Annotated in this window: 49 protein-coding genes and 7 pseudogenes (1 of these 56 only partly in view); 27 read left to right on the top strand and 29 right to left on the bottom strand. The window is 58.5% G+C overall.

All coding sequences use genetic code 11. The annotated features are described in order from the left end of the window. Window positions 1–86: 86 nt before the first annotated feature. The 4 genes and pseudogenes from ACA065_RS13680 to ACA065_RS13665 all read left to right on the top strand — a co-directional run. A pseudogene (locus tag ACA065_RS13680) lies at window positions 87–236 on the top strand (GGDEF domain-containing protein); the annotation flags it as partial. A 64-nt stretch (window positions 237–300) separates the two neighbouring features. Beyond that, window positions 301–459: pseudogene (locus tag ACA065_RS13675) on the top strand (GGDEF domain-containing protein); the annotation flags it as partial. 116 nt (window positions 460–575) lie between these two features. Then, window positions 576–1,322 (top strand): M12 family metallopeptidase, encoded by a 747-nt coding sequence (locus ACA065_RS13670; RefSeq protein ID WP_497694960.1) that lies wholly within the window; start codon window positions 576–578, stop codon window positions 1,320–1,322. Between the two features lie 96 nt (window positions 1,323–1,418). Then, a pseudogene (locus ACA065_RS13665) lies at window positions 1,419–1,697 on the top strand (MmyB family transcriptional regulator); the annotation flags it as partial. Window positions 1,698–1,795: 98 nt separating this feature from the next. Here the strand turns inward: ACA065_RS13665 and ACA065_RS13660 are convergent. Further along, window positions 1,796–2,218 (bottom strand): MAPEG family protein, encoded by a 423-nt coding sequence (locus ACA065_RS13660; protein ID WP_497694959.1) that lies wholly within the window; start codon window positions 2,216–2,218, stop codon window positions 1,796–1,798. After that, window positions 2,211–2,516, bottom strand: coding sequence for a DUF2834 domain-containing protein (locus ACA065_RS13655; protein ID WP_497694958.1), 306 nt, complete (start codon window positions 2,514–2,516; stop codon window positions 2,211–2,213). The genes ACA065_RS13660 and ACA065_RS13655 overlap by 8 nt, the downstream gene beginning before the upstream one ends. An 84-nt stretch (window positions 2,517–2,600) precedes the next feature. Between ACA065_RS13655 and ACA065_RS13650 the strand changes: the two genes are divergently transcribed. After that, a complete protein-coding gene (locus ACA065_RS13650; RefSeq protein WP_497694957.1) occupies window positions 2,601–3,389 on the top strand; it encodes a helix-turn-helix domain-containing protein in 789 nt (262 codons plus the stop codon). A 54-nt stretch (window positions 3,390–3,443) separates the two neighbouring features. Continuing rightward, entirely contained in the window at window positions 3,444–5,153 is a 1,710-nt protein-coding gene (locus ACA065_RS13645) for an amidase (RefSeq protein WP_497694956.1), read from the top strand. Window positions 5,154–6,409: 1,256 nt separating this feature from the next. Here ACA065_RS13645 and ACA065_RS13640 read toward each other — a convergent pair. From ACA065_RS13640 to ACA065_RS13630, 3 genes are read right to left on the bottom strand one after another with little or no spacing between them, the layout of a single operon-like run. Next, entirely contained in the window at window positions 6,410–7,147 is a 738-nt protein-coding gene (locus ACA065_RS13640; protein WP_497694955.1) for a CPBP family intramembrane glutamic endopeptidase, read from the bottom strand. Window positions 7,148–7,154: 7 nt separating this feature from the next. Then, window positions 7,155–7,625 carry a RidA family protein gene (locus tag ACA065_RS13635; RefSeq protein WP_497694954.1) on the bottom strand — a complete coding sequence of 157 codons (471 nt, stop codon included), beginning with the start codon at window positions 7,623–7,625 and terminating at the stop codon, window positions 7,155–7,157. Continuing rightward, window positions 7,622–7,840, bottom strand: a complete 219-nt coding sequence (locus tag ACA065_RS13630; protein WP_497694953.1) for a DUF6434 domain-containing protein — start codon at window positions 7,838–7,840, stop codon at window positions 7,622–7,624. Before ACA065_RS13630 ends, ACA065_RS13635 begins: the two co-directional genes overlap by 4 nt. 258 nt (window positions 7,841–8,098) lie before the next feature. Between ACA065_RS13630 and ACA065_RS13625 the strand changes: the two genes are divergently transcribed. Then, window positions 8,099–8,530: a nuclear transport factor 2 family protein gene (locus ACA065_RS13625; RefSeq protein WP_159956106.1), complete on the top strand. Its 432-nt coding sequence runs from the start codon at window positions 8,099–8,101 to the stop codon at window positions 8,528–8,530. A gap of 16 nt (window positions 8,531–8,546) precedes the next feature. Here the strand turns inward: ACA065_RS13625 and ACA065_RS13620 are convergent, their stop codons facing one another. Further along, a complete protein-coding gene (locus ACA065_RS13620; protein ID WP_497694952.1) occupies window positions 8,547–9,872 on the bottom strand; it encodes an aminotransferase-like domain-containing protein in 1,326 nt (441 codons plus the stop codon). An 89-nt stretch (window positions 9,873–9,961) separates the two neighbouring features. Here ACA065_RS13620 and ACA065_RS13615 point away from each other — a divergent pair, with 89 nt between their 5' ends. Further along, on the top strand, window positions 9,962–10,852 hold the full coding sequence (locus ACA065_RS13615) for a DMT family transporter (RefSeq protein ID WP_497694951.1): 891 nt from the start codon (window positions 9,962–9,964) through the stop codon (window positions 10,850–10,852). Here the strand turns inward: ACA065_RS13615 and ACA065_RS13610 are convergent. Continuing rightward, complete coding sequence (locus tag ACA065_RS13610; protein WP_497694950.1) at window positions 10,849–11,415, bottom strand: YceI family protein; 567 nt, start codon at window positions 11,413–11,415, stop codon at window positions 10,849–10,851. The genes ACA065_RS13615 and ACA065_RS13610 overlap by 4 nt on opposite strands. Before the next feature lie 124 nt (window positions 11,416–11,539). Here ACA065_RS13610 and ACA065_RS13605 point away from each other — a divergent pair, with 124 nt between their 5' ends. The 3 genes from ACA065_RS13605 (at window position 11,540) to ACA065_RS13595 (ending at window position 13,743) form a co-directional block, all read left to right on the top strand. After that, window positions 11,540–12,034 carry a PaaI family thioesterase gene (locus ACA065_RS13605; RefSeq protein WP_497694949.1) on the top strand — a complete coding sequence of 165 codons (495 nt, stop codon included), beginning with the start codon at window positions 11,540–11,542 and terminating at the stop codon, window positions 12,032–12,034. Window positions 12,035–12,078: 44 nt separating this feature from the next. Further along, window positions 12,079–12,966: a YghX family hydrolase gene (gene yghX / locus ACA065_RS13600; protein ID WP_128592263.1), complete on the top strand. Its 888-nt coding sequence runs from the start codon at window positions 12,079–12,081 to the stop codon at window positions 12,964–12,966. A gap of 474 nt (window positions 12,967–13,440) precedes the next feature. Then, window positions 13,441–13,743 carry a DUF6124 family protein gene (locus ACA065_RS13595; RefSeq protein WP_497694948.1) on the top strand — a complete coding sequence of 101 codons (303 nt, stop codon included), beginning with the start codon at window positions 13,441–13,443 and terminating at the stop codon, window positions 13,741–13,743. A gap of 143 nt (window positions 13,744–13,886) precedes the next feature. Here the strand turns inward: ACA065_RS13595 and ACA065_RS13590 are convergent. Continuing rightward, a pseudogene (locus tag ACA065_RS13590) lies at window positions 13,887–14,348 on the bottom strand (DUF2252 family protein); the annotation flags it as partial. 253 nt (window positions 14,349–14,601) lie between these two features. On the opposite strand from ACA065_RS13590, the gene ACA065_RS13585 reads away from it, so the two are divergent. Genes ACA065_RS13585 through ACA065_RS13575 form a run of 3 tightly spaced genes read left to right on the top strand, consistent with a single transcriptional unit; the run spans window position 14,602 to window position 18,002 of the window. Next, on the top strand, window positions 14,602–15,870 hold the full coding sequence (locus ACA065_RS13585; RefSeq protein ID WP_497694947.1) for an aspartate aminotransferase family protein: 1,269 nt from the start codon (window positions 14,602–14,604) through the stop codon (window positions 15,868–15,870). Further along, window positions 15,867–17,369 (top strand): APC family permease, encoded by a 1,503-nt coding sequence (locus ACA065_RS13580; protein WP_497694946.1) that lies wholly within the window; start codon window positions 15,867–15,869, stop codon window positions 17,367–17,369. The genes ACA065_RS13585 and ACA065_RS13580 overlap by 4 nt, the downstream gene beginning before the upstream one ends. A gap of 57 nt (window positions 17,370–17,426) precedes the next feature. Continuing rightward, entirely contained in the window at window positions 17,427–18,002 is a 576-nt protein-coding gene (locus ACA065_RS13575) for a DUF1349 domain-containing protein (RefSeq protein WP_497694945.1), read from the top strand. Here the strand turns inward: ACA065_RS13575 and ACA065_RS13570 are convergent, their stop codons facing one another. Together ACA065_RS13570 and ACA065_RS13565 are read right to left on the bottom strand one after the other, a co-directional pair. After that, window positions 18,003–18,896 carry a LysR family transcriptional regulator gene (locus ACA065_RS13570; RefSeq protein ID WP_497694944.1) on the bottom strand — a complete coding sequence of 298 codons (894 nt, stop codon included), beginning with the start codon at window positions 18,894–18,896 and terminating at the stop codon, window positions 18,003–18,005. A 50-nt stretch (window positions 18,897–18,946) separates the two neighbouring features. Continuing rightward, window positions 18,947–19,825: a LysR family transcriptional regulator gene (locus ACA065_RS13565; RefSeq protein WP_497694943.1), complete on the bottom strand. Its 879-nt coding sequence runs from the start codon at window positions 19,823–19,825 to the stop codon at window positions 18,947–18,949. A 127-nt stretch (window positions 19,826–19,952) separates the two neighbouring features. Between ACA065_RS13565 and ampC the strand changes: the two genes are divergently transcribed. Together ampC and ACA065_RS13555 are read left to right on the top strand one after the other, a co-directional pair. Further along, a complete protein-coding gene (gene ampC / locus ACA065_RS13560) occupies window positions 19,953–21,107 on the top strand; it encodes a class C beta-lactamase (RefSeq protein WP_497694942.1) in 1,155 nt (384 codons plus the stop codon). 154 nt (window positions 21,108–21,261) lie between these two features. Continuing rightward, a pseudogene (locus ACA065_RS13555) lies at window positions 21,262–21,737 on the top strand (LysR substrate-binding domain-containing protein). Here ACA065_RS13555 and ACA065_RS13550 read toward each other — a convergent pair. The 4 genes from ACA065_RS13550 to ACA065_RS13535 are packed head-to-tail and all read right to left on the bottom strand — an operon-like array spanning window position 21,724 to window position 27,967. Further along, window positions 21,724–24,618 carry a bpX6 domain-containing protein gene (locus tag ACA065_RS13550; RefSeq protein ID WP_497694941.1) on the bottom strand — a complete coding sequence of 965 codons (2,895 nt, stop codon included), beginning with the start codon at window positions 24,616–24,618 and terminating at the stop codon, window positions 21,724–21,726. The pseudogene ACA065_RS13555 and the gene ACA065_RS13550 sit on opposite strands and share 14 nt — an antisense overlap. After that, window positions 24,611–26,416 carry a hypothetical protein gene (locus tag ACA065_RS13545; RefSeq protein WP_497694940.1) on the bottom strand — a complete coding sequence of 602 codons (1,806 nt, stop codon included), beginning with the start codon at window positions 26,414–26,416 and terminating at the stop codon, window positions 24,611–24,613. The genes ACA065_RS13550 and ACA065_RS13545 overlap by 8 nt, the downstream gene beginning before the upstream one ends. Next, window positions 26,403–26,849, bottom strand: coding sequence for a bpX5 domain-containing protein (locus tag ACA065_RS13540; RefSeq protein WP_497694939.1), 447 nt, complete (start codon window positions 26,847–26,849; stop codon window positions 26,403–26,405). Before ACA065_RS13540 ends, ACA065_RS13545 begins: the two co-directional genes overlap by 14 nt. Next, window positions 26,846–27,967: an AAA family ATPase gene (locus ACA065_RS13535; RefSeq protein ID WP_497694938.1), complete on the bottom strand. Its 1,122-nt coding sequence runs from the start codon at window positions 27,965–27,967 to the stop codon at window positions 26,846–26,848. The genes ACA065_RS13540 and ACA065_RS13535 overlap by 4 nt, the downstream gene beginning before the upstream one ends. Before the next feature lie 91 nt (window positions 27,968–28,058). Here ACA065_RS13535 and ACA065_RS13530 point away from each other — a divergent pair, with 91 nt between their 5' ends. From ACA065_RS13530 to ACA065_RS13520, 3 genes are all read left to right on the top strand, one after another. Next, window positions 28,059–28,547 (top strand): GFA family protein, encoded by a 489-nt coding sequence (locus tag ACA065_RS13530; protein ID WP_497694937.1) that lies wholly within the window; start codon window positions 28,059–28,061, stop codon window positions 28,545–28,547. Window positions 28,548–28,641: 94 nt separating this feature from the next. Next, entirely contained in the window at window positions 28,642–30,465 is a 1,824-nt protein-coding gene (locus tag ACA065_RS13525) for a serine hydrolase domain-containing protein (RefSeq protein ID WP_497694936.1), read from the top strand. A gap of 16 nt (window positions 30,466–30,481) precedes the next feature. Next, the gene (locus tag ACA065_RS13520) at window positions 30,482–31,273 is read left to right on the top strand and encodes a MipA/OmpV family protein (RefSeq protein ID WP_497694935.1); all 792 of its coding nucleotides are present in this window, start codon (window positions 30,482–30,484) and stop codon (window positions 31,271–31,273) included. 757 nt (window positions 31,274–32,030) lie between these two features. Here ACA065_RS13520 and ACA065_RS13515 read toward each other — a convergent pair. Next, window positions 32,031–33,308 carry an ATP-binding protein gene (locus tag ACA065_RS13515; protein ID WP_497694934.1) on the bottom strand — a complete coding sequence of 426 codons (1,278 nt, stop codon included), beginning with the start codon at window positions 33,306–33,308 and terminating at the stop codon, window positions 32,031–32,033. After that, window positions 33,309–34,016, bottom strand: coding sequence for a response regulator (locus ACA065_RS13510; RefSeq protein WP_497694933.1), 708 nt, complete (start codon window positions 34,014–34,016; stop codon window positions 33,309–33,311). 326 nt (window positions 34,017–34,342) lie between these two features. Between ACA065_RS13510 and ACA065_RS13505 the strand changes: the two genes are divergently transcribed. Together ACA065_RS13505 and ACA065_RS13500 are read left to right on the top strand one after the other, a co-directional pair. Then, window positions 34,343–34,879, top strand: a complete 537-nt coding sequence (locus ACA065_RS13505; protein ID WP_497694932.1) for a RidA family protein — start codon at window positions 34,343–34,345, stop codon at window positions 34,877–34,879. 176 nt (window positions 34,880–35,055) lie between these two features. Then, window positions 35,056–36,255 (top strand): MFS transporter, encoded by a 1,200-nt coding sequence (locus tag ACA065_RS13500; RefSeq protein WP_497694931.1) that lies wholly within the window; start codon window positions 35,056–35,058, stop codon window positions 36,253–36,255. On the opposite strand, the pseudogene ACA065_RS13495 reads toward ACA065_RS13500, so the two are convergent. Further along, a pseudogene (locus tag ACA065_RS13495) lies at window positions 36,211–36,705 on the bottom strand (MiaE family protein); the annotation flags it as partial. The gene ACA065_RS13500 and the pseudogene ACA065_RS13495 overlap by 45 nt on opposite strands. A gap of 200 nt (window positions 36,706–36,905) precedes the next feature. Between ACA065_RS13495 and ACA065_RS13490 the strand changes: the two are divergent. Together ACA065_RS13490 and ACA065_RS13485 are read left to right on the top strand one after the other, a co-directional pair. Further along, window positions 36,906–38,513 carry a recombinase family protein gene (locus ACA065_RS13490; RefSeq protein ID WP_497694930.1) on the top strand — a complete coding sequence of 536 codons (1,608 nt, stop codon included), beginning with the start codon at window positions 36,906–36,908 and terminating at the stop codon, window positions 38,511–38,513. A 174-nt stretch (window positions 38,514–38,687) separates the two neighbouring features. Further along, complete coding sequence (locus tag ACA065_RS13485) at window positions 38,688–39,341, top strand: hypothetical protein (RefSeq protein ID WP_497694929.1); 654 nt, start codon at window positions 38,688–38,690, stop codon at window positions 39,339–39,341. Window positions 39,342–39,428: 87 nt separating this feature from the next. On the opposite strand, the gene ACA065_RS13480 is transcribed toward ACA065_RS13485, so the two are convergent. Next, window positions 39,429–40,241, bottom strand: coding sequence for a TonB family protein (locus ACA065_RS13480; RefSeq protein WP_497694928.1), 813 nt, complete (start codon window positions 40,239–40,241; stop codon window positions 39,429–39,431). A gap of 649 nt (window positions 40,242–40,890) precedes the next feature. On the opposite strand from ACA065_RS13480, the gene ACA065_RS13475 reads away from it, so the two are divergent. Next, entirely contained in the window at window positions 40,891–41,124 is a 234-nt protein-coding gene (locus ACA065_RS13475) for a helix-turn-helix domain-containing protein (RefSeq protein WP_048399769.1), read from the top strand. A 61-nt stretch (window positions 41,125–41,185) separates the two neighbouring features. Here ACA065_RS13475 and ACA065_RS13470 read toward each other — a convergent pair whose 3' ends face one another. Continuing rightward, window positions 41,186–42,037 carry an exonuclease domain-containing protein gene (locus ACA065_RS13470; protein ID WP_048399771.1) on the bottom strand — a complete coding sequence of 284 codons (852 nt, stop codon included), beginning with the start codon at window positions 42,035–42,037 and terminating at the stop codon, window positions 41,186–41,188. 521 nt (window positions 42,038–42,558) lie between these two features. Between ACA065_RS13470 and ACA065_RS13465 the strand changes: the two genes are divergently transcribed. After that, a complete protein-coding gene (locus ACA065_RS13465; protein ID WP_048399773.1) occupies window positions 42,559–43,188 on the top strand; it encodes a recombinase family protein in 630 nt (209 codons plus the stop codon). A gap of 72 nt (window positions 43,189–43,260) precedes the next feature. Here the strand turns inward: ACA065_RS13465 and ACA065_RS13460 are convergent, their stop codons facing one another. From ACA065_RS13460 to miaE, 5 genes are all read right to left on the bottom strand, one after another. Then, window positions 43,261–43,476, bottom strand: coding sequence for a KTSC domain-containing protein (locus ACA065_RS13460; protein WP_048399774.1), 216 nt, complete (start codon window positions 43,474–43,476; stop codon window positions 43,261–43,263). Further along, window positions 43,469–45,400 carry an ATP-binding protein gene (locus tag ACA065_RS13455; protein WP_233896091.1) on the bottom strand — a complete coding sequence of 644 codons (1,932 nt, stop codon included), beginning with the start codon at window positions 45,398–45,400 and terminating at the stop codon, window positions 43,469–43,471. The genes ACA065_RS13460 and ACA065_RS13455 overlap by 8 nt, the downstream gene beginning before the upstream one ends. Then, a complete protein-coding gene (locus tag ACA065_RS13450) occupies window positions 45,390–46,589 on the bottom strand; it encodes an SIR2 family protein (RefSeq protein ID WP_048399778.1) in 1,200 nt (399 codons plus the stop codon). The genes ACA065_RS13455 and ACA065_RS13450 overlap by 11 nt, the downstream gene beginning before the upstream one ends. Window positions 46,590–46,761: 172 nt before the next feature. Then, on the bottom strand, window positions 46,762–47,364 hold the full coding sequence (locus ACA065_RS13445) for a MiaE family protein (RefSeq protein ID WP_048399780.1): 603 nt from the start codon (window positions 47,362–47,364) through the stop codon (window positions 46,762–46,764). Continuing rightward, window positions 47,354–47,515: a tRNA isopentenyl-2-thiomethyl-A-37 hydroxylase MiaE gene (gene miaE / locus ACA065_RS13440; RefSeq protein WP_409834831.1), complete on the bottom strand. Its 162-nt coding sequence runs from the start codon at window positions 47,513–47,515 to the stop codon at window positions 47,354–47,356. Before miaE ends, ACA065_RS13445 begins: the two co-directional genes overlap by 11 nt. 157 nt (window positions 47,516–47,672) lie before the next feature. Between miaE and uspL the strand changes: the two genes are divergently transcribed. After that, a complete protein-coding gene (gene uspL, locus ACA065_RS13435) occupies window positions 47,673–48,536 on the top strand; it encodes a universal stress protein UspL (protein ID WP_497694927.1) in 864 nt (287 codons plus the stop codon). Between the two features lie 134 nt (window positions 48,537–48,670). Here the strand turns inward: uspL and ACA065_RS13430 are convergent, their stop codons facing one another. Beyond that, window positions 48,671–49,141, bottom strand: coding sequence for a DUF1289 domain-containing protein (locus ACA065_RS13430; protein WP_159956050.1), 471 nt, complete (start codon window positions 49,139–49,141; stop codon window positions 48,671–48,673). A 396-nt stretch (window positions 49,142–49,537) separates the two neighbouring features. Here ACA065_RS13430 and acnB point away from each other — a divergent pair, with 396 nt between their 5' ends. Then, window positions 49,538–52,147: a bifunctional aconitate hydratase 2/2-methylisocitrate dehydratase gene (gene acnB / locus ACA065_RS13425; protein ID WP_497695345.1), complete on the top strand. Its 2,610-nt coding sequence runs from the start codon at window positions 49,538–49,540 to the stop codon at window positions 52,145–52,147. A 134-nt stretch (window positions 52,148–52,281) separates the two neighbouring features. On the opposite strand, the gene ACA065_RS13420 is transcribed toward acnB, so the two are convergent. The 4 genes and pseudogenes from ACA065_RS13420 to ACA065_RS13405 form a co-directional block, all read right to left on the bottom strand. Next, window positions 52,282–53,919 (bottom strand): SulP family inorganic anion transporter, encoded by a 1,638-nt coding sequence (locus ACA065_RS13420; RefSeq protein WP_497694926.1) that lies wholly within the window; start codon window positions 53,917–53,919, stop codon window positions 52,282–52,284. A 154-nt stretch (window positions 53,920–54,073) separates the two neighbouring features. After that, window positions 54,074–55,496 (bottom strand): annotated as a pseudogene (ltrA, locus tag ACA065_RS13415) (group II intron reverse transcriptase/maturase). 486 nt (window positions 55,497–55,982) lie between these two features. After that, window positions 55,983–57,260: a serine/threonine transporter gene (locus ACA065_RS13410; protein WP_497694925.1), complete on the bottom strand. Its 1,278-nt coding sequence runs from the start codon at window positions 57,258–57,260 to the stop codon at window positions 55,983–55,985. A 311-nt stretch (window positions 57,261–57,571) separates the two neighbouring features. Beyond that, on the bottom strand, window positions 57,572–57,671 hold the end of the coding sequence (locus ACA065_RS13405; protein ID WP_497694924.1) for a transposase. The gene runs 206 nt beyond the window's last position; 100 of the gene's 306 nt are visible here — the last part of the coding sequence; its start codon lies beyond the right edge, outside the window — the gene reads right to left on this strand; it ends in the stop codon at window positions 57,572–57,574.

The following is a 57,671-nucleotide window of genomic DNA, read 5'->3' as shown; positions in this document are numbered from 1 at the left end:
TGTTGGGGCCCGGAATGCTCTGAAAAACCTGGGGGTGCGCTTACAATCCCGACTTCAAGCGCACACCCAGGCAGACCCGGCACGAAATAACGCTCGGCCCTCCTACGATTTTGACCCTTAGCGTCGCGCTCGCAGCGGCGGCTGCACTGTACCGGGCCGTTAAATGGCGCAGCGTGCGCGAGCCATCGCTGCTGTTCTGGGCCGCTGGCTTTGCGACCATCAGCCTCGGCACCACTACGTGGCCAAGGCGCTGTCGGTGGTGATCCCGGGCACGCTGATCGACCTCGCCGCGTTCAAGGGCCGGTGACCTCGAGCATCGGTGCCAATCTGTTCGACCAGCCACCGCCGAGCCTCACAGCATTGATCGAACAGGGCGACACCACGCTCTACGAAACCAAGCGCGGCGGGCGTGACAGCATTCGGTTGGTGGATCGTACAGGGGCCGGTTCGTACGCTTAGGAACAGGAGGCAGTTTTCTTTCGTGCAGTACAGATGCGTCGTACATGTAAATGGAACTAAATCGCCTACCCAACCACCCATGCTGGGTCAGTAGATGCCAAGAAGAGCGAAAAACCATGATAGTGAAATCTCCTCCGACTTATCATTCCGACTATTCAATTGATCCGTTGTCCGCTGAAGCGCCCAATGCGGCGTCGACGGTTAGAAATAAACGTGGCGTAGCTGGTAAATTTAACTTATGGCCGCAACACGGGACACTGACTATCGCGTTCATGAACACCCCTGAGCACGAAAAAGAATTTATAAAAAAAAGCATAGAAGACACTTACGGCCCTCTCATCAACTTACAGCTAAAATTTGTTGAAGGTTCTAAAGGCGACGTCCGCATATCCACCGGCAAGGAAGAAAAGGGAACCTGGTCATACTTTGGAACTGAAGCGTTAAAAGTTCCGCCGAATGAGCCGACTATGCATATTGACTATCCTCCCGACACGGGAGATCTTTCAGCGAATATCCTCCATGAATTTGGGCATGCACTCGGCCTGCTGCATGAGCATCAACATCCCGATAGAACGCTTGAATTCAATATACGAGAAACTTACAAACATTTCGAAAACGAATACAAGTGGCGCGTACCACACACCTACCACAATATTTTTAAAAAAGCCGACCCTGCCGACGTCATCACGTCACCCTATGATCAACAATCAATCATGCACTACGACATGAGCGATACAATACTATGGAAGCAACCGTCGACTGGCGCTAATTACGTGCTCAGTGAAAATGACAAAGCATTTCTGCAGACGCTTTACCCGCACTACAAGGGTCGCCCCCGGAACCGACCACAAAGGCCGCGTTAATAGCTATCCTTTGTGCCAACGGGACCGGCGCACTGTATTTCACAGTGCGCGCTCATCTAGCGCTCTCTAATAAAACGTTATAAAGGAAGGCGTATCAACAACCCCGCCCCGGCGATTCTGCTGGGCAGCGAGTGGCAAGTGCTCGCGGCCAACGCCAGCACCGGCCTGTTGTTTGAGTTGGTGGGGATCACGCCCACTGCAACCGACGGGCTGAACCTGCTGACCACGCTGTTGCAACCAGACGGCCTGGGCGATCACCTGATCAACGCTGAAGAGATCCGCACCTTGGCCTGGCAACGCGCAACCCGCGAAGCGCTGGGCAATCCTGCATTGGCGGGGTTACTGGCACGTTTGCCGGTGCCGAGCTGCACTGAAGGGGTGGAAAACGCATGAAGACGGAGCTTGATGGGGCTGCTACGCAGCCCAACGCGAGCAAGCTCGCTCGCCACAAGAGACGGGGAAGTCGTCGTTGTTCATAGCAACCTCAGAACCACCAGGCCACCCAGCCCAAACAAGCAAACCACGCCCAGCCCGTAAGCCAGCGTGCGCCAGGGCTGCAGTTCCGTCAGATACGTCACCGTGTGCGCCATCCGGGCCGTAGTAAAACCCACGAATAGCCAGCCAGTGACAACGCTGGAAGTGGCCAAGGCTATGCACAACCCGCCCAACACCCAAAACAGCGGAATGTTTTCCAGGTCATTCGCCCAGACCCTTTTCGCCCTGCTGACTTGCGGCAGTTCCTCCGATCGTGCCGTGCAACTGAAAAAAGCGGCGTCTTCAAGGTTGGTGAACGCCAGCCGCCGAATCCGGAAGAACCCCTGGTAGCAGGAAATCGCAAACATCTTCAGGCACAACACCAGCACACACCCTGCATAGACATACAAGGGGTCATTCATCTCCGAACCCATTCACAACGATATAGAGCAACGGCCCCACCGACACAAACACCGCCGTCAGCAAAAAATACGGCACCAGCGATACAACCGAGCGCCCTCGCGCCCGCGCATCCCGGTACATCCACACACACGCAAGCAGCGCCATCAGATACAGGTCGATCACCACCTGTGCGGTGTCCGGCTTCGACATCAGTTCCTGCCCAAAGGCCAGCAGCGACTGCTGCGCCGTGAGCATCGTGGCCAGGGTATACAGCGAAAATCCGAGCAAGCCGGCCAGGGCGATATAGGGTCTGTGCATGGTCTCTTTCCTTGAAGTGATCGAGGTTCAACATAGTGATAAGGTTGCGCCTCTCGCAATGACCTCGGAGGTCATGATCAGGCCATGGACACCTCTTCAACCGCCGGCCAACACCTGCGCCAATTGCGTCGACACGCCACGCTCAGCCAGTTGGACCTGGCCTTGATCACGGGTGTTTCCCAGCGCCACCTCAGTTGCATCGAAACCGGCCGCGCCAAGCCAAGCCCTGGCACGTTGCATAACCTGCTGACGGCGTTGCAGGCCCCGCTGGAGCAGTGCAACCAGGTGTTCCTCGCTGCCGGTTACGCGCCGCGTTACACCGCCACCCCACTCGCCTCCCCGGCCATGGCCGCCATTCGTGAAGCCGTCAGCCATGTATTGCACGCCAACAACCCCGCCCCGGCGATTCTGCTGGGCAGCGAGTGGCAAGTGCTCGCGGCCAACGCCAGCACCGGCCTGTTGTTTGAGCTGGTGGGGATCACGCCCACTGCAGCCGACGGGCTGAACCTGCTGACCACGCTGTTGCAACCAGACGGCCTGGGCGATCACCTGATCAACGCTGAAGAGATCCGCACCTTGGCCTGGCAACGCGCAACCCGCGAAGCGCTGGGCAATCCTGCATTGGCGCAATTACTGGCACGTTTGCCGGTGCCGAACTGCACTGAGCCGCCCAATGAACGACCGCCGCTGGTATTGACGCGCATCCGCTCAAATCGCGGTGAGCTGAATTTTCTATCAACCTTCACCACTTTTGGCATGCCCCAGGACATCACCCTCACGTCGCTGCGTATCGAGCATCTGATTCCCGCTGACGAGCCGACGTGGCAGGTAATGCGCGCCGCCTATGCGGATTATGCAGCGCTGGTTTTGTGAAATATCTGTACGTAGACTGCCGCCATACCTCCCACTTGAAGGCGGCGAAAAAACGTGATGCAAGTTACCGAAGTCTCCATTGCCCAACTGCGCGCGGCGCTTGAAAGCGGCCAGACCACTGCCGTTGAACTGGTTAAGGCTTACCTGGCGCGGATCGAGGCCTATGACGGGCCGCAAACCGCGACCGCATTAAACGCCGTGGTGGTGCGCAATCCCGAGGCGCTCAAAGAGGCCGAGGCGAGCGACGCGCGCCGGGCGAAAGGCCAAACCTTGGGGCCATTGGATGGCATTCCCTATACCGCCAAGGACAGCTACCTGGTCAAGGGCCTGACGGCTGCATCCGGCAGCCCGGCCTTCGCCAAGCTGGTGGCGCAGCGCGACGCCTTCACCATCGAACGCCTGCGGGCGGGCGGGGCCATCTGCCTGGGCAAGACCAATATGCCGCCGATGGCCAATGGCGGCATGCAGCGCGGTGTGTATGGCCGCGCAGAAAGCCCGTATAACGCCGACTACCTCACCGCACCGTTTGCCTCCGGCTCGTCCAACGGCGCGGGCACGGCCACGGCTGCCAGCTTCGCGGCCTTCGGCCTGGCCGAAGAAACCTGGTCGAGCGGGCGCGGCCCGGCGTCCAACAACGGCCTGTGCGCCTACACGCCCTCGCGTGGGGTGATTTCGGTGCGCGGCAACTGGCCGTTGACGCCGACCATGGACGTGGTGGTGCCGTATGCGCGCACCATGGCCGACTTGCTTGAAGTACTTGATGTGGTGGTCGCTGAAGACCCAAACCCGCGCGGCGACCTGTGGCGCCTGCAGCCATGGGTGCCGATCCCCAGCGTGGCCTCGGTGCGCCCGGCGTCCTACGCTGAACTGGCGGTTAACAGCGCAGCCCTCGCCGGTAAACGCTTTGGCGTACCGCGCATGTACATCAATGCCGACCCCGAGGCCGGCACCCGCGAGAAGCCCGGAATCGGCGGGCCGACCGGGCAAAAGATCAACACCCGCGCCAGCGTGATCGACCTGTGGCACGCCGCACGCCAGGCGTTGGAAGCGGCCGGCGCCGAAGTAATCGAGGTGGACTTCCCCTTGGTGTCCAACTGCGAAGGCGACCGCCCTGGCACGCCGACGGTGTTTACCCGTGGCTTGGTCTCCAAGGAGTTTTTGCACGACGAATTGTGGGAACTGTCGGCCTGGGCGTTCGATGATTTCCTGCGCGCCAACGACGACCCGGCGCTCAATCGCCTGGCGGATGTCGACGGGCCGAAGATCTTCCCGCACGACCCCGGCACCCTGCCCAACCGTGAGGACGACCTGGCCGCCGGCATGGATGAATATGTGCGCATGGCCGAGCGCGGCATCACGCCGTGGAACGAGATCAGCACGGTGCCGGATGGCCTGCGCGGCCTGGAGCAAACCCGGCGCATCGACCTGGAAGACTGGATGGACACGCTGGGGCTGGATGCAGTGCTGTTCCCGACCGTGGCCGATGTGGGCCCGGCGGATGCCGATATCAATGAAGCCAGCGCCGACATCGCCTGGAGCAACGGCGTCTGGGTGGCCAATGGCAACCTCGCGATTCGCCACCTGGGCGTGCCCACCGTCACGGTGCCGATGGGGGTGATGGCGGACATCGGCATGCCCGTGGGGCTGACCTTCGCCGGGCGCGCCTACGACGATTCGGCGCTGCTGCGCTTTGCGTCGGCGTATGAAGCCACCGGCAGCAAACGCCTGATCCCGCCACGCACGCCGGCGTTGGCAGCAGAATAAACACGGGCAAAAAATGTGGGAGCGGGCTTGCCTGCGATAGCCATAGGTATCTACGCAACTTTTTGTGTTGCATTAGGCCTGTGGCGGGTTTAGGTAGATTGAGTACATATCCGTTGCTGCGGTAACGGCTTCGTATGGTTCCGCTCTTACAGCGGGTCACTTTTGTAAAGACACAAAAGTAACCAAAAAGTCTTTGCCCCACCACTCGGTGCCTCGCTTAGGCTCGGCATGCCCGCACGCAGGCTTGAATCCGTGGGCCGCCGCGATGGGCCATCCTTGGCCCATCGCGGCTAACCCGGCGTCCTGCCGGGTTACCCACGGATTCAAGCCTGCGTTCGGCCATCGTGGTTAATGGGGCCTGTCAGATCAAAATCAAAAGCAGAGCACGGCGGCCTAGTAGCCGACCTGAGTGGTTGAAGCAAAAGCAGATCAAGAACAGAGCAGAAGCAGAGCTGCTTTTCTGTGGGAGCTGGCTTGTCGGACCGCCGAACCGCTGCGATGCAGACACCTCGGTACATCAGGCATACCCAGGTGATGCCTTTGCAGCGGTTCGGCGGTCCAACAAGCCAGCTCCCACATTGACCGAGTACACACATCTACCTGATGTACTGAGCTCAAAATGTGGGAGCGGGCTTGCTCGCGAATGCGGTGGGCCAGTTACAAATAAACTGACAGACACACCGCATTCGCGAGCAAGCCCGCTCCCACAATTAGACCGAGAACAGCTTCAGTAAGCAGGTCGGCTGTCAGGCCGCCTTGGCTTTGCTTTTGATTCAACCACTCAGGTCGGCTACCAGGCCGCCGTGCTGTAGATCTTGATCTTGATTTTGATCTTGATCTTAGGCGCCCCGTTAAACCACGCTGGCCGAACGCAGGCTTTGGAGCGGGGGTAAACCGGCAGGACGCCGGTTTAGCCGCGCTGGGCCATGGATGGCCCATCGCGGCGGCCCCCGCTCCAAAGCCTGCGTGAGGGCACACCGAGCCGGAGGCGAGGTGCCGAGTGGTGGGGCAAGAGCACTTTGGTTACTTTGGTGCTTTTCCAAAGTGACCCGCCGTAAGGGCGGAACCCATATCAGCCAATACCGCAGCAACGGATATGTACCCAGCGCCCCCCCACGACAACCGCAGCATTCAATTCGTAAAAAAGATGTGTAGATACCTATGCTGCGATAGCGGTGGGTCAGCCGGCATATTTGTCACTGACAAATAGCTATCGCAGGCAAGCCCGCTCCCACAGGTTTAGGCTGTATTTCAAATCAGGCCATGTACGGCACGGCGATCAGCAGGATGGCGGTGCCATGGGCGGCGGTCGCTGGCAGCACGCCATAGCGCATGCGCACCAGCGCGCAGGCCAGCCCTTCGATCAGGGTAAACAGCAGCACCGGCCAGCCGAGTTGGGTGACGCTCAACGCCAGGAAGGCATGGCACGCCGCAAACGCTACGCCGCTGATCAATGCCGCGCGCAAGGGCGTCACTTGTTGTTCCAGGTAACCCTGCAAGCACCCGCGAAACAGCACCTCTTCCAACGCATTGGCGCCATAGGCCAAGACCACCATGCCCGGTAGCCACACCCAATAGCCGTGAATCTCGGACGCCTCGATGCCTTGATAAACCCGCAGCGGCACGCCGATCAAACTGCCCACGACAAGCCCTACGCCAAGGCCAACAACCGGGTTGCCGATGCACCAGCGCACCAGCCGCCACAACTCAGGTGCCAGGCGTGCCAGCAGCATAATCAACAACACCGACAGCCCACCCAGTGCCGCCAGCACGAACGCATTGGCGCTGAATGCGATCTGCACGTCGCTGCTGAGCGCCCACAGGCCCAGCGGCGTCATCGCGTCACGCATCAGCACAAACGCTGCCAGCAGGATCAGGATGCGCATCGCGCGCAGCGCCCTGGGCGTCAGCGCGAACCACAGGCCAAACAGCAACAGGCCCGGCGCCACGTAGACGCCGTAATTGATCAATACTGCCAAGCCTTGGGTGATCATGGGCGACTCAGCCGTGTGCGACAGCAATCATGTCGACCTCGACCGCCGCCGACTTCGGCAACTGCATCACCCCAACCGAAGTCCGTGTATGCACCCCGGCGCTGCCCAGGATCTCGTGCAGCAGGTCCGAAGCACCATTGGCTACTTCACTTTGCTGATCAAAATCCTCAGCGCTGCGCACATACACGGTGATACGCGGGATCGCCTTGACCTGGTCCAACGACCCCAGCGCCTGCTTGAGCAAGCCCAGACAACGCAGCGCGCTTATACCGGCGGCAATTTGCGCCTGGGCCAGGCTCAGGCTGTCACCGACTTTGCCCGGCAGTACAATCGTGTCGCCCACGCGCGGAATCTGGCCGCTGATGTACAGGTGGTCGCCGTCGCGAACCAACGGCGTGTAATTGCCGCCGACTTTGAATTCGTCCAGTTGATAGCCGATACGCTGCTGGGCGGCCTGGTATTTTTCATCGCGTGTCATGGGCGTGAATCCTCGTGTCGACGTTGCCACTCATCCACCACATCGCCCAGGGTCTTGGGGGTGTCGTTGCGAATCCAGGCCATGAATGGCCGGTCGAACTTGAACGCTGGCCCACAGTGTTCAAGCATGAAACGGCGTACGTTTTGGGTATTTTTGTAGTGTCGGGTCACGGGAGTGGCGCGAGTGAGGGCGGCGCTGTGCCAGTCCAAATCCATTTTGGCTCTCGGGAGGTTTGTTGTGTGGGCAGTAGCATAGCGATGTGCTAGTCGGGCAGGAAGCTGCATGACGAAGCGCTCAGGTATTTGCGCAGTGTTGGGACGTCGTACAAGAAACTACAACGCTTATAACGGCTAAACCGCTAATCTTTTCAAGATATTTCAAAATTTCACTTTCCTTCCTCACCTGAAATATTGCATGGTTGTACGACGACTTAAATTGTCGCGTCCGCCCCCAACAACAATAAGGAAACACCCATGCCAAACGTCAAAGTGCTGATCGGTTTTCTGTGCCTGTTCACCGGCTACGTCGCAGCTGCGCCTGCCCCCGCCGAGAAGGATGTGGCCCAAGCGGTCGACCAACTGACTCAAGCCATGCTGCACCTGGACCTCAAGCAGCTTCACGCGTTGACCTCCGACAAACTCACCTACGGCCACTCCAGCGGCAAGGTGCAGAACAAAGCGCAATTTATCGCTGACCTTGAAACCCACACCAGCGCCTTCAAAACCCTCGAAATGCAGAACCAGACCATCACCCTCGACGGCGACACCGCGCTGGTGCGCAACCACTTTCACGCACTGGCGGTGAACAGCGGCGTCGATACGCCGACCGACATCGACAACTTCCAGGTCTGGCAGAAGCAAAAAGGCAAATGGCTGCTGATCGGGCGTCAGGCTTACAAGTACTGATCGCGCTGGGTGCGGCTCACCACCGCACCACTTCGCGTACCTTCATCAGCGCCTCACGCAGCGCCCCCATATCCACCGAGCCCAGCGCCAACCGCAACGCATGCGGCACGGTCGCCGACACCGCAAACGGCTCGGCGGTGGACACGCAAATACCTTCGCGCTGCAACCCCATGGCAACCTGATCAGCCCGCGCATCTTCCCCCAGCGGCAACCACAAAAAATACGATGAAGGGTGGCTGATGTACTCCACGCCTTTGAGCACTTGCGCCGCCAAGGCCTGTCGCGCCTGGGCATCCTGGCGTTTTTGCGCTTCCAACTGAGCGACGGTGCCGTCCTCGATCCAGGCCACGGCCAGCGCGCTCATCACCCCGGGCACGTTCCAGGTGGTGGCCATGATGGTGCGTTCCAGCTTCTTTACCCACACCGTCGGCGCTGCAATAAACCCAACGCGCAAACCGGTGGCAACGCTCTTGGAAAACCCGCCGACGTACACCGTGCGCTCAGGTGCCAAGGTCGCCAGGGGCGGCGGAGCCTCTGCGGCCAGAAACGCGTAGGCCGCGTCCTCGATGATCATCAGGTTGTGCTGACGGGCAATGCTGACCAGTTGCTCGCGTTGCGCCAGGCTCATCACCCAGCCCAACGGGTTATGTAAGGTCGGAATGCTGTACACCGCGCGCACCGGGCGTTTGCTGCACAGGCGTTGCAGTGCATCCAGATCCGGGCCGCTGGCGGTGACCGCGATTGCGACGATTTCCAGGTGCAGGGTTTCGGCCAGCACCTTGAAGCCTGAATACGTCAGCGCATCAACCGCGATCACATCGCCGGGCTTGAGCAGCGCCATCATCGTCACTGCCAACCCATGCTGGGCGCCGCTGACCACCAGCACCTGCTCGGCCTCGACGTTCAGCCCTCGGCTCAACAGATGCCGCGCCACTGCCGCGCGCTCGTGCAGGCGGCCGGCGTGGGGCTGGTAACGCAGCAAGGCTTCGAGGTCGCCCGACAGCGCCAGTTGGCGCAAGGCCGTGCGCAACAGATCAGCCTGGCCAGGCAGCGATGGGTAGTTGAAGTTGAGGTCGAGCATGCCGGTTCCTACGCTCATCTGCCCACTGCCCTGCCCTGGCGGTAGCGAGATCTCACGCACGAACGTGCCACGCCCGGTTTCACCGCTGACCAGGCCCATGGCCTCTAGCTCGGTGTACACCCGGCTGGCCGTGACCAGCGCCAGGCCATGGTCGGCAGCCAATTGTCGGTGCGTTGGCAGGCGCGTACCGGGCAGCAGTTTGCCGCTGCGGATGTCCTCGGCAAAGGTGTCGACCAACGACTTGTAGCGGGCGCGTGGCATTGGCGATGTATCCATGACAATTTTTTGATTGTCTTAATCTTCAATCCTAGGATGGCCAAACGCAACTTATCCTTTTCGGACACGCCCCCATGGAACGTACTTCACGGCTCAGCTCCCTCGACAGCAGCACCCAAGGTTGGATCAACGGTTTTATCGGCGTGGTGATTTTCAGCGGCTCATTGCCGGCCACGCGCCTGGCGGTGATGGAATTCGACCCGGTGTTCCTGACCATGATTCGCGCCACGTTGGCCGCCGCACTGGGGCTGTGCCTGCTGTGGCTGTTCAAGGAGAAACGCCCCGTGCGCAGCCAATGGGCGCCGCTGGCAATCGTCGCGCTCGGCGTGGTCATTGGCTTCCCGCTGCTGACAGCACTGGCGCTGCAATACGTAACCTCGGCCCACTCCATCGTCTTCATCGGCCTGCTGCCCCTGGCCACGGCGGTGTTTGGCGTGCTGCGTGGCGGTGAGCGGCCGCGCCCGGTGTTCTGGTTGTTTTCGATTCTCGGCAGCCTGCTGGTAATGGGCTACGCCTTCGCCCAAGGCTTGAGCGCCGCGCCGGCCGGTGACGTGCTGATGCTGCTGGCGGTGCTGGTGTGCGGTTTGGGCTATGCCGAGGGCGCCAAGCTGTCGCGCAGCCTCGGCGGCTGGCAGGTAATCTCCTGGGCGCTGGTGCTGTCGCTGCCGGTGGTGGCGCCGCTGAGTGTGATCCTCGCCCCCACAACCCTGGCCGGCATCAGCCTGCCGGCCTGGTTGAGCCTGGGCTATGTGGCACTGTTCAGCATGCTGATCGGTTTTGTGTTCTGGTATCGCGGCCTGGCCCAGGGTGGCATCGGCGCCGTCGGCCAATTGCAGTTGCTGCAACCGTTCTTCGGCCTGGCGCTGGCGGCGGGCCTGCTGCATGAGCAGGTCAGCCTGGGCATGCTGCTGGTGACCGTTGCGGTGATCGGCTGCGTAGCGGGTGCAAAAAGGTTCGCGCGTTAGCGCTGCGGCGCGACCATCTTGAATTTGATGTTGATGTCGTTGGACACCACGCTGTTGCCCGCCCATTCGCCCTCGCCGATCTTGAAGTCGGCGCGCTTGAGCACGAATTCACCGTCGAACACGCCAATGCCGCTTTGCTCCTTGAGCAGCACAGTGATGTCCACCGGCCGCGTGATGCCTTTGATCGTCAGGTTGCCGGTGATCTTGTAGCGGTTATCGCCCAGCGCGGTGGCGCCGTTGGATTCATACACACCGACCGGATAGGCCGCGGTGTCGAACCAAGCGGGTTGCTGCAGCTGGGTATTGGCGTCCTGGCTGCCGGCATCGATGCTGGCGAGCTGGATCTTGAGCAACGCATGCGCCGCCTCAGGCTTTTGCGTATCGAAGCTCAGGGTGCCCTCAAAGTCGCTGAAGGTGCCGTACACCCGCTGCCCGAACTGCTGAAAGGTAAAGCTGATCTGGCTGGCCGTGCGGTTGACGTCTTTGAATTCCACGGCCTGCGCGTTGGCAAACCAACCGAAGATCAGCGCCAGCAGGAACACCTTGGACATTCGACGCTTCATGCAACACTCCACAAGAGAAAAGGACACAGGTGCTGAGCTAACACGCCATGCCATGGATTTATTCCCTTTCGGTGCGCGCCCTGCTACACAGAGTAGTCGCCAAAAGAAACAATAAGGACTTTGCATGCACACCCCTTCCCTGCAGGACACCACCGCCCCCGAAGGCATCTGCTATGGCTGCGGCGGCAGCAACCCGCACGGCCTGCACATCAAGAGCCGTTGGGATGCCGATGGCGTCCATGTCATCGCCGAGCATCAGCCCGAGGCCAAATACAGCGGCTGGCCCGAACTGGTCTACGGCGGCCTGATCGCCATGCTGGTGGACTGCCACTCCAACTGGACCGCCATGGCCTATCACTACCGCGCCGAACAGCGCGAACCCGGCAGCCTGCCGCGCATCGACTGCGTCACCGGCAACCTGGGCATCAAATTCATCAAGCCCACGCCCATGGGCGTAACGCTGAGCCTGCGCGCGCGGGTCGAGGGCGAAGTGGGGCGTAAAAGCCGCGTGGTCTGCGAGGTGTACGCCGGTGACGTGCTCACCGAAATCGGCGACTCGGTCTTTGTGCGCGTCGACACCCGGCAACTGTCAGACTCCGCCCATGGCCGCGTGCGCTGATCCTGGTCTACATTGACTGGCACCGCCAATCGAGGATTGCACCGATGACTCGTCTCACCGCGAAAGACTTTGCCCCCGAACTGCTGGAACTCTACGACGGCTACGCCCACGGCAAGCTCAACCGCCGCGAATTTCTCGACCGCGCCGCGCTGTTCACCTTCGGCGGCCTCACCGCCTCCGCACTGCTGGCGGCCCTGAGCCCCAACTACGCGCTGGCCGAACAAGTCAAATTCACCGACCCGGACATCATCGCCGACTACATCACCTACCCCTCGCCCAAAGGCAACGGCACCGTGCGCGGCTACCTGGTACGCCCGGCCAAAGCCAGCGGCAAACTGCCGGCCGTGGTGGTGGTTCACGAAAACCGCGGCCTCAACCCGTATATCGAAGACGTCGCCCGCCGCCTGGCCAAAGCCGGCTTCATCGCCCTGGCGCCCGACGGCCTGACCTCCGTGGGCGGCTATCCCGGCAACGATGAAAAAGGCGTGGAGCTGCAACAGAAAGTCGACCCCGAAAAGCTCATGAACGACTTCTTCGCCGCCATTGAATGGCTGATGCACCACGACAGCAGCACCGGCAAAGTCGGGATAACCGGCTTCTGCTATGGCGGCGGCGTGACCAATGCGGCGGCGGTGGCTTACCCGGAATTGGGTGCAGCGGTGTCGTTCTACGGGCGTCAACCGGAAGCCAAGGACGTGCCACGCATCAAGGCGCCGATCATGCTGCATTACGGCGAGTTGGATACGCGGATCAATGAGGGTTGGCCGGCGTATGAAAAAGCGTTGAAGGCGGCGGGTACGACGTACGAGGCGTATATCTACAAGGGCGCCAACCATGGGTTTCACAATGATTCGACGCCAAGGTATGACGAAGCGGCGGCGAATCTGGCATGGGAAAGAACGCTTGGCTGGTTCCACAAATACCTGGCCTAGCTGCGATCTAAACTGTGGGAGCTGGCTTGCCTGCGATGGCGGTCTTCCAGTGAAAAATATGCTGGCTGGCCCGACGCTATCGCAGGCAAGCCAGCTCCCACATTTGATCGGTGTTGGTTGATCGACATGCATTGTTAAAGGCCAGCAATCCATATCCCTTTAATTTGCAGGAAGTTTCCTAGACAATCCTTCGGCCTTGCGCCTGCTCACGCCACTGGCTAGCCTTCGCTCTGTCGCTGCACATCAGCGATCGGGTGTGGAAACCTGGGAATCAGTAGGCGCAAAGCGCCAGCACCATCAGACCGATGTCGGCGTTTTCTTTTCGCCTTCAGAAAGCTATATGGCGGCTGTTCGTGGGCAGACTTCGGTCTGACCGGGTCCTACTGCCTGGTTTTCCACCCTGCGTACAGCTGCCACCCTTTGTCGTGTGGAAACGACATCAGGATGGCTCCCATTTTCAGTAGGAGCTTATGCATGAGCAAAATTGTCCCGGACCCACCCCGCGCCATCCCAGACCGCGAAGTCTTCGAGCGCGCCCTAAGTCACTACCTGCAACCCGCCTCACCACCATTCTTTACCGTGCACCAAGACCTCAGCTTCGAAGACGCCCTCGCCCAAACCTGCGACCTGCTGCGCTGTGCTGCAGCCACCGCCGCCGAAACCCTCCAAGGCCTGACCGGCGATCAACGCCACATGGCCGGCGCCACCGAACACCTGATCGACATGGCTCGCACACTGGCCGACCGCGCACTGGATTGCCTGCAACCCAAGGCATAAGCCACAACCCCTGACACGACACCACCCAAAATGTGGGAGCGGGCTTGCTCGCGAAGGCGGTGGGTCAGTACCGGATCAGTTGGCTGACACACCGCCTTCGCGAGCAAGCCCGCTCCCACATTGAGCAGTCGCAGTTTTCCAGATCAGTGTTCTAGGGCATACCGCCGACAATGGTTGAGATAACCCTGCTCATGGCTGCCCACCAATTGCACCACACTGGTCCATAACCACGACGGTGCATCCAGCTGTTTGGAGCGGTTTTCCTGCAAAACCGCCATCCACTGTTTGCGCGTATCGCGGTCCATCTGCCGGGCGTGGGCGATGCCGACCACGCGCGCCAGGTAACCGGCGGCGTGCAGGGCGTCGGTTTCGCTGAGTTCATCCAGTTCCAGTTTCATGTCCTGGGGCAGCAGCTCGCGGATGAAGAGTCCGTGGTCCAAAAAGCGCGTCGCCAGCATGCGCTCACCCAAGCCCGGTGACAGCTTACGTGCGCCCTCCACCACCCGCCGCGCGTTATCCCTGGTCATCTTCGCGCGCAACCCACGCGGTGCAGCAGCGCCGACGGCTTGCTTGATGTCGATCAGGCAGTATTCCTGATCATCCTTCATTTCTTCGAGCATGCGCGCGGTGGTCACCTCTGGCAGGTCCGAGCCACGTCCACAAATGTTTCATTATGTTTCAAAAAAAGTGGCGCAAGGCCTGATTCATTCATAAGCCGCGCCAAATAATCCCACGTTAATCCGTCTTTCTAATCGCCCCGCCTTGCGCGCTAGCATCGGCCTTACTCGATGCAGCGAGTCACAACCCTAACTGCACACATCCACAAACACTGCCGCCCTAACAAAAGAGATAAAGCAGATGAATGACGTGATGAACACCGCACCCCAGGCGCCCAAGATCAACCTGGTCAAGGCCCGTGGCTCGCTGGTTTGGGACGACCAAGGCAAGGAATACATCGACTGCACCGCCCAGGCGTGGTCGAACAACCTGGGGGCCAACGACCCTCGCGTGGTGGAGGCGGCTATTGCGCAATTGCGCGACATGACCCACATCCGCCCCAACTTCGGCTCGCCCGCCCACACCCGATTGGTGGCGAAACTGCGCGAAGTCTCGCCCGCCTCGCTCAACCAAATGGGCTTTGCCCTGCATGGCAGCCTCGCCGGTGAAATGGCGATGAAACTGGCCTTCAAGAACCGCCCCGGCGCGCAGAACCTGTTAGTGCTGCAAGACGGTTACCACGGCCGCTCCCTGGCCACCCTCGGTGCCAGCTGGCCGCACCCGAATAACCCGTTCCTGGCGATTCAGCCGCGCTTTACCCGCGTGCCGCACCCCAACCCGTATCGCACCCGACTCGGGCTGGACCCGCAAACCGAATCCCAGCTGTGCCTGGGTCTGCTCGAAGACACCATTGTCAAAGGCGTCGACGGTGGCGTGGCGGCGTTAATGATGGAGCCGATCCAGGGCAATGGCGGGCATATAGAGTTCCCGCGTTCGTACTACAAAGGTGTGCGCGAGATCTGTGATCGCCTCGGCGTGCTGTTGATTTTCGATGAGGTGCAAACCGGTTTCGGACGCATGGGCACCATGTGGGCGGCGGATTATTACGACGTGCTGCCCGACATCATTGTGTTCGGCAAAGGCGTGGGCGGCGGCTTCCCGCTGGCTGGCATCCTGGCCGCTGACACACTCAAGTGGTTTGATGAAGGTGAGGAAGCGCTGACGTTTGGCCACTTCCCGGTGTCCCTCGCGGCGGGTTACGCCGCTGTCGAAGCCATTGTCGCCGACGGCCTGTGCGACAAGGCGCGCGACTCGGGCGAGTACATCACTGCACGGCTTAAAGAGATGCAAACCCGCCACCCGTTGATCGGCGACGTGCGCTGCCCGGGCCTGATGGCCTCCATCGAACTGGTCAAGGACCGCACCACCAAGGAGCCCGCGTGCCGCGAGTCCCAGGAGGTCTATCGCCTTGGGCTGGAGCGCGGCGTATTGTTTGGCGAGAGCCGCTATGCGGGCCTGGGCAACCTGATCAAGGTCAAGCCGCCGCTGGACATCGAACGCCCGCTGCTGGCCAAGGCCCTCGACGTGCTGGATGAAGTGATCGGCATCATCGAGGAGCAACGGCCATGAGCACGATTGTCGAAACCCCCGTCACCGCCCCACCGAATGTCCAGGCCCCGCTGTCCAGCGACGACGCCGACCTGGCGAGCTTAGGCTACGAGCAGAAGATGCACCGCACCATGAGTGCCTTCACCTCGTTTGCCCTGGCCTTCTCCATGGTCTCGATCAACACCGGCGTGGTCACGCTGTTTGCCGACCCGTTCAACCGAGTCGGCGGCATCGGCATCCTGCTGTGGCTGCTGGTGATCCCGCTGGTGTGTTGCATCGTGATGGTTTACTGCCATTTGGCCGGGCGCATTCCACTCACCGGCTATGCCTATCAATGGTCAAGCCGCTTGGCCGGTAATCACTTCGGCTGGTTCACCGGTTGGGTGGCGTTCACCTCGTTTGTGGCCGGCACGGCGGCCACCTCGGCAGCCATCGGCACAGTGTTTGCGCCGGAGATCTGGGCCAACCCCACCCAGGGCCAGATCCAGGGCCTGAGCATCGGCGCGACGCTGGTGGTGGGGCTGTTGAATATCTGCGGGATTCGCCTGGCCACGCGGATCAACGACATCGGCGCGATCATCGAGATCATCGGCACGGTGCTGCTGGCGATTGCCTTGTTCTTTGGCGTGTTTTTCTTTTTCGAACACACCCAAGGCGTCGCGATCCTGACCTCGGCGCAGCCGGTGAGTAACGGCGAAATCAGCTTCACCACCCTCGCCCTCGCCACCTTGTTGCCGGTGTCGGTGCTGCTGGGCTGGGAAGGCGCCGCGGACCTGTCCGAAGAAACCAAAGACCCGCGCCGCGCCGCACCCCGGGCGATGATTCGCGCGGTGCTAGTGTCCAGCGTGCTGGGTTTTGTGGTGTTTGCGCTGCTCAGCATTGCGATACCGGGCTCGGTCAGCGAGTTGCTCAGCCACAGTAAAAACCCGGTGATCAATATCGTTCGCCTGCAACTGGGCAACGCCGCCGGTATCGGCATGATCGTGATTGCCTTCGCCTCGATCCTGGCGTGCCTGATCGCCAATATGGCGGTGGCCACGCGCATGACCTTCGCGCTGTCGCGGGACAACATGCTGCCGGGCTCCAAGGTGCTGGCCAAGATCAACCCGCACTTCGGCACACCGGTGGCGGCCATCGTCTTGATCACTGCCATCGCCGTACTGCTCAACCTGGCCAGCGGCGGGTTTGTCACGGCGATCTACTCGATGGTCGGCCTGACCTATTACTGCACCTACCTGCTGACCTTGATCGCTGCCTTCCTGGCCTACCGCAACGGCCGCATGCCCGGCGCACCGGACGGTGTGTTCAGCCTGGGCCGCTGGCTGTTGCCGATGATCCTGCTGGGCGGCGCCTGGGCCATCGCGGTGATCCTCACCCTCAGCGTGCCTGAAGAAAGCCACACCGGTGCGATCACCACCGGCGTTACACTGGGCGTCGGCGTGCTGTGGTGGTTATTCTCGCTGCGCACGCGCCTCAACAATGGCAGCGCGGGGCCGAGCAGTAAGCTGCTCGATCACTAGCCACGCACAAAACCCCGGCAACGGGGTTTTGCTTGTCACTCTCAAGGAGATCTATCGATGTTTGCCCAGGCGACCTGGCTCAACCCGCCACAACAGTGGACCCGCGAAGACGACCGGCTGACGGTCACCACCGATGCCCACACCGATTTCTGGCGCGAAACCCACTACGGCTTTGTGCGCGACAACGGCCACTTTTTGTTTGTGCAAACGCCAGGGGAATTTACCGCCCAGGTGAAAATCCAGGGTGGGTTTGCGCATCTGTACGATCAGGCCGGGTTGATGGTGCGTGTGGATGAAGCGCATTGGGTGAAGATCGGCGCAGAGCTGTCTGATGGCGTAACGCTGCTCAGCAGTGTGTTGACCGATGGTGTGTCGGACTGGGCCACCGGCGTATTCCCCGGCGACCCGCAGGCGTTCTGGATTCGCGCGACGGTGGCCAACGGCGTATTACGCGTGCAGGTCTCGGTGGACGGTGTGAGCTGGCCGTTGGTGCGGTTGGCGCCCTTCCCTGTTGCGGCGTCGTATCAGGTCGGGCCGTACTGCTGCACGCCTGAGCGCGGCGGCCTGGAGGTGAGCTTTTCCGAGTGGCAAGTCGACGCGCCGAACGGCAAATCTTTGCACGACCTGTCCTGACTAGCCGCGGCTGCTCGCCACTTCCACTGCCAGTTCGGCAAAGTTGCGCGCGGCCATGCTCGGGTGCGGCGGCAAGGCCACCGCCACTTCGCACATCGGCATGTCGCTGATCACCGGGAACGCCAAGCCAGGCCGTGCGTAAAAGCGCGCGGTGGACAAGGCGGTGATGCTGATACCGCGCTCCGACGCCACCGCCTGCAATTCGGTTTCCACCGTCGAGGCTTCGTGCACGATGGGCGCCGGTTGCCCGTTGCGGTAGGCATCGGCGGTCCAGTAACTGCGCCATACGCCGCTGCCGGGCGCGGCGATAATCGGCTCATCCAGCAAGTCATGCACGCTGACGCGGCTCTCGCCGGCCAATCGATGACTGGAGGCCAGGCAGGCCACGCACGGTTCGGCAACCAAGGTGTGCAACTCGATATCCGGTAACCCCAGCGGTGGGCGCAGCACGGCCACGTCCATACCGGCATCGATGCCGGCGTGGGGTGAAGCAAAGTCGTATTCGCGTACCACCAGTTCAATCTGGGGATAGCGTTTAGCGAACACGCTGAGAATCTGCGGCATCAAATCCACGCCAGCACCGATCAGGAAGCCCACATTCAAGCAACCGCGCACACCGCGCGCATGCTCGCGAGCCGCCTGTACCAGCCGGCCGACGCCATTGACGATCTCGCGAGCCTCCACCAACAGCGCCTGGCCCGCATCGGTCAGCGCAACGTTGCGGGTATTGCGCTCGAACAGCTGCACGTCCAGCAACGCCTCGAACTGGCGAATGGTCTGCGACAAGGCCGGTTGGGAGACATGCAAGCGCGTGGCGGCACGGACGAAGCTGAGCTCTTCGGCCACAACCACAAAGGCCTTGAGTTGACGGATGTCCACGCCGGAAGTCTGCATCGGGTCTCCTGTTGATCGGGGGGCTGTGCCTGGCTCGAGAATGGCACGACTCAGGCGTTGGCGGATACAGCTTGCAGCCACGCTTTGAACGCCAGCATCGCCGGGGTTTCGGCGCGCGACTGCAAGCGTGTCAGCCAGTAACTGCCGGTGGTAATACCCACCTCGAACGGCTGGCGCACCAGATCACTCTCCAATTGCCGCGAAAACATCATCGCCGGGGCCAGCGCCACACCGATGCCTTGCAGCGCCGCCTCCATCATCGCCAGCGACGAATCGAACACGATGCTGCGTGGTACGACGGTGTCGGCGGGCAGGCCTGCGGCCTGGAACCATTGGGTCCACTCATCGGCGCGGTAGGAGCGCAGCAGCGTGTGCTTCAACAGGTCGGCGGGCGTGCGCAATTGCTCGGCCAGCGTGGGCGTACACAGCACGGTCAGCGGCGCTGCGAGCAGTTCGCAGGCGTCCGTGCCGTGCCAGGCCCCAGCGCCGAAACGGATCGCGTAATCCAAGCCTTCGGCGGCCACGTCGACGCGGTTGTTGTGGGTGGACAGGCGCAGGTCGATAAACGGGTAGCGCGCCTGAAAGTCCGGCAGGCGTGGCAGCAGCCAACCCACGGTAAAGGTGCCCACCGCGCCCACGGTGAGTACTTCACGGTAGTGCCCGCCTTCGAACTGGCTGAGGGTCTGGGCGATGCGGTCAAACGATTCGCGCACCACCGGCAGCAGGGTCTCGCCCTCGCTGGTCAGCATCAAACCGCGTGGCAGGCGCTTGAACAAGGTGACATTGAGCTGTGCTTCAAGGCTTTTCACTTGATGGCTGACCGCCGCCTGGGTCACACACAGCTCAATGGCGGCCCGGGTAAAGCTCAAGTGGCGGGCCGACGCCTCAAAGGCGCGCAAGGCATTGAGCGGCAGATGGGAACGCAGCATGCTTGACCCCAGATTTTCTAATGGCTGGTGCGAGATATGATCGTTTGTTCGCGGCCGGCAAACTGTCTACATTTGCCTCGCCTGCGCAGGCTCTCTATTTAATCGATCACCTCATGGAAGCGACATCATGCCCCAACTTTCTCTGTTTGGAGTGCGTAATTTAACCGCCCTGGCTTTGTTGGTAGCGGCCAGCCACTGCCTGGCGGCAACCGACCTGCAAGCCGTGGTAGACGCCAGCGTAAAACCGTTGATGCAACAACAGGCCATTCCGGGCCTGGCGGTGGCCGTGGTTCAGAACGGCAAGGTGCAATACTTTAACTACGGCACGGCTTCAAAAGAAACCCAGCAACCGGTCAGCGAAAACACCCTGTTCGAGATCGGCTCGGTGAGCAAAACCTTCACCGCCACCCTCGGCGGTTACGCCCAGGCGACCGGCAAGCTCAAGCTGTCGGACACCGCCAGCCAGCACCTGCCCGCGTTGGCCGGCAGCGCCTTCGACCAGATCAGCCTGCTGCAACTGGCGACCTACACCCCCGGTGGCCTGCCCCTGCAGTTCCCGGACGCGGCCGACAGCGCGGAGACCATGCTCGGCTACTTCCAGCATTGGAAACCGACATACGCACCAGGCACACAACGCCTGTATTCCAACCCGAGCATCGGGCTGTTCGGCTACCTGTCGGCGCAAAGCCTTGGCCAACCGTTCAACGTGGCCATGGAGAAAACCCTGCTGCCCAAGCTGGGCTTGAACAACACCCACGTCAGCGTACCCGCTGAAAAATCCAGCCTGTACGCCCAGGGCTATGACAAGCACCAGAAGCCTGTACGCGTCAGCCCCGGCGCACTCGACAGCGAAGCCTACGGCATCAAGACCAGCGCCCAGGACCTGGCTCACTACGTGATGGTCAACCTGCACCCGGAAACCCTGGAAAAACCGCTGCAACAAGCGATTGCCGCGACTCACGCGGGTTACTACACCGTGAACGGCATGACCCAGGGCCTGGGTTGGGAACGCTACCCTTACCCGATCACGCTGCAAGCCTTGCTGGAGGGCAACTCCACGCCCATGGCGATGGAACCGCATAAGGTCAATTGGCTGACACCGGCGCAGCCGCAACCGGCCAACGTGCTGTACAACAAAACCGGCTCGACCGGCGGTTTTGGCGCCTACGTGGTGTATGTGCCGAGCAAGGACATGGGCGTGGTGATGCTGGCGAACAAGAACTACCCGAATGCTGAGCGGGTGAAGGTGGCGCATGCGATCTTGAGCGCGATGGACAAATAAGGCCGGGCGACAATCAACTGTGGGAGCGGGCTTGCTCGCGAATGCAGTGGGTCAGTTACACATGAGCTGACTGACCCACCGCTTTCGCGAGCAAGCCCGCTCCCACATTTTGGATCTTCATTGTGATGAGCGCTGTGTACACCTAGGAGCCGCCATACACTTCGATCTCGCCGACCTGCGCCTGTTTATCCATATCGCTGAATCCCCCAGCCGCCGCCAGTGCGCGGATCAAGGCGCTCGAAGGCCAACTCGATACGCGCCTGCTGTACCGCGACAGCCGTGGCCAGCCCCGTTGAAGCGGCGGGTTTGCAGGTGCTGCACGAAGGCAGCACGTTGTTGAGCTTTTTGCGTGAACACGTGGAGCGGCTCGGCAAGCATTTGTCGTTGCGTATCCAGGTGTCGAGCTTCGAGGCGATTTGCCGGATGGTCGAGGCCGGTGTGGGCATCGGCATCATTCCAGAGTCCGCCGCGGTACGGCACAGCCGCACTATGCAATTGGTGACGGTGAAGCTCGATGAGCCCTGGGCGATTCGCGAGCGCAGCATCCTGGTGCGCGAACTGGAAGCCTTGCCGGGCACCATTCGGGCGTTGATCGCCACCCTGATGCCGGACACACTCAGTGCAGGCTGATGTTGCGCTGGCTGGCGTTATCGATATTGATATGGCTCAGGCGGCCCTGCCCGTCGAACAGCAACAGATCAGACCCCAGGCGGCGAAGCTGGGCCGGCGTTTGCGGCCAGTGCAACGTGACGCAAAGCCGATCGCTGGTGCGGTGGATCACGTGCCAGCAGGTATCCTGCTGCTCAACCCGATAATTGATCAGCAACCAATCCTCAAATAGATACGGGCTGACGGACTCATCCCATTCTTCTTCCGGCAAGTTGCCAGGCAGCTTGTAGCGCTTTCGAACCCCTTGCTGCTTAAGGATCAGAGTGGGTGTTCCATCGTCGTGCTTGATCCGATACTGCGCCGATTCAGCGGTGGCACTGGGAACCTGGAAGTCCGTCGCTACGATGTCAAACGCGCTTTCGCGGCTGACCAGACGCCGCTCCGGCAGGCGATAATGCCACAGCATCAGGCACCCACCCGGCGCTGACAACCACAGGTATTCGTTGTGCTCATCCACCTTGATGGTTCGCACCGACTCCGGCAGGTCACTCACATGCCAGAGCGTTTCAAAGCCACGGTCAACATCCACCACGCGCAACTGCGGGCCTTTGCCGATGGTCCAACTGCTGCCATCAAACGCGTTTGCAAAGACATCCATGGCCAGTACACCGAGGTCTTTGGCGACACGATTGACCAGGTCAAGTTTGCTGACGCGCCATATATTCCCCCGCCAGATCAGCACCAACGCGACCTGTCGGCTATGGGCAATAACGATTTTTTGCGCCGGCACCGCAAAGTGAAACAACACTGCGCCCGCCGCATCCACCACCATCACACCGGCCTCGCCCAACGCCACCAGGTAACGTTCGTCTTCCAGCGGCGCTGCGTCGAAAATCGGCCGGCTGCCAGCGGCCGGCGCTGACCATTCGCGGGTGTCGCCCAAACGGTCCAGCGAGACCACCGGCGCTCGCTTCAGCGCCTGGCCCGGCAAGTCTGCCTGCAGCGATTTATCCCGACTCATCTTGACCAGCGCCTGCAGCTGATTGTGCGTCAGCTGCCCTTGATCGCTGAATTGATCGGCCAGAATCGCGTGCACGGTGGCACCGGCCAGCCAGGCCAAAGCGGTGGTGTGCGTCTTGTGCAGCAACAAGGCCTGCGCCAGGGCGGCGCGTTCGCCGGCGCGGGCGGGGTCGTCACGCAATTGCTCGACCCAGGGCCCGTAAGCGTGCAGCGTTTCGGGCAACAGGATCGCGCGTTTGACCAGCGCCTCAATGCCCAAGCGCCCGCCGGCAGCCTCGGCATTGAGCAACCATTGCGCGGCGCGTGGGCGCTCAGCCGGCAGGCTCCAGATCACATCGACGGCTTGCAACCACAGGCCTTTGGCGATCAATGACTCGGCCCACTCCAGGCGCAAGCGCTCGGCGATTTCCGGTGACTTGGCCTGCAGCATCACCACGGCATCGGCGAAAGCATTGTCGCGCCGCGCCACCAGCACGGCGCGCTGCCAGTGCTCGGCCAGGCACAGCAGGCGCACGATTACCGCAGGCGGCATGTCCCACGCCAGGGCCAGGTCGGCAGCCTGCTGGTAGCGTGCATGTTTCTCCAGGTAGTCGAGGGCTTGCTGATGCTCCTTGAGCAATTCGGCGAGCACAAACACCGCTTCTTCGATACGCCCGGCACGGTCCAGGCGCTCAAAGGTCTGTCGATACACCTGCGCCAAGTGCGCGGCCAAGTCTTCTTCGAACAGCATCGAGCGTGCGGGGCCATCCTGTTGGCTGAGGTTCAGGTCCTGGCGGCGCTGGGGCGTCCCAAAGCTCTGTTCGCCACTGGACTTGCCGCTGTTCAAGGGGATCGCGTGACGCAAGGCTTCTTCGAAATTGCCGTCCTCAAACATCTCCAACATGCGCTGCATGTAGGCGGCCTGGCGTTTGCCATACAGCTTGGAGAGCTGCGAATGCTGGGTTAGCCGGGTTAACAGACGGCGCCACGCGGCAGGTTTATGTCTGCGTGGGGTGGCGCGCGCCGCGATGCCTGGGTTAGCGGATGCCGGGGCAACAGGCCTGGGCGCCGCCTTGGCGGGTGCCGACGCGCCACGGTGCAGGAAGCGGTTCAAGCCGAAGAGTAACGCGGTGATCACAACCATCCAGATTACGGCGCCCAGGAGCATGCCGCTGAACGACTGTGTGTGGGTGGCAAGTTCGGCTGCAGGCTCGCTTTGGCCAAAGAGGCGGATCAGCCCACCCAACAGCAACAAGCCAATCACGATTTTCAGCACCGGGGACGAGACTTCCCGGGCAGTATTCGCGTGGTTTTGCGCAGACGACGCGCTGGCGCCAGCCCCTGTACTCGGCGTGGGACGCTGGCGCTCCAGTAGCGCTTGCATCACCGCTGCACGCTCCGGGCTGACCGGCTCCAGTGGCCCACCGAGGATTTCGCGCAAGTCGGTGACCACCGCGTCCGGCACCGTGGCAGGCAACGGGGTATGGCAGTCGAATGTGTCGAGCAGTGTGTAGGTATTGATGTCGAGCCACAGCCCAGGCGTCAGCACGTGAGCATCGCGCAACTGCAGGCCGTGAACCTGGCTGCCGCGTACCAGCCACAGGTCGGCAGCAGCCAGCCCCCGCAGTTCCTCGGGGTGCAGCGCAGCAGACGACAAGCCCCGGCCCTGGCGGATCAGCGGCCAGCCGTGCAGGCTTTCGCAGTGCATTGGGCACGGCGTATGGAACTGCAGCAAATCACCGTCGGCAAAGCGATAGGCGCGCGCGTCGGTTTGCCAATACTCGAGGATCAAGCGCCTGCGCTCGCCTTCATCAAAGCGCTCGCCGGCAAACCATAGGCCGTCAATCTGTTGGTGGCCGGTCAGTACCGGGCGGCGAATCAGCATCCGTTCTGGGTCAAGCATTGGCACCTTCCTGAGTCAGCTGCGGTGCCTGGTTGCACATCACTTGCAGGCGCATGGCGCGCTCGGCTACCGAGTAAACCAGCAATTCGCGTTCGGTGGTCAGTACGGCGATCAAGCCGCTCATGGGGCAAAAGCTCGCGCGAGCAATCGGCGCCGAGGTGGTAAACAGATTGCGCTGTTGCCCCTCGATGTACAGCCCGACGCTGTGCTGGTTCGGCCCCAGCAGCACCAGTGAGTAGAGCTGCCGTTGGCCGAACGCGTGGTGCAGGCCGATGGCTTTCCAGCCCGGCGCCAAGTCGATCTGTTCGTGTTTCGCCGGAAAGCTTTCATGGGTCACCAGGCGCCAACTCTGGTGGCCGTCGTGGGTGGTCAGCAGCGCGCAACCGCCGCAGTATTGGCGCCAGTAAAAGTTGGCGGCCAACAGCACTTGGCTGACGCCCTCGGCCGAGCCGACGGCATGACCATTGGTGCGTAAACCGTCAGCAGACCCCGAATACGCGACGATCTGCCCGCCTTCGCTGCGCGCATAGGCGATGGTCAAAGGGTCGACCTGCACCAGGCTCAACACGTCGTCCGCCACCCGGCAGAGTTGACGCGACTTCCAGTAGGCAAGCCGTCCCTGGTTGTCCAGCAGGTACACACGCACTGAGTTCTGACCGTGCAGCCAGACACTCGGCAGGAACGTCGCGGTGCCCGGTGGCAGTTGCAGCTGTTCACGGGTGGGTTTGTCGACGGTGGGCATACCGGGGATGTTCCAGAACGTCAGGCTATCGTTATCGCTCAACACGGCACCGAGGCTACGGTGGTGAAAGGTGGTGCTCAATACGCGCTGATGCTTGCCCCACAGCCGGCGCCGTACCTCCAGGGACTTTTTCTGGTTCTTGTGCGGCAGTTTGATCACCACCATGCCCGACTCATCGAGCAGGCGCAGCGCCACATAGTTACCGGCGCTGGAGATCACAGGCGGCAAGGTCAAGGCGACCCGTGGCACTGCCCGTGCGAGATTCGACGGCGGCGCCTGGATTTCATCGTCGAACTGGCCTTTGAGCAGCTGCACCGCGCGCGCCTCATCCGGTATAGGCAAAATCACACGCCGCATCGACCCGGTGTGCAACTCAAAGGACAGGCTGTGCCCGTCCAGGCTGCGCTGCACCTGCACCCGATGCGTACAGGTCTTGGTTGTGTCCTTGGGCAAGCGCTGCCCGACTGTCCAGCACTCACCCAGCGTCTCGCCCTGCGCGGCCAGCCATTCATGCCAGGCGTGCCAGTGCGCCGGGGCGACACTTTCATAGGTGCGGGCCTTGAGCAGCCGTTTGAGCTGCGCCGGGCTATCGAGTTCATGCAGCACCGGCGCGGCTTGCAGGATGCCCCAGCGCAACTGCGCCCCCGCTTCCTCAGCGCGCCGGGCCAACAGCATCAGCAAAGCGATGTGCACCAACCGCGCGGCGCCCAACTGCAGGGGGCCTGCGTCGAAGAGCACGATAATCAGGCGATTGGCTTCACGGGCGCGGTACTGCGGCGCCAGGAACATATGCTCGCCGCCGACCGCGCGACGCATAAACTCATCGGGCACTTCGTCAGCCAGCAGCCATTCGCTGGAGAGCAGCCGTTCATAAGGCCCACGGCGTTGCAGATCACCCACGCCGTCAGGTTCCGGCACACCGCCCTGCTGCATGCCGCGCAGTGGCCCAAGCACCGGGTTCAGACGCCCCAGCAGGTCGGCGAACAGCGGCAGATGCTCCGGCGCAAACCACTCCAGCCATTGCCGCCAGGGTTGCAGGGCTTCAGGCAGTTGCATCGCGCGCGCCCCAGTAAGTGGCGATGCGCTGAAGATGCTCGACAGACACCGGCAACAGGCGATCCAGCGGCACCACCGCTTGCGGTTCGCGCCACAACAACAAGGGCGAGCGTTTGAAATGCGCCGACAGCGTCTGGCCGAGCAGGTCCACCGGCACTGTCGGCTGCCAACTGGTGGGTAGCCACACCCCTGGCGCACTGGGGTGGGTGGCGGCGTATTCCACACCGTCAACCCACGGCAAATCAACCGCCGCCCCGGTGACGACCAATACGTCGCCGCTGGCGGTGGCCTGCAAGCGCGAAGCCTGTTCAGCCGCGAGCAGCAGCAAGCGCGCATGCAAACGGCGCGCGACATCGCCCCAGGCCACTGCAGCCTGAGGGTCCGCGGGCACCTGCCGCGGGCGCCAGGCCCAGGTCTGTGTGCCGGCACTCATGGCGTCGGCGTCAGCAATCGGGCCAGTTGGCTGCGCACGTGCTGCAAGGGTTCCGGCAGTGTCTGGCTATTGAAGTTGGCGTCGATCTCGCGCAACAGGCCTTCGAGCGCCGGGCTGGCCGGCGGTTCGCTGCGGGCCAAGTAGTCTTGCGCGGTTTCCAGCAAGCGGTTCAGGCGCGACATCGGCTGCAAGGTGGCCTCTTCGACCGCGCTGAACAAATGGCTGTTGCTGGACGCCGCAAACAGGTCGCGCAGCACTTCGCGGCCATGTTGCTGGGTTTCCTTGGTGGGCAGCACATACAGCAATGGCCACAGGTCGGCGTCGCTGGCTTCCAGGCGCCCGCCCAGCAAGGCTGCGGCCGCGATCAGCCGTTGGGACTTGACGATGCGGCGGTCCGACAGCTGGATGCCTGCTTCGCGCAGGCGACGAATTGCCTGGGCCAGCGCCGGACGCACCGCGCCCAGGTCAACGTTTTTCAGGGCCTGGCTCAGCGTGTCCAACTGGGCCAGCCCCAGCAACTGCTGCATCGGCCGCTGTTCCGACTGCCAACCGCCCGCCAGCATGGCTTCCAATTGGTTGTCTGGCACCGACTCGACGAACAGGTGCAACAGGAAGCGGTCGCCAAACGCCGCCAGCGCTTCATCGTCCGGCAAGCCGTTGGCAGCCCCGACACACACGCGCAGCGGGCATTGGATCTGGGTATGGCCACGGCGAAAGCGGCGCTCGTTGAGAACGCCCAACAGGGTATTGAGGATGGCGGTGGAGCCCAGGAAGACTTCATCGAGAAACACGATATCGGCCTCCGGCAGCATGCCGCTGACGTCGGTTTCCACCGTGCCTTCACGCAGTTTCTTCAGGTCCACAGCGCCGAACAGCTCCGACGGCTCGGTGAAACGCCCCAGCAAGTACTCGAAGTAGCGCCCACCCATGGACTGCGCCACACGGCGTACCACGGCGCTTTTGGCCGTACCGGGCGGGCCGATGACCAGAATGTGCTCCTGGGCAACCGCCGCCAGCACAATCAGCTCGGCCAATTGCTCACGCCCAACCAACCCTTCGGTGGCCGTACGCACAGCGTGGCGGATTTGCGCGGCAGCGCTTTGCAACTGAGCAATCATGGGCGTCTTCCCTGAAACCAAAGCGAGGAATCTTGCCTGAGGCTAAGGTATTAGCAAAGTGTTGTTACAAACTGCCTTGAGGAGTCACCCCATGCAACTCGAAGGATCCTGCCATTGCGGCGCCGTGACATTCAGCCTGAACAGCCAGCATCCCTATCCCTACCAGCGTTGCTACTGCTCGATCTGCCGCAAAACCCAAGGCGGCGGTGGTTATGCGATCAACCTTGCCGGTGATACGCAAAGCCTGAAGGTACAAGGGCGCAGGCAGATCTCGATCTACCACGCCCGGCTCAAGCCCGAGGGCGACAGCCGCGCGCACGCGAGCAGCGCCGAACGGCATTTTTGCTCGCAGTGCGGCAGCGCCCTGTGGCTGTTCAGCCCGGAGTGGCCGGAGCTGATCCACCCGTTTGCCTCGGTCATCGACACGCCGTTGCCGGTGCCGCCGGAACACACACACCTGATGCTCGGTTCGAAGGCGCCGTGGGTGGAGGTCAGCGTGCGCAAGGGCGACCTGCAGTTCGACGAATACCCCGAAGAGTCCATCGCCCAGTGGCATGAACGCTTAGGGCTTGCGCGTTAACAGTCTTTGACAGTTTCCCGACAAAGCTCTCAAAGATTGTTGGCCATCGCCGCCCTAGCATTCGAGCATCCAAATCACCATCCGGGTGCTCTTCATGTTTCGCACATTGCGCGGTATTGCGCTATTGGGTTGCCTGCTGGGCACGCTCGGTTGCCATGGGCAACCGCCTGCCCCGCCGCCGATTCCCAAGGGTGATTACGGCGCGATCATTCGTTACCTGCAAGCGCGTATTCCGCGGGACATGGCCCGCGAAAATGTGCCAGGGCTGTCGATTGCGCTGGTCAATGGCCAGGAGCTGATTTGGGCGCGCGGTTTCGGCATGGCCGACAAGGCCCAGGGCGTGCCGGTCACGCCGAACACGGCGTTTCGTGCCGGCGGCATCTCCAAACTGCTCACCGCCACGGCCGCGTTGCAGCTGGTCGAGCAGCAGCGCCTGGCCCTGGATGCGCCGATCCAGCAGGCCCTGCGCGAGTTCTATGTGCGCTCGCGCTTTCACACCGACCAAGGCGCCGCCGACCGCGATATCACCCTGCGCCGCTTGCTCAGCCATCAGTCTGGCTTGCCCAGTGAACACCTGCGCGACCTGCGCAGCACCTTCGCCATGGGCCAAATGCCGATGCGTGTGTCCGGCGTCTGGCTGAGCAGCCTACCCGGCTCGCAGGTGGCGTACTCCAACCTGGGTTATTCGCTGGTGGGCGCGGCCATTGAGCGGGTCAGCAATAAAAGCTTTGAAGCGCAGATGCAGACCCGTCTGCTCAAGCCGCTGGAGATGAGCCAGTCGAGCTTTCTGGGCACCGGCACGCAGCTGAGCTTTCGCGCCTTGGGCTACGAGGACGGCGTTGCAAGTACCGACGCCCAAGTGCGCGACCTTGCTGCAGGAGGGTTGTGGGCCAGCCCGAAAGACTTGAGCCACTACGTGCAGATGCTGTTCGCCCATGGCGTCTACAAACGCAGCCGCGTGCTGGCCAGCGCGTCGATTGACGCCATGTTCACCCAGCAAAACACTGGCAATGCGCTGGATTTCGATTGCCAGATGGGCCTGGGCTGGTTCCTCGCACCGTGCGGCGATGAGCCGGTCGCCCCCGGTGTGCGCACCTACCAGCACAGCGGCGGTGGCGATGACTTTGCCGCGCAGTTGACCCTGCTGCCGGACCAGCAACTGGCGGTGATCATCATGGCCAATGACAGCAACGCCGAAGAACTGGTCGCCAGCCTCGCCACCAGCGCCCTGCGCCTGATGCTGCAGGCGCAAACCGGCGATGCAATCTGCGCCGACGACTGCCAGGCCCCCAGCCATGGGCTCAAGTTGCGCCACGTGCCGGCCGCTGTTGACCGCAAACGCCTGGCCGGGTTTTACGCGACGGCCTGGGGCGTATTCCGTATCAAGGACGATAACAACCGGCTGGCCGGCGAGTTGGCCGGGTTCGACTTCGAGTTGTTGCGCGACGAAACCGGCTGGCTGCGGGCGCAGAAGAAGGTCCTCGGTTTTTGGCTCAAAGACCTCGGTGACCTCGGCCGCGTGCAACTCGACGTGGTCACGGTACAGGGCCGCCAGATGCTCACTGCCCGCAGCCACGGCCAGCGCATCGCTATTGGCGAGCGCATTGATCCGCCGCCGCTGCCCCTGGCGTGGGCCGACACCATCGGTACTTACCAAGTCCTCAATACCCACGAGCCCGACGCGCCGTTAAGTGGCATCAGCGTGCGCCTGGAAGAAGGTTTCCTGGTGATTCGCGGCCAATTGCACGACGAGCCGCTGACCGACTACATCCTGCTTCCGGTCGACAACGCCCACGCGGTGCTGGCCGGCAACGGCTACGGCCTGGGCGACACCGTGAGCCGCCAGGTTAACGGCCTCAGCGCTTCGGGCTACTCCTTCAAACGCACGAACTCCCCCCACAACCGCCTGAATTTCTAACACGGACGAAACCCTGATGCGCTCAAAAAACCTCTGCCTGTCGTTCACCTCGCTGTGCCTGCTCGCAGCTGCGGACACCGCGATTGCCGAAGACTGGCAATACAGCCTCAAGGCCGGCGTGGCCAACGCGCCCCGCTACAGCGGCAGCGACGAGCGTATGACTGCGCCGCTGCTGGGCGGCAAAGTCGTCAGCCCTTGGGGGATTTTTCTCGACACCGACAAGGGCCTGGGCTGGGGTTACGAAGGCAACGCCCTGAGCTTCAGCGCCTACGTCGGCGCCAGCAGTTCACGCAAGGATAAAAACCAAAGCCTGCATGCCGGTTCCAAACGCCTCAAAGGCATGGGCGAGATCAAGTCACGCCCGCAACTGGGCGTCAGTGCCGCCTATAACTTGGGCGGCGTGATCGTCGGTGCCACCCTGGAACATGCACTCAAGGAAGATGACCACAAGGACACTGGCAAGGCCTACACCCACCTGGAACTGAGCCTGGGCACCAATCTGTATGAAGGCCGCTTTGGCTCCGTGGATGCCAGCCTCAGCAGCCACTTCGGCGACCGCCAATACCTGCAGACCTGGTACGGCGTCACCACCGGCCAGGCCGCGCAAAGTCGCTTCAAGGCCTACAAGGCCGGTGCGGGCAATATCAGCAACGGCATGAATTTGGTGTGGAGCGTGCCGATCAGCGAGCACACCCAGTTCTCGACCTTGCTGGATGTGCAGTATCTGGCGGATGAGGCAGGCAAGAGCCCCATTGTTGAGCGGCGGTTGCAGACGTCTGTGATGGGTGTGCTGGAATACAGTTTCTAACTTGATAACCCAATCGGGCAATGTGGGAGCGGGCTTGCTCGCGAAAGCGGTGGATCAGTCAGTACATTTTTAACTGACAGACCGCATTCGCGAGCAAGCCCGCTCCCACAATTTAACCGAGTTCGGCCGTCAGACTTCTGTGCTTTGCTTTTCTGTGGGAGCTGGCTTGCCTGCGATGCAGACACCTCGGTACATCAGGCACACCGAGTCGATGCCTTCGCAGGCAAGCCAGCTCCCACATTTGATTGAGTTTGGCGTCCACTATCAGGTCGGCTGTCAGGCCGCCCAGGCTTTGCTTTTGATTCAACCACTCAGGTCGGCTACTAGGCCGCCGTGCTGTAGATTTTGATCTTGATTTTGATCTTAGGCGCCCCGTTAAACCACGCTGGCCGAACGCAGGCTTTGGAGCGGGGGTAAACCGGCAGGACGCCGGTTTAGCCGCGCTGGGCCAAGGATGGCCCATCGCGGCGGCCCCCGCTCCAAAGCCTGCGTGAGGGCACACCGAGCCGGAGGCGAGGTGCCGAGTGGTGGGGCAAGAGCCTTTTGGTTACTTTTGGGCTCTTTTCAAAAGTGACCCGCTGTAAGAGCGGAACCAATACAAGCCATCACCCAAACAACGGATATGTACTCAGCGCCCCCCCGCCAATCACAGCACTCAACCCGTAAAAAAAACATGTGTAGATACCTGGGCGCATCGCAGGCAAGCCAGCTCCCACCCTGAATCAGTTACCACGCTGGCCCCTTGCTAAAGTCAGGCCTAATCGGCATACGCCCAGGTCATTCTGAACGACGCCCCGCCCCACTCCGAATCAAGCACTTGCACCTGCCCGCCATGCCATTGGCTGACCCGCTTGACCAACGCCAGGCCCAGGCCGAAGCCGCCGGTACGGCGGTCGCGACTGGTGTCCAGGCGCAGGAAGGGTTCGAAGATCTTCGCTCGGCCCTCCATCGGCACGCCAGGGCCATCGTCATTGACCCGCACTTCGTAACCGCTGCCGAATTTGACCAGCGACACTTCCACACGGCGCTCGGCGTAGCGAATGGCATTGCGCAGCAGGTTGATCACCGCACGGGCCATGAAGCGCGGCTCGATCTGGATAAAATCGACCTCACAGGTGCGCAGAGACAACTGCACCCCCGCCGCCTCAGCCTCCAGGGCCACGCTGCCAATCACGCTGTCGAGCCAACTGTGCGCCTCGATGTTCTCCCGAGTGACCTGGGTAGCACCGCGCTCCAGGCTGGCGTAGGTCAGTAGTTCAGAGACCATTTCTTCCAGCTCGCCCAGGTCGGCGTACATGTCGGCGATCAGTTCGCGGCTCTGGCGCGGGTCGGGTTGTTGCTTGAGTTGGTCCAGTTCGAACGACAAGCGCGCAATCGGCGTGCGCAATTCGTGGGACACGGCGTTGGTCAGTTCACGCTGGTTGGCGATCAGGCTTTCGATACGCTCGGCCATCTGGTTGAAGTGCCCGGCAAGTTCGCGCACGGTGGAGCGGCGCGGCAGCAGGATGCGCGACGCCAAGTCGTTATCGCCAAAGCGTTGCGCGGCCAGGCGAATATGCTCCAGGTCGCGCCAGTGTGGGCGCACCCAGAAATACAGCACGATGGCCAGGCTCACGCCGAGGAAACCGTAGGCCCACAGGTACAACCATTTGGGCTCTTCCGGCAGTTTGATTTGCAGCAATTGCGGGCCACCATCAATCGGGCTCAGGAACTCCATAAAGTCCCCGCGCACGACCAGTTGGCCGTCAGCCAGCAGTTTTTGTTCGCGTTCGTTCAGCGCCAACGCATCACGCGGCACCAACTTGAGGCGTAAACCGTAATGCGGTTGAAGCTCGGCCAGACGCGCGTCGCGGGCGGCCCCCTGGACGGGCCGCAGTTGCTCCACCAGGCCATAGGCCGGGCCGCGCAGGGCTTCGCGGTTATAGACTTCGTTGGCTTCGGGCAATAACTCGTCGAAGGTGTAGTTGACCAGCCAGATGGCCCCTGCCAGGCCAAGTGCCAGGATCACATACAGACGCAGAAACAGGCGCAGCATCTAAACCTCCCACGCGAACGGGTTGAACAGGTAGCCCTTGCCCCAGATGGTCTTGATGCACACCGGCTCACGCGGGTTGTCATTGAGCTTGCCGCGCAGTTTGCTGATGTAAACGTCGACGCTGCGGTTAAGGCCGTCAAAGGCGATACCGCGCATGCTATTAAGAATGTCGTCGCGGGAGAGGATCTTCCCCGAACTGCTGGCCAGCAGCCACAGCAACTCGAATTCCATGGTGGTGAGGTCGATCCTTTCATCACCCAGTCTGACCACCCGGCAACTGCGATCAATCGACAGCCGGCCGAACTCCAACGAGCCGCGAACGCTGGGCTCGGGCACTTGGCGACGTTGCAGGGCGCGCAGCCGTGCGAGCAATACCGGCGGTTTGATCGGTTTGATCACGTAGTCATCGGCACCCGACTCCAGGCCGAGGATGTGGTCCAGGTCGTCTTCCTTGGCCGTCAGAATCACAATAGGCGTGTCAGACACATTACGAATTTCGCGGCACACGTGCAGGCCGCTCTGGCCCGGCAACATCAGGTCGAGTACAACAATCTTCGGCTTGAAGTCGAGGAACGCCGCCAGGGCTTCATCACCCCGATGCACCACGCGCACCTCGAAACCGTGTTGCGACAGAAAGTGCGCGATCAGCCCTGCCAGCTTCTCATCGTCCTCAACGAGCAGGACCTTGCCCAGACCCAGGTTTTCCATAAATTCTCAGTGTAAGAGCGCGAATTGAAGTGCCGGTATTATAGATGGCGAGCGGGTCGCAAGAGGTACTGTGCAAGAGGAGAATTCCGACGTTCCTGGTGGTTTTTTGCAGAAACTTCATGTTTTTAAAAGTTTTTTACATTTACCGCGTACTTTTTAACTTGCTTGACGGCGCGTGCAGCCGCCCTCCTCGCCGCTCAATCCGATCCATTGTCGCAGCGCTATAGCAACGGGCCAACTGCGAATTATCATGTAATAAATCATCAAACCATTCATGAACTACACTGCGGCATAGTTTGATTTCATTCATACAAGAGTCACTCACTATGCGCCTTGTTCGATCACAGAAAAGTAACCCTGGAAAACCCCTGCGTAACGTTTCAACCCTCGCCGTGCTTGTCAGTGTCTTAGCCGGATGCAGTAACGGCTCCGTGCCCGGTGCCGCCCCTGACAAGGCCAGGTTTATCAACCCGGCCGGTCTTTCCACCCCCACCGGCTACACGCATGTCGTAGAAGCCCCTGTGGGGCGCACACTGTATATTTCCGGGCAAATTGCCTTCGACAAAAATGGACAACTTGTTGGCCCAGGTGATTTCACCGCTCAAACTGAACAGGTGTTTGCCAATCTGAAAGTTGCATTGGAGGCGAGTGGCGCGACCTTTAATGATGTGGTCAAGCTGGGGGTTTATGTCACCGATGTGAGCCAGCTAAGTGCATTCCGAACAGTGCGCGATAAATATATCAATCAGAAAAATCCGCCCGCCAGCACGCTGGTTGAAGTATCGCAATTTATTCGCAAAGAGTTGCTGGTAGAAATAGACGCTGTCGTCGTAGTGCCTGCTCAGCCGTCAAGTGCAAGGTAGGGTGGTAACCGACTCGCCCGGTGCCGAACTTAAAAAGCCGTTCTACTCGCAAAAAACGCTGTTCACGTTACACTCGCAACTTGCGATTCGCGCGCTGGCGCAGATGACCCATGGAAATCAAGGAAGGCATTGAACCGCTTTCAGTTGTCGCGTTGATTCACTGAAACGGGAGCAGCATGCGTAAGGACTACCTGGCTTTTTTTACTTCACTGTTCCTGTCGCGGCTGGCGGACCAGATCCTGCTGTTTATCGTGCCACTGGTGGTGTTCCAGACCACCAACAGCGTGTCATGGGCGGGGCTGGCGTTTTTTGTCGAGTCACTGCCGCGTTACCTCGCCTTCCCGGTGTGCGGTGCATTGTGCGACAAGTTTTCGCCGGTGCGTATTCTGCACATCAGCCAGGTGTACCGAGCGCTGGCCTGTGTAGTGGCGGTGGTGCTGTACGGAGCGTTCGACGGTATCTATTGGCTGGTGATCCTGTCGGCGCTGTGCGGCGTGTTGACGACCCAGGGCATCATGGCGCGGGAAGTCGTGATGCCGCATATCTTCAAGCATTACACCTATGCCAAAACCTTGTCCTACTCGCAAATTGCCGACCAGAGCGGCCTGGTGCTGGGGCCGCTGGTAGCGGCGCTGATGCTGGAAGTCTGGGCCTGGCATTGGGTAGTCATCGGGATTGCCGGGCTATTTGTGCTGGCGGACTTGGCGATGTGGGTGTGGCAGCGCAACACCACGGTAACCCTTGAACGTTTTGATCAGCATCAGGATCTCTGGCTGCAACCACTGCGCATCGCCTTCGGGCATATCCGCAACTTGGTGGAATTGAAGCGAATCATCACCTTGGCGGTCGGCGTGAATCTGATTATCGGGGTGACGCTGGCCACCTCGGCGGCGATGGTCACAGGCCAATTTGCAGCGGGCAAAGATGCCTATGCCTTGCTGCAAGCGGTGGGCGCCGTGGTGACGATTGGAATTCTGTTTTACCTGGCGCGCGCCACACTGCCATTGAAAGTGATGGGTGGGCTGTCGTATTCGATGATTGGCGTGGGCGCGTTGATCACCGCCATCAGCCCCGGCATATGGGCCTACACGGTCGGTTTCCTGCTGGTCACCGGCTTCGACAAGATGTTCAACGTGTACCTGCGCAGCACCCGTCAGCGGGTGATTCCAGTGCAGGATTTCGGCAAAACAGTCGGCGTGATTACCTTGCTGAACAACCTGTCCCAACCCTTGGCGGGTTTGTTGGTTGGGGTATTGGCGGCGCCACTGGGCACGCAAACGGTGATCCTGCTGCTGGCGGGTATCACCGCGCTGCTCGGCGTGGCGGTGGCCTCAGGCTGGCACGCCACTGTGAAAGCGGAACTCGATGTCGGGTGATTCGATCAGTTCCTGCTCGGCCGCCCTCACCCGCTCGATCACCTGGGCGATGTCCTTGGCGTCGCCGTACTGGTAAGCCAGTTTCAAGTAACCCTGGAAGTGCCGGGCCTCGCTTTTGAGCAAGCCGAAATAGAACTTGCCGAGTTCTTCGTCCAAATGCGGCACCAGTGCTTCGAAACGCTCGCAACTGCGCGCTTCGATAAAGGCCCCGACCACCAGCGTATCCACCAGTTTGACCGGCTCGTGGCTGCGCACCACTTTGCGCAAACCCGACGCATAACGGCCGGCGTGCAGTTGGCGCAGTTCGACTTTGCGCTTCTTGATCAGGCGCATGACTTGCTCGTGGTGCACCAGCTCTTCGCGGGCCAGGCGCGACATCATGCTGATCAGGTCAACATGGGCGTGGTACTTGGCGATCAGGCTCAGGGCGGTGCTGGCGGCTTTGAATTCGCTAATATCTGCATTACCGCTACGAACCTGTGCATGCCACCCGACACAAAAGCAGCCCCTTATATTTTCAGCCAATGTTTATCCTGTGATATTCGCATGTTATAAATTATTCATCTGAACGAAAAGCCCCGCCAGTGCAGCATACCTAGCACCAGAACATCGGCGGCACCCAAACTTAATTAATATAACGAAGGTCAATAATGCCCTATGCGGTAGGTTATGCTCGTTTTTCGAGTACAAAACAAGGAAAAGGCACTAGTTTAGCTAGACAACAAGAACTAATAGCCGAATGGATTGAAAACAATCCAAGCTACAAGTTATACCCAAAAAAGTTCGAAGACCTAGGGCGATCAGCATCCAAAGGTGACCATCTAAAACATGGTTTCGGACAACTACTGGAAGCCATAAACCAAGGCGAAATAAAAGAAGGTGATGTAATACTCGTGGAAGCAATCGACCGCATTGGTAGATTGCAAGAAATGGAAATGATCTCCTTAATCAATCAGATCGTCAGCGCAAAGGTACAAATAATAACATTACAAGACAACTGTACATATGGCCCAATCATAAAATCCGAGCAGATATGGTCTTTAGTCGGAAAGGTACAGCAGGCATATATGTACAGCGCCTCACTGTCAGAACGAATCAAGAAAAGTTACAGGGCACGTGAAAAGCTTGCCGCAAATGGCATCATCCCAAAACGTAGGACACCAATCTGGCTTGATTCAAATGGAATAATAAAAGATGAAATCGCCCTGGCGATGAAAGGAGCCTTTGAGGATGCACTAGCCGGAATCGGGGAAAGAAGAATCCTGAAACGGTTAATTAGCATGCATATAACGTTTGCAAAAATCAACCCAAGCACAATTAGACGTTGGCTTACCAACAGAATAGCAATCGGGTACTGGAAGGAATGGAAAATCTACCCTCCCATTGTTTCAGAAGAACTATTCTACCAAGTGCAGCAGCGATTTTCAGACGAGTACAAGCCTGCAACAGCAGCACGCACACACTTCCTATCCGGGCTTATCAAATGTGGTGAATGCGGCGCAAACATGCAGGTAAAAATCAACAAACACAGCCCATTCACTATGCGCTGTACAACTCGTTGTGCTTACGGCGACTTAAGGTGCCAGAACAACAAATCTTTTCCAGTGCCTATTTTGCTACACATCTGCAACGACACTGCAACACTGGCTGTTGAAACGGCCATGAAAAACCTGGAGCTTTCTACAAGCAGGAAAAAACTTATCGTCATTGAAGGGCAGTTACGCAATATCAGTGAAAAGATACAAACCCTTGTGACATCCCTGATGAAGTACGGGCAGGTCCCAGAGATAGATGTGCAAATTGCCGCACTGACAAAGGAAAGAAAAAACCTGGAACGCGATAAGATTTTCATTATAGATGACAGCACAGAAAAAAACTCCACATACAACATGGCATGGGATTACCAATACGAACTGATTGCAGACCACCCGATGAGACTAAATGCTTTACTTCAATCCGCTGCATTCAATATAAAGTGCTACACCAATGGTCGCATTGAGGCAAGCACCAAGGGCAACGAGTTTAGCAAATGCACGTACGAAGGATATGACAGAAAAAAACAAGCATATCGAATTTCGACTGCCGCCCAAATTCATCACATAACAAACCGAGAAGGGACATTAACAAAAGAGCGCTTGGAGCTTTTCAAAAACATGCTTGCTATACAACGTTCACAAGGCATTAACACGTTAGCACCAGTTGAAACCTCCCCCAAAGAACAAGCGATGTATGATTTTTATACATCCTTCAGCAACTGACCGCACAGAGCACCACCCGATCAGAAAATTGATGACTTACAAACACACATTTCGCCTAAAACCAGCGGCGGGCTTGGCCCAGCGCGATATCGAAACACAGGATATTTAATTCTCTATTGTCAAACCAACAACCATCAAAGGAATCAGCTACGCCATACGCCTAAGCTAGAAAACATGACCACTTCACCGAAGCAACGGTACATCCAAGACAATTACATGGGAGTACCAATCAAATGCAATGCTGGATACCCATCATTTGAAAACATAATTCAAGCACTTTACGTACTGGTATATGGTGCGACAGAAACGCTACGACACCCCAGAGGCTATCACGTCAGAACACGATTCACAGACAAAATGTCCCCAGCCGAATACAGCGCCAACATCAACAACTACTACAGGAAAAAATCCAACTATTTACCATTGAGGGTTACCGTTACTGAAAATGACGAAACTGGGGTACATCATCATCACGCCATCATTCTCAATGACAAAAAAGATAAAAAAGCAAGCCTTCAACATATACATGCCAAACTCAAACACGAAGGAAAACTAGCGGACTATTCCATAATCGGCCCGGATCATGACGCATACGGCCACCACTTACAAAGTCTGGAAGACTTAGACAGCTTTTTCAAGTGGATGACATATCTAGCCAAGATCAAATCGAAACCAAATAGACACCAACTGTGGAGTGGAAGTAGAAAGGTCACGTCATTACTGAAACAATGGCGCAAGAATGGCAAACCAAACTTACGCCTTGCCAAACAACACACGCTTACAGAAAACCCCCTGGAAGGCGATCTAGGAGCTTTTGTCGGCCTCTAGCTGGACAGCTAGCGACAGGAAACCAAAGCAGCCCAAAGAGGCCCACAGGCTGCCAGAAGCCGCATCAAGACCAAGGCGCACAGTTAATCAAAGTGTCAAATCAGCTGGCTTTAATTTCATAGTGAATAACCTATAACGATTGACGTCAGATGGTTTCATTTCTTGCATCTCACTCAAGCGACCAATATTTTTCAATGCGGCTACGGCAGACTTGTCAAACAATGTGTCACCACTGCTCTTAGTCACAACAACCGAATCAACCACACCGTCCATTTTCAGCGCGATTTGCAATTCAACCTCTAACCCGCTCTGTAACGATGGTGGCCTAGACCAGCCTTCAGAGGCTCTTGCCTTGATCATATCCTCAAAAGCTGCGCCAATATCTATTTCATTAATTAATTCAGGAGCAAACTTTGTTGCCGCGACGACAGGCGGAAAAACCAAGCAGTTTCTCAAGTATATTCCCAGACCAAATTCGACGCGCCGACATTGGAAAAACAACTCTTGTCCCGCATCAAAATTCGCGGCAAATTCAATGAAAGGTTGAATTCCTAAAATTTCTGATTTGCTTCCAGATGTTTTCCATGGCCAAGCCTGATAACCAGCCAAATGCACAGTAGCGGCGGCACTCTTCCCTTGATCAATAACCAAGAAGGCCCCTTGGTCATCCATCATGACCTTACTGACCCTTCCACGGTATATACCAGGTTTACTGAATTTAATCTGGGCTCTTGCTTGGTTAGATTGATATTCCTTTGCAATTTGCTTCGTATCCATCGCCTGATCAAAATGCCACCCAGTGGTGTCCAACATTTCATGCATACGCGTATTGAATTGCCCCCATGCAGTAGGGTCAGTTGTGGCGGCATATGTTACAGACGCCATAGTTGACAAAAACATGAACAACGGAAACCTCATAAAAGTACCTTTTTAGTGCTAGGAGTTGTTTCGTGCTTTCAACAAGCACATATCAATCATCATGATAAAATTAGCAAACATCCAAACCAGAAGTAAGTGCTCCCATGGGCTACGTATGAAGATTGCGACGACTAGCGCGCCACCGAGAATACCCGCGACCCAACGTTTCATGTACAAGTAGCCAGCCCCTGGAAGCAATGTATTCAGCGTGATTGCCGCCAACAGGCTTTTCGATCTTACTTTGACCACAGTAGATTCATGACTGGCTGATATTTTTCGCATTACGGCCCCTTTCTGAATCAGTTGCTGGCGCTTCGCTGAACACGTAGGCGCCGCAGTGTCGATGGGATACCGCAAATGAACAGGATGACCGAAAGGATAAGCGTCACAGCCGCAACGACTACCCCCACGCCAAGGGCCTGCCGGATGCTGGAGACGTATCCAAACTCCAGCGAACAGATACCGATCAGGCTTGCCAAGGGCATGCTGATTGCTGCGATGAAAATAGATGCGTATAGCTTCATACCGACCTCAGTTACTGTGAATTTGCACTCAATATTCACAGTATACTGTGAGGACGTGCGAACAGCCATCACCGACAGTGACCCGTCTTTGAGATGGGGCTGCAAACGTGGATATCGGCTTAGCTTTCGGAAAGGTACTGCGGCAAAAACGCAAGGAAGCTGGACTGACCCAGGAACAGCTTGCACATGATGCTGATATACAGCGTAACTACGTCAGTCTGATAGAACGGGGGATTCACTACCCTACGATTGCGATACTGTTTAAGCTAGCAAACGCCTTGAAGTGCTCCCCCTCTGTATTGATATCCGATTTGGAAAACATGCTTGACGAGCACCCTTAGTCCATATCGCTGCTCACAATCGACTGCTTGCACTACTAACTCGATCAATATCACTACCCCATCACGATGGCCGCAGTAACGCCTGAAAGTCGCTTTCACCCAAGATGCGAATTTTTTGCCCCTTTGAAATTAGTTGTTCGGCTTTGAGGTGTTTTGAGCTCTTATTTTTCCCGGCCAATCGGGTGATGTCTTGATCACCAACTACCAGTAGCGTGGTTTGCTTCGTGACTCCCAGGCCGATCTCGCAACCACCTTCTGCGGCCATGGCAGACGCGTCTTGGCGCGGGATGGACAGTGCTCCAGTAAACACTACGACGTTCCCTGCTAAGACACCGTCTTGATTGACCGATAGCCCTTCTACTGCATTCAGTGCAGACAGCGGCATGTTGACGAGCGAGCACCACTCCGAAGCCGTGGACCCGGTATGAGCGATTGCACGAAGCAATATCTCCCCCGCAGCACGCGCATCTTCTAGGGCATCATGATGCTCGAAAGGAATTTCAAAAAAGGACGCAAGATTCTTCAATCCGTAGCCCGACCGGGAGAACTCGGACCATGCTCGGCGGGCAACCTTCGCGGTGTCAAGCCAAGAACAATCAAAATGGGGCAAGTCCGCATTTTGACAAGCTCGCAGTGTCGCTGTGCGATCAAACGGCATATGGCTAGCCACGATTTGCCCCGTCACAAAAGGCAAAATCTGATCATAAACGTCGGACCAAGATGGAGCTGACGAGACCATCGATTCGTCAATTCCATGCACAGAAACGTTCATCGGGTGAAAGTAATCGTTCGGATTAACAAACGAACTCCATGTTTCGTGCAATTGACCTGCTCGAAATACGGCAATTCCCACCTGACAGATGCTGGCAAGATTGGGGTTTGCGGTCTCAACGTCGATGACTGTGAAATCCATTTGCTACCTCGTAACGTCGATTATCAACTCCATTTACTTCGACCAGGCTAAGCGGCAGACCAGAGCGAAATACCTTCATAAACCTATCAACTGGATGAAGTGATTGCAAATTGATGGCTCGCACAGGGCCTGTGAATCGGTTTTGCAGAATATTCATCGGCCTTATTCCCAAGGGCTCGTCAACCGATGCGGCACCCCAAGAGCCAGACGGACTCTTTCCAGTAGAAATATGCAGCCCAATCGGCACCGTATGTCATCCAGTGCAGCTCAGGGTGAATGCAGATAGAAAGACCACTGAAAGATAGCTTCCTACGTATTATTCCATTTCGACTCGATACCAGCCGTTATGAAAATACCAGCAGCAACGAGGACTCCGATAACCCAAGGCCGACTATCAAATAGGTCTACTTATCTGGTAGTCCGATTACCTCACGCTTGACACTACCAAAAACCTATTGCAGATAGCTATATGATAGAATTATCATTTATCTATCAAAACAACGACCAAAGGATAATCAAAATTGAAGTCACACCTATATCTCAGAGCCAGCACTAAAGACCAAGACGCACTACGTGCCAAGGCAAGCCTTGAATCATTCGCAAGCGAGAAGGGCCTCACCATTGCTGGCATCTACTCCGAACACATCAGTGGTACTACGCTAGATCGTCCACAGTTGATGCGATTGCTGGATGCAGCACAATCCGGTGAATGCATTGTCTGTGAAAGTGTTGACCGTTTAAGCCGCCTATCCCAAACGGATTGGGAAACACTGAAAGCCAAGATCAAAGCAAAAGGTCTACGTCTCGTCATTGCAGATCTGCCTACAAGCCACATGGTAATTGAAGACAAGGGAATTACCGGCCAGATAATGGAAGTCATCAACAGTATGCTGTTAGACCTAATGGCGACGATGGCGCGTCTTGATCAAGAAAAACGTGTTGAACGGATCAAGCAAGGATTGGAAAACAAACGCCTTGCAGACCCGAACTGGACGCCTACAGGGAAAGGCAAGAACGTAGAGAAGTGGGCAAAGGTACAGTCATTGATGGCTAAACATCCAACAATGTCGGCTGATGACATCGCCAAACTCGCGGACGTAGGGATTGCGACCGTATACCGGATCAAACGCGGTACACCGAGCTCGCATTAAAATCCATGAACATTATGACCAAGCACTGTACAAGCACCTTGCCACAGCAAAGGCTTGTACAGATTGATCTAATCAGGCTCGTGAATAGCGAAATTGTTTTTTCACATTCTGAGCAAGAAATTGGCCTCTGGATGGTGCAGCCCGCATCGCTTCAAAAACATGCTGGGGCACATCAAAATAATGATACGTCCCCGTTGTTTTGAACTCGATAATTAGGATCAGTGATTCATCATCAAAACCAACTCTTGCTATCGTTGATGACTCTGGACTTTCAAAAAAATCAATCATCTGTAGGTTCCACTCCTTCATTCCCTTGGGGAGCCACTACAATTGCTGGCTCATGTTCGTAACGAGAAGACTGTTTTCGCCACTGTTTCACTAGTATAGAGTAATCAGATACGCCCACTTCTTGGGCCCAACCTCCAGGCCCTTCAAAAAGCTGACTGCCCTGATCATTAACTTGCCTAACTACTACCTTCGGGTCGACGCTGTCGGGTCTCTGCCCAATCGGTGGCGGCGTAATCAATGCTCGGATTGGCAGGCTTACAGCTTCACCGACCACAATTGCTTCCCCCGTACGTAGCACGGGCAACATCTCGAACAAGCCTTTCAGGTTATCCGCTGCGGCACTGGCTATATGTCCACGATCACTATCATTCGCCAGTCGGAGCGCGAACAACGTTCCACATTGAGAGAGAATAGTCGTATCGATCTCTGCTGGACGCTGGCTAACTAGCATCATACCGACGCCATACTTTCGACCCTCTTTTGCAATGCGCCTTACAACTGCTGAAGCAGAACCTTCATTTTCGCGTGATAGGTACGCATGGGCCTCTTCCAGCACGAGCAATAGTGGACGTTCTCGCCCACCTTCCGGTAAGTTTCGAGCCCAAAAGATTGCGTCATATAATACCCTAAGCATTGCGCCAATCAGATCACTTAGAATGTTCGACGGAATTCCCGATAGGTCAAGAATTGAAACCGGTCGATCAGAGCCGATCCAGTCGCGCAATAATTCATCGACGTCCTTGACCACATGACCATCTAGTGCGGGAGCCCAATCACCGGGCCGAAACAAAAATGCCAATCTGGGATCACGCAGCTTGGATGCTAAAGAAGCAAGTTGGGCACGTATCCCAATTGTTCCCGAGCCTAGTTGGACACGTTCATCAGCGGCCCCTGTAGTTTTAACAGTTCTGTAGAGCGGCGGACGCACGCTCATCGCGTCACCCAACTCCTGCGGGTGCCCAGTATTGTCTAGAACGTATGCATGCTCGACCTCCCCTGCCGCCGCGCCCGGCCTGGGAATAAGCGTGTGGTGTTCACGGCGATGAAGTTCAAACCATAATTTATGAATGCAGAACGGGACCGGAGTGTCGGCTGTAACATCCTCAAGTTCTACTCCAGTACGAGGATAATTCAACAATGCTTCACGCTTCAGCTCGACGATTGCGTCTGTTACAGCAGAAGCTTGGGCATCATTTAACCGCCCAAATGCGAACGGTACTAGCTCATCAAAACTCAATGCCCAAAACGGGATATTCAACGCTGTCTCATTTTGTGCTGAATCAGCAGAGACCCTAAAAACGGTAGACCTATTTGAAAGCGCTTTCGCGTATTCCCCATGTATATCCAAGACTAAAATTCGTGCAGCAGGATATCTCGACGGGTCTGAAAGCGCATTTAATAGCCCGGCGACTGTTGTTGATTTGCCAGACCCTGTTGTGCCCACCACTGCACTATGCCTAGTTATCAGGCGATTGATATTCACTAAAGCCGGAATTGCTTCTGCACTAGCAAGGTGTCCTATCGGAACGTAGTCTTGCGGATCGACAGCCCCGTAGATGGCTGCCAAGTCTGCGTGAGTTACCACGTGGACACGGTCATCAACTGTTGGATGTTGTGAGATACCACGTTCAAATCGACCACCACGCTGTCCCTCACCAACCATCTGAACCTTGATCCAACGGTTTCCGTAAGCCCGCTTATCATCGCCTGAATCGGGTGCTGCTCCTGCACCTACTTGAGAAACGACGCCGTAGAGGTCAACAAACCCCAAAGGAATCCGCACAAAACTACCGACTTGACCAATTCGATACCCTTCACCACCGACAAAACCTAGCCCTGTGGCTGTATCATCATTCAGTTCAACTGTTACTGAAGACCCAAATACATCTTGGACAATACCTATGAAGGTAGGATCACGCTTCATGATTGGTGCCCACATCGGAACTCTGATTGAGTTGATGGGCGAGAAACTGCCCTAGCTTTTTGAAATCACCTAACCCGAACTTGCATTGCTCTATGTCGTTTTCAGTTACGCTGCTGACAGCTACGCCATGTAATGAATGGCTATCCTGTGACGTGGCATTCCAGTTCCGGTTCAACGTTCCCAGGACCGCGCCATCTTCGGCAAGAATACTTAGGTTAGGTTGCCGCGTCGCGCACAGGATTGCTTCAGAATATTGACTACGGGCCCCATAAAGTAAACCGAAGCACATGGCTGTAGGGTTACTACGTAAGCCATTCATGATCACCTCATTGAGATGCTGGTCCGCGAACGAGTATCCACAACAAACTAATATCGCCTGTCCTCGCCCCAGGAAGTCCCGTAATCGATCAAGCATTGCCAAGTAAGGAAGACGACGACTCTGGTCATATTTCAAATGTGACGGATAGATCATCTGGCGATCCGCACCATCACCATTATTCTTGCGAATAACGTCATTTTCAGGTGTGCGCCACCAATTTATCGACCCATGTAACTTCCACACCCGAGCCCAACGCGCAGGCAAGATATCTGTTTCCATTGAAGAAAGATCGAAAAATGCTTCACGCGCGCCTACAAAACCATCGAAATACGGAACTTTATGCGACTCTAATGCCTGCTCCATTAGCAAGTCATAGTTTGGGGTAAAAACCTCAACAGCATGCGCCCTAGCAATACCACTCATCCATGCAGCAAGCTTGTGATAGGGCGTTCCTTCACCTGGAAGTGGGACGCCCACCACACCTGCGGTAAGTTCGCAGATTCGCTTATCCAAGGCCTGTAGCTTCGGCTTGGTCAATCCATTGATATCACCGTCCCTAACAACATCAATGAGCGCTCGCAAATGGCTGAGAATCTCTTCAATATTCGGGGATGCCCCAACACCGAAACGTCCAATTAGTGCTGTGTAATCAGCGCTAAGCTCCGCATCAGCCGTAAGGGTGGTTGCTACCAACGAGGTCAAACCTGCAATGTCGGGAATCAGGGGAGCGGTGTTTCCATTACCAGCATCAACGCGAATAGACATTGGGCAGCCAGCCCCCAACAAAAATGCAATACGCATTTTATTTGGTGCAAGGGCTTGCTGTAGAAGGGACGACTGTCGATAGGGGCAGTGAGCAAAGCCTGACATGAACGCTCATCCTTGATCTTCAAAATGAAGTCAACTGGGCTTCGGCTTTTGGCTCCGAACTCAGCAGTGATAGCCATACGCTACCGCTCAAAGACACACACTGTCCACTACCCGCAATATCTCACGCGTTAGCAACTGTTTCAGAGGACGAGCCAGTGCCCGAACCACGGCACTAGATGGTAGGAACCCCGCTATGGAAGCGAAACTCAGTATCCGCAGATTGGATCAAGTTTTGCTCTACATCTCTAACCTTCTCGATGACTCTGTCTACATCGGCAGCGTCACCGTACTGGTATGCAAGCTTCAGATAGCCCTGAAAATGCCGTGCCTCGCTTTTCAGCAACCCGTAATAGAACCGCCCCAACTCTTCGTCCAAATGCGGCACGAGCGCTTCAAACCGCTCACAGCTACGCGCCTCGATGATCGCACCCACCACCAACGTATCAACCAGCTTCACCGGTTCATGGCTTCTTACCACCGCACGTAGTCCCGATGCATAACGACTAGCCGATAACGGTCGCCATTCGATTTTACGCTTCTTCATCAACCGCAAAACCTGCTCATGATGCACAAGTTCTTCACGAGCGAGCCGGGACATCATGATGACCAAATCAGAATACGCACCGTACTTGGCAATCATGCTAAGCGCAGTGCTAGCGGCTTTGAATTCACAGTTTTTGTGATCAATCAGCATTACGTCTTGCTCGCGCAGAGCCGCCTCAACCCAGGCATCAGGGGTCCGGCATCCTAGGAATTCATGGACTTCAGGCAGCATCGAGATTTCTCACATTTCGTAGTTGTATTGCCGCCTTTTTCTCGCAGTTCTTGTGGTCGATCAGCAGGGTTTCCTGATCAGCCAAAGCAGCCTGGACCCAGGCGTCGGGGGTGCGGCAGCCGAGGAATTCGTGGATTTCGGGCAGGTTCATCGGGCTCACGGGCAAAAGGATCACAAAAGGGCGCCGATTATACCGACACCGCCGCAGACCACCAGCCACCGGCTTTGATGTGCATCAACATGACGTCTGGCGGGCAGCAACTATAGTTGTTCGAAGCGCCCTTTTTTCCGTCTCTGGAGATCCGTCCATGCAAGCTATCCGCAGCATCCTGGTGGTTATCGAGCCCGAGCATTCGGAAAGCCTGGCCCTCAAGCGCGCCAAGCTGATCGCCGGGGTCACCGGCGCGCACCTGCATTTGCTGGTCTGCGACAAGAAACATGAACACTCGGCGCTGCTGAGCCTGCTCAAATCCGGTTTGCAGGAGGACGGTTACAGCGTGACCACCGAACAGGCATGGAATGACAGCCTGCATGAAACCATCATCGACGTGCAGCAGGCCGAGGGCTGCGGGCTGGTGATCAAGCAGCACTTCGCCGACAGCCCGTTGAAAAAGGCCTTGTTGACCCCGGCCGACTGGAAACTGTTGCGCTACTGCCCTACCCCGGTGCTGCTGGTAAAAACGGCCACGCCGTGGGCCGACAAGGTGGTGCTGGCGGCGATTGATGTGGGCAACAACGACAGTGAACACCAGGCACTGCACAACACCATCATTGACCACGGGTTCCAAATAGCGAGCCTGGCCAAGGCGCAACTGCACGTGATCAGCGCTCATCCGTCGCCGATGTTGTCGGCGGCAGACCCGACGTTTCAGCTCAAGGAAACCATCGAAGCGCGCTATCGCGAGCAGTGCAAGGCATTCCAGGCCGAATTCGACGTGGATGACGCACACCTGCATATCGAGGAAGGCCCGGCAGACGTGTTGATCCCCCATGCGGCGCATAAGTGGCAGGCGGCGGTGACAATTATCGGCACGGTGGCGCGCACCGGTATTTCCGGGGCGTTGATCGGCAATACGGCGGAAGTGGTGCTGGATGCGGTGGAAAGCGATGTGCTGGTGCTCAAGCCGCAGGAGCTGATGGATCATCTGGAAGAGTTGGCCACTAAAGCCTGACACCGCTCTTTCAGACCATAAGATCAAATGTGGGAGCGGGCTTGCTCGCGAATACGGTGGGTCAGTCAACATCTGTATCAACTGACAGACCGCATTCGCGAGCAAGCCCGCTCCCACATTTTTGATTTGTATTGTCAGTCAGCAAATGCATCCCGCAAGAAACCCGGGGCGATATAGCGCTGGTAATGCGCCTCCGACAGGATAAAAAACTCACGATCAATAGCATCGCGCAGTTCCGGCAACGCCCAATCGCGAAACTCCGGCATCAGCACCATCCCGTAAGCCTCCAGGTTGGAAATCACCCGCGCCCCTCGGGCAATCAACTGGTAGGCCCAGCAGTACTCGGACTGGTGCGGCACGAAGCGGATCTTGCGCTGCTCCAACTGCCCACGCAGCATCTTGGGGTCGAAAACCTCCAGTTTACCGGCCATCACCTGCACCAACAGCTGCTCAAGCCGCAGCCACACCGCGCGTTTTTCTTCTTCGTTATAGCCGTTCCACTGGATCACCTCGTGGTGGAAACGCTTGCAGCCCCGGCACACCAGATCGCCGTAAACCGTGGAGCACAGGCCGACGCAGGGGGTCTTGATGGTTTGGTTGGACATGGGCAGCGACACACAAATCAGCGAAACAGTGCGCCATGTTAGCCCTTTGTCTAAGGTTGATCACCCAGCAAACTTGGTTAGGCAACTTACCTTTAGATTTTTTTTGCCGTAGAATCATCCGGCCTTGTAAGGCGCCAATAATCCGCTGGAAGCTGTTTTCAAAGCGTCACGAGCACAGTCGTTCCTTCAGAACGGTGTTGGCGATGGTTATTACCCGGTAGGTAACAGCCAGCGCCAACCCTCATCAGCTCCGTTCTGCAGGCGTAAAACTTTGAAAGCAGCTTCTGTGAGGAATGCCGGCAGCGCTGGCTTTGCGGCCCAAAAAGCCCCCGAGCGCATGCGTGCCGTTCATTTCTGGATGAGCGTCCCGTGGGACCACTGATGAGGGTAATAACTGTGCTTGAAGCCTACCGCAAACATATCGAAGAGCGCGCAGCACTGGGTATCGTTCCCCAGCCGCTTAACGCCGAACAAACCGCAGGCCTGGTTGAGCTGCTGAAAAACCCCCCGGCTGGCGAAGAAGAATTCCTCGTTGACCTGATCACCAACCGCATTCCACCAGGCGTTGACGAAGCTGCCTACGTCAAGGCCGGTTTCCTGTCTGCCCTGGCCAAGGGCGAAGCCACTTCCCCCCTGATCGACAAGAAACGCGCTGTTGAACTGCTCGGCACCATGCAAGGCGGCTACAACATCGTGACCCTGGTCGAGCTGCTGGACGACGCCGAACTGGCCCCCGTCGCTGCCGCCCAACTCAAGCACACCCTGCTGATGTTCGATGCGTTCCACGACGTCGCGGAAAAAGCCAAGAACGGCAACGAACACGCTAAAGCCGTGATCCAGTCCTGGGCCGACGGCGAGTGGTTCAAGAACCGCCCAACCCTGGCCGACAAGATCAGCCTGCGCGTGTTCAAGGTCACCGGCGAAACCAACACCGACGACCTGTCTCCTGCGCCGGATGCCTGGTCCCGTCCGGACATCCCGCTGCATGCCCTGGCCATGCTGAAAATGGCTCGCGAAGGCATCGTGCCGGACGAGCAAGGCAAGACCGGCCCGATGAAGCAGATCGAAGAGATGCGCGGCCAAGGCTTCCCGATCGCCTACGTCGGTGACGTGGTCGGCACCGGTTCGTCGCGTAAATCGGCAACCAACTCGGTACTGTGGTTCTTCGGCGACGACGTTCCTTACGTGCCGAACAAGCGCGCTGGCGGCTTCTGCTTCGGCAGCAAGATCGCTCCCATCTTCTACAACACCATGGAAGATGCCGGCGCACTGCCCATCGAGTTCGACGTTACCAACATGAACATGGGCGACGTGATCGACCTGTACCCGCATGCTGGCAAAGTCTGCAAACACGGCACTGATGAAGTCCTGACCACCTTCGAAATGAAGACCCCGGTGCTGTTGGACGAAGTGCGTGCCGGTGGCCGTATCCCGTTGATCATCGGCCGTGGCCTGACCGAGAAGGCTCGCACCGAACTCGGCCTGCCGCCTTCGACCCTGTTCAAACTGCCGGAAGCGCCGGCTGAAAGCGACAAGGGCTTCACCCTGGCTCAGAAAATGGTCGGTCGCGCATGCGGCCTGGCAGAAGGCAAAGGCGTTCGTCCTGGCACCTACTGCGAGCCGAAGATGACCACCGTGGGTTCCCAGGACACCACCGGTCCAATGACCCGTGATGAACTCAAAGACCTGGCGTGCCTGGGCTTCTCGACCGATCTGGTGATGCAGTCCTTCTGCCACACCGCGGCGTACCCTAAGCCGATCGACGTGACCACCCACCATACCCTGCCTGACTTCATCATGACCCGTGGCGGTGTATCGCTGCGTCCAGGCGACGGCATCATCCACAGCTGGCTGAACCGCATGCTGCTGCCGGACACCGTCGGCACCGGTGGTGACTCCCACACCCGTTTCCCGATGGGCATCTCGTTCCCGGCCGGCTCTGGCCTGGTCGCGTTCGCTGCAGCCACCGGCGTAATGCCACTGGACATGCCGGAATCGATCCTGGTGCGCTTCAAAGGCAAAATGCAACCTGGCATCACCCTGCGTGACCTGGTTCATGCCATTCCTTACTACGCGATCCAGGCTGGCCTGCTGACCGTAGAGAAGAAAGGCAAGAAGAACGCCTTCTCCGGCCGCATCCTGGAAATCGAAGGCCTGAACGACCTGACGCTGGAGCAAGCTTTCGAGCTGTCCGACGCCTCGGCTGAACGTTCGGCTGCCGGTTGCACCATCAAGCTGTCCAAAGACTCCGTCACCGAGTACCTGAACTCCAACATCACCCTGCTGCGCTGGATGATCGGCGAAGGCTACGGCGATGCACGTACCCTGGAACGTCGCGCCCAAGCGATGGAAGCCTGGGTTGCCAACCCGGAGTTGATGGAAGCCGATGCCGACGCGGAATACGCCGAAATCATCGAAATCGACCTGGCCGAAATCAACGAGCCGATCCTCTGCGCACCGAACGACCCGGACGACGCCCGTCTGTTGTCCAGCGTTGCCGGCGAGAAGATCGACGAAGTGTTCATCGGTTCGTGCATGACCAACATCGGTCACTTCCGCGCTGCCGGCAAGTTGCTGGAACAGGTCAAGGGTCAGCTGCCAACCCGTCTGTGGCTGTCGCCGCCGACCAAGATGGACGCTCACCAACTGACCGAAGAAGGCTACTACGGCATCTACGGCAAGGCTGGCGCGCGCATGGAAATGCCGGGCTGCTCGCTGTGCATGGGTAACCAGGCACGTGTAGAGCCGAACTCGACCGTTGTGTCGACCTCGACCCGTAACTTCCCGAACCGTCTGGGTGATGGCGCCAACGTTTACCTGGCTTCAGCTGAGCTGGCGGCAGTCTCCTCTACCCTGGGTCGCCTGCCGACCGTCGAAGAGTACATGGGCTACGCGGCCAAGCTGGACACCATGTCCGGTGAAGTCTATCGCTACCTGAACTTCGACCAGATCGCCGAGTTCCGCAAAATCGCAGCAAGCGCAAACATCCCGGTGCTTCAAGCCTAAGGGTGTGTTGATGTAGCTACAAAATCAGCGCCGCGTATCGCAAGATGCGCGGCGTTTTTTTATGCCTGGGATTGATGGTTCCCACGCTCAGCGTGGAATGCCGCCCGTGACGCTACGCGTCACGCTTTGCACGCTCAGGATTTACCTCCCAGAGCAAGCTGCACCGCACCATCAACGCTCAAGCCACTGAGCAGGACCTGTGGCGCAACCGCTTCCGGCAAGGCTTGCAGCACCTCCATCGCCCCATGCCGCACACGCGCCAACACCAGGCGCTTGCCCTCCCCGTGCACTTGCGCAAAAAACGCTGCAAGCGCCTCGATACTGGTGCCGTCCAGGTCGGGAGACTCTTCCAGGCTGAGCACCACCGCCTCTACCTGCGACTGACGCATCAAACGCAACGCCGCACCAAGAATGCGTTCGGCATTCGCGAAAAACAGCGCCTCGCTGGGCCGCACTATCAACAGGCCCGGCACTTGCACAGCATCGGCATGGTGCTGACGATCAACAAAGTCATGACTGTCAGCCAGGCGCCCAAGCACTTGGATATCGGCCGATGACATCTGGCGCAACATCAGCACCACACTGATGGCCACCGCCACCAGCAAGCCATCCAGCACACCCAGCACCAGCACTGCCGCCACGGCACAGATCACCAGCAAACGGTCGCGACGCCATACAAAGTAGCGCCCCAGAGGCTGCAGGCTCAAACCACGGCCCAACGCGTAGATGACGATGGCCGCGAGCACCGGCTCCGGCGTCAGTGCGACATAGGGCAGCACCGTCAGCACGATCACCAGCACCACCAGCGCGGCAACGATTCCGGCCAGGCGTGAACCGGCCCCAGCGGCTTCATTGGCCGAGGTCGCCGAATAACCGGCACCGGCCGGCATGCCGTGAAACAGCCCGGATATCAGGTTAGCCGCACCCAGCGCGAGCAAGTCGCGGTTGGATGACACACGGTCGCCGTGTTTAAGCGCGAACGAGCTGATGGAACCGTAGGACTCCGCATACAGGATCATGACCAAGGCAAACGCCAGCTCGCCCAGGCGCAGCCAGTCCGCGAATGGCAGGAGCGGTAAATGCCCCAATTCCAGACGCAGGTCGATCAGACCGATCAGCGCCACACCGTGGGCCTGCAAATCCAGGTACTGCCCGGCAACGATGCCCAGGACCACGACCAGAAGGCCGCCCGGCAGGCGTGGAATACGCGCGCACAACCACAACACCATCAACGCGGTTGCCGCGACCCATGCCGCCGACCAGTTCCACTGGGGTAGCTGCTCCAGTAGTTGCGGCAGGAAGCGGATCAGGTTGTTGTCACTCAGATGCACACCGACCACGCTGGCCAGTTGTTTAAGGATGATGGTCAGCGCCAGGCCGAAGGCAAACCCGCGCAACACCGGCTTAGCGATAAACGAGGTTACACCGCCGAGCTTGAACAACCCGGCCAGCAGGAACAGCACGCCGGTAATCAGCACCAGCCCGAACGCCAGGGCAAGCCTCAGCGCCGGGTCACCGCCCGCCAGGCTGGCGGTGGCGGCAGCCAGTACCGCTGCCGAAGACGACGTCGCCGAGACAATCGCAAAGCGGCTGGTGCCGAACAGGCCGTAGCACACCAGCCCGGCAAACAGCGCAATCACCCCGGCCTGGGGCGGCAGCGCGGCGATGCTGGAATAGGCCACGGCCTCCGGCAGCAGCAAACCGGCAATGGATAACCCCGCGAGTATGTCCTGGGTACGACTGGACGGCGCAACAACGTTTTGAGTCTTCAAGCAGCCCATCCTGGCGAATAAAACCTGCGTCAGCTTAGCCCTCATTGCCTTGCTGTGGTTGAGCCAGGACAGGGTTTCCAAGCATAGAGTAGGAGGCGGATTCACATCCGCCGTCCTCTCACACCACCGTACGTACGGTTCCGTATACGGCGGTTCAGGTTATGCGGTTAAGCCGGTTTATCGTGTCCAGTATTGAGACCAGCCCGAGTCTGTCCCACAGTTTCTTCGGCAACGCCTGATTCATGTGTGACGCTCCCGAGTTCCACCATGGGCCTCGACCGTTAAAGGCAGATTTACAGGCGCGATCTTCAGTGAGCCCCAAGCGTATTAGGTTACGCGCCCTCGTGGAGGGCCGTTTCCATTGGCGCCACAAGACACACCGAAGTTTATGCCGCACCCAGCCGTCCAACTTTTCGAGGGCCTTTTTGCCCTGACTCAGCTTGAAGTAGCCCGCCCAACCGCGCAAAACAGGGTTTATTCGCTCGATAGTCCTGACCATCTTGCAACCCCGCGCTCCGCGCAGAAGAACTCTGAGTCGATCACGCAAGCGGCCCAGGCTCATCGTTGCCACTCTTAGCCTCGGCTGTTGATGCCAGCTCATCCCGTAACCCAGGTAATCGCAAACCCATGGCCGTGCCACGTGGCTCTTTTCCCGATTCAGCGTCAGTTTCAGACGCTGATTCAGGAAACGCTCAACTCCGGCCAGCACTCGTTCGCCTGCACGGAGACTACGTACATAAATGTTCGCATCGTCGGCATAACGAACGAAGCGATGGCCCCGCCGCTCCAACTCCCGGTCGAGTTCGTTGAGCAGGATGTTCGACAGCAACGGCGAGAGCGGGCCGCCTTGCGGCGTCCCTTCCTGCCGTCGGCTGGCGATCCCGCCCGACATAACTCCCGCTTCAAGGTAACGGCGGATCAGTCTGAGTACGCGTTTGTCTTCGACATGACGCTCAACTTTGGCCATCAACACGTCGTGATTCACTCGATCAAAGAACTTCTCAAGATCAAGTTCCACGCACCAGCGGTAACCCGCTGCAACATGGTCACGGGCTGTTTCGATGGCTTGATGGGCGCTTCTGCCCGGACGAAAACCGTAGCTGTAGTCCGAGAACAGAGGGTCGAAGATCGGCGAGAGCTGTTGCAGCAGCGCCTGCTGGATCAGGCGATCCACGACATTGGGAATGCCCAATTGGCGTGTTCCACCCTTGGGTTTGGGGATTTCGACAGCGCGTACACCTTGCGGGTGATACTCGCCGACCAGCAACCGAGCCTTGAGGATCGGCCAATACTGTTTCACATAGCCCGCCAACTGGTCGACCGTCATGCCATCGGCACCCGGTGCGCCCTTGTTGCTGACCACGCGTTGATACGCACGCTTGAGGTTGGCGGGTGCAAGCACCCGCGCCATCAGCGTGTCCGGCTCCGCGTTCGTCCACGTCACAGACGCCGCCGATGTCTGCGCACTGCCAGCCGCAAACCCCGGATTCCGTCCGGGACTTGGGGTTACAGCTCTCGTGTTGAGAGATTTCTGCTTTATCGACATTCGACGAGACTCTGACGCCTACTGGCGGCATAACCTGTTCGGCCCTTGGTGGCGTGGTTTTTTTTCCGCCACTTACTACGGCCTCGGCTGACTTCTGCAGGCTCATCCCGTCGCCTCTCGACGCCGGTAGCACAGTGGCAAACCTACAGATCTCCCAGGGTAATTCGCGCGACCTTCCTGCTTATGCCTGTCGGATATACGTCGTAGCGTTCCGTGCAAGTATTGGGCTTTAACGATTTATGCCGTCTTACCCCGCTACGCCGCCTCTATCCGCTTCCTGTTCGTCAGGCCAGCATTTTGCCTCGGGCTTCCTTCAGATTCGCAGTCACCCGCGACACCCTTGCCTCTGGCTAACACTTCCCCTTGCCGGGTGTGTAGAGGACTTTCACCTCCAAGTCACCAGCGAGGCCACCACAGCCAAGCTGGTTGCGCTTCGCGCAACGCGCCATGCCTGGCGCACACAAAAAAAACCGATTCGCGCAATGCGCGAATCGGCTTGGGTGTGTGCCGCCTGCGGTCAGGAGAGCAGCGAGTAGATCAACGCGGTAATCGCGACCAAACCGACGGCGGTGACAAACACGTTGGACGCCTGCCCACGGTACTTGGCCATGGCCGGCACCTTGCGGATCGCATACATCGGCATCAGGAACAGGATCGACGCGATGATCGGGCCACCCAGGGTCTCGATCATGCCGAGGATGCTCGGGTTCAGCGTGGCGACGATCCAGCACACCACCAGCATGAACGCGGCGGTCATACGGTCCAGGGACTTGGCTGCCGGGCGGCGGCCAGTCTTGAGCACCAGGCCTTTGAGGCCTTCACTGGCGCCGATGTAGTGGCCCAGGAACGACTTGGCAATCGCCACGAACGCAATCAACGGCGCGGCGAAGGCGATGGTCGGGTTGTCAAAGTGGTTGGCCAGGTACGACAGGATCGACAGGTTCTGCGCTTTCGCCTCGGCCAATTGCGCCGGCGTCAGGGTCAACACGCAGCTGAACACGAAGAACAGCACCATCACCACCATCAACAGGTGCGCGCGGCAGAGGATCTGCGAACTGCGCTCATCGGCGTGCGCGCCGTACTGGCGCTTCTGGTCCACTGCAAAAGCCGAGATGATCGGCGAATGGTTGAACGAGAACACCATGACCGGAATCGCCAGCCACAGCGTGTTGAGCAACGCCGACGGCGCCGGGACTTCACTGGCGGTGCTGAGAATGCCGCCGGTCCAGTGCGGGATCAGGTACACAGCCAGGAACAGCAACGCGACGATAAACGGATACACCATCAGGCTCATGGCCTTGACGATCACCTGCTCACCGCAGCGCACCACGGCCAGCAGGCCGAGGATCAGCACAAACGCCAGGATCGCGCGTGGCGGCGGCATGATGTGCAGTTGGTGTTCCATGAAGCTGCTGACGGTGTTGGTCAGTGCCACGCTGTAGATCAGCAGGATCGGGAAGATCGCGAAGAAGTACAGCAAGGTGATCAGTGCGCCGGCCTTGAGGCCGAAATGTTCTTCGACCACATCGGTGATGTCGGAGCCTTCGCGACCGGACAGTACGAAACGGGTCAGGCCACGGTGGGCAAAGAACGTCATCGGAAATGCCAGCAGCGCCAGGATCACCAGTGGCCAGAAGCCCCCGAGCCCCGCGTTGATTGGCAAAAACAAAGTGCCGGCGCCGATGGCGGTGCCGAACAGGCCCAGCATCCAGGTGGTGTCCTGGCGGCTCCAGCTTGTGAGGGTTGCAGGTGTCGTTGCATAGCGTTCGTCGACGCTATTGGCCTGATCATTCATCCGGTCGGATCTCCGCATTTCCATAGCCGGGACGAGTCAGAAAAACCTGACAGGCAGCGCCCCGACCATAACAAGCGCGCGATTGTCCGGGATTCTCTTGAATAAGCAAAGACTTAGCTGAGGAACGGTTAGGCGGTGCAGGTGCTTGAGCGTAGCCGCAGGCAGCGGTTTTCATAGGTTTTCAGAATTTTTTGGGCTTTTTTCACGATCTTTGGCTGGCCGACGATGAGCCTGTGAAAAAATTCCACTTGCAGGGCTGCTCTCTAAAAAAGCCCCGACAAACCAAAACTACGGGCGAGACCATTCGCTGATCAGAGGGAATGATCTTTGGCGTCCAAAAGCAGGAGAACACTGGCCTTTTTTAGAATTTCGATATCCCGATCTTTCTGCCTGAGCAGGGCCTTAAGTTCC

This window comes from Pseudomonas sp. LBUM1640 (assembly GCF_059716225.1).
This window is presented reverse-complemented; position numbering and strand designations above follow the sequence as displayed.

Coding starts and splice junctions, on each gene's coding strand:
- ampC (WP_497694942.1), top strand. CDS start 19,953: ATGCCCCAACTTTCTCTGTTTGGAGTGCGTAATTTAACCGCCCTGGCT.
- ACA065_RS13610 (WP_497694950.1), bottom strand. CDS start 11,415: ATGAAGCGTCGAATGTCCAAGGTGTTCCTGCTGGCGCTGATCTTCGGT.
- ACA065_RS13580 (WP_497694946.1), top strand. CDS start 15,867: ATGAGCACGATTGTCGAAACCCCCGTCACCGCCCCACCGAATGTCCAG.
- ACA065_RS13570 (WP_497694944.1), bottom strand. CDS start 18,896: ATGCAGACTTCCGGCGTGGACATCCGTCAACTCAAGGCCTTTGTGGTT.
- ACA065_RS13515 (WP_497694934.1), bottom strand. CDS start 33,308: ATGCTGCGCCTGTTTCTGCGTCTGTATGTGATCCTGGCACTTGGCCTG.
- ACA065_RS13500 (WP_497694931.1), top strand. CDS start 35,056: ATGCGTAAGGACTACCTGGCTTTTTTTACTTCACTGTTCCTGTCGCGG.
- ACA065_RS13630 (WP_497694953.1), bottom strand. CDS start 7,840: ATGGATTTGGACTGGCACAGCGCCGCCCTCACTCGCGCCACTCCCGTG.
- ACA065_RS13595 (WP_497694948.1), top strand. CDS start 13,441: ATGAGCAAAATTGTCCCGGACCCACCCCGCGCCATCCCAGACCGCGAA.
- ACA065_RS13520 (WP_497694935.1), top strand. CDS start 30,482: ATGCGCTCAAAAAACCTCTGCCTGTCGTTCACCTCGCTGTGCCTGCTC.
- ACA065_RS13575 (WP_497694945.1), top strand. CDS start 17,427: ATGTTTGCCCAGGCGACCTGGCTCAACCCGCCACAACAGTGGACCCGC.
- ACA065_RS13550 (WP_497694941.1), bottom strand. CDS start 24,618: ATGCTTGACCCAGAACGGATGCTGATTCGCCGCCCGGTACTGACCGGC.
- ACA065_RS13585 (WP_497694947.1), top strand. CDS start 14,602: ATGAATGACGTGATGAACACCGCACCCCAGGCGCCCAAGATCAACCTG.
- ACA065_RS13650 (WP_497694957.1), top strand. CDS start 2,601: ATGGACACCTCTTCAACCGCCGGCCAACACCTGCGCCAATTGCGTCGA.
- ACA065_RS13660 (WP_497694959.1), bottom strand. CDS start 2,218: ATGAATGACCCCTTGTATGTCTATGCAGGGTGTGTGCTGGTGTTGTGC.
- ACA065_RS13490 (WP_497694930.1), top strand. CDS start 36,906: ATGCCCTATGCGGTAGGTTATGCTCGTTTTTCGAGTACAAAACAAGGA.
- miaE (WP_409834831.1), bottom strand. CDS start 47,515: ATGAACCTGCCCGAAATCCACGAATTCCTCGGCTGCCGCACCCCCGAC.
- ACA065_RS13460 (WP_048399774.1), bottom strand. CDS start 43,476: ATGATTGATTTTTTTGAAAGTCCAGAGTCATCAACGATAGCAAGAGTT.
- ACA065_RS13430 (WP_159956050.1), bottom strand. CDS start 49,141: ATGTCCAACCAAACCATCAAGACCCCCTGCGTCGGCCTGTGCTCCACG.
- yghX (WP_128592263.1), top strand. CDS start 12,079: ATGACTCGTCTCACCGCGAAAGACTTTGCCCCCGAACTGCTGGAACTC.
- ACA065_RS13455 (WP_233896091.1), bottom strand. CDS start 45,400: ATGAAGCGTGATCCTACCTTCATAGGTATTGTCCAAGATGTATTTGGG.
- ACA065_RS13450 (WP_048399778.1), bottom strand. CDS start 46,589: ATGTCAGGCTTTGCTCACTGCCCCTATCGACAGTCGTCCCTTCTACAG.
- ACA065_RS13470 (WP_048399771.1), bottom strand. CDS start 42,037: ATGGATTTCACAGTCATCGACGTTGAGACCGCAAACCCCAATCTTGCC.
- ACA065_RS13655 (WP_497694958.1), bottom strand. CDS start 2,516: ATGCACAGACCCTATATCGCCCTGGCCGGCTTGCTCGGATTTTCGCTG.
- ACA065_RS13565 (WP_497694943.1), bottom strand. CDS start 19,825: ATGCTGCGTTCCCATCTGCCGCTCAATGCCTTGCGCGCCTTTGAGGCG.
- uspL (WP_497694927.1), top strand. CDS start 47,673: ATGCAAGCTATCCGCAGCATCCTGGTGGTTATCGAGCCCGAGCATTCG.
- ACA065_RS13445 (WP_048399780.1), bottom strand. CDS start 47,364: ATGCTGCCTGAAGTCCATGAATTCCTAGGATGCCGGACCCCTGATGCC.
- ACA065_RS13535 (WP_497694938.1), bottom strand. CDS start 27,967: ATGATTGCTCAGTTGCAAAGCGCTGCCGCGCAAATCCGCCACGCTGTG.
- ACA065_RS13640 (WP_497694955.1), bottom strand. CDS start 7,147: ATGATCACCCAAGGCTTGGCAGTATTGATCAATTACGGCGTCTACGTG.
- ACA065_RS13670 (WP_497694960.1), top strand. CDS start 576: ATGATAGTGAAATCTCCTCCGACTTATCATTCCGACTATTCAATTGAT.
- ACA065_RS13485 (WP_497694929.1), top strand. CDS start 38,688: ATGACCACTTCACCGAAGCAACGGTACATCCAAGACAATTACATGGGA.
- ACA065_RS13635 (WP_497694954.1), bottom strand. CDS start 7,625: ATGACACGCGATGAAAAATACCAGGCCGCCCAGCAGCGTATCGGCTAT.
- ACA065_RS13605 (WP_497694949.1), top strand. CDS start 11,540: ATGCACACCCCTTCCCTGCAGGACACCACCGCCCCCGAAGGCATCTGC.
- ACA065_RS13480 (WP_497694928.1), bottom strand. CDS start 40,241: ATGTTTTTGTCAACTATGGCGTCTGTAACATATGCCGCCACAACTGAC.
- ACA065_RS13510 (WP_497694933.1), bottom strand. CDS start 34,016: ATGGAAAACCTGGGTCTGGGCAAGGTCCTGCTCGTTGAGGACGATGAG.
- ACA065_RS13620 (WP_497694952.1), bottom strand. CDS start 9,872: ATGCCACGCGCCCGCTACAAGTCGTTGGTCGACACCTTTGCCGAGGAC.
- ACA065_RS13410 (WP_497694925.1), bottom strand. CDS start 57,260: ATGAATGATCAGGCCAATAGCGTCGACGAACGCTATGCAACGACACCT.
- ACA065_RS13625 (WP_159956106.1), top strand. CDS start 8,099: ATGCCAAACGTCAAAGTGCTGATCGGTTTTCTGTGCCTGTTCACCGGC.
- ACA065_RS13525 (WP_497694936.1), top strand. CDS start 28,642: ATGTTTCGCACATTGCGCGGTATTGCGCTATTGGGTTGCCTGCTGGGC.
- ACA065_RS13530 (WP_497694937.1), top strand. CDS start 28,059: ATGCAACTCGAAGGATCCTGCCATTGCGGCGCCGTGACATTCAGCCTG.
- ACA065_RS13615 (WP_497694951.1), top strand. CDS start 9,962: ATGGAACGTACTTCACGGCTCAGCTCCCTCGACAGCAGCACCCAAGGT.
- ACA065_RS13540 (WP_497694939.1), bottom strand. CDS start 26,849: ATGAGTGCCGGCACACAGACCTGGGCCTGGCGCCCGCGGCAGGTGCCC.
- ACA065_RS13545 (WP_497694940.1), bottom strand. CDS start 26,416: ATGCAACTGCCTGAAGCCCTGCAACCCTGGCGGCAATGGCTGGAGTGG.
- ACA065_RS13505 (WP_497694932.1), top strand. CDS start 34,343: ATGCGCCTTGTTCGATCACAGAAAAGTAACCCTGGAAAACCCCTGCGT.